At 43.4% G+C, this 57,671-nt stretch carries 58 protein-coding genes and 1 other RNA gene (1 of these 59 cut by a window edge); 27 read left to right on the top strand and 32 right to left on the bottom strand.

Annotated elements, in window-relative coordinates; genetic code table 11:
- Positions 1 to 17: 17 nt before the first annotated feature.
- The 3 genes from AB1Y31_02035 to rnpB all read right to left on the bottom strand — a co-directional run bounded on the left by AB1Y31_02035 (position 18) and on the right by rnpB (position 3,286).
- A complete protein-coding gene (locus AB1Y31_02035) occupies positions 18 to 2,378 on the bottom strand; it encodes an Ig-like domain-containing protein (GenBank protein ID MEW4981945.1) in 2,361 nt (786 codons plus the stop codon).
- Between the two features lie 240 nt (positions 2,379 to 2,618).
- Positions 2,619 to 2,792, bottom strand: coding sequence for a hypothetical protein (locus tag AB1Y31_02030; protein ID MEW4981944.1), 174 nt, complete (start codon positions 2,790 to 2,792; stop codon positions 2,619 to 2,621).
- 132 nt (positions 2,793 to 2,924) lie between these two features.
- An RNA gene (rnpB, locus tag AB1Y31_02025) (RNase P RNA component class A) lies at positions 2,925 to 3,286 on the bottom strand.
- Positions 3,287 to 3,535: 249 nt separating this feature from the next.
- Here rnpB and AB1Y31_02020 point away from each other — a divergent pair.
- Positions 3,536 to 4,774, top strand: coding sequence for a DUF1329 domain-containing protein (locus tag AB1Y31_02020; protein ID MEW4981943.1), 1,239 nt, complete (start codon positions 3,536 to 3,538; stop codon positions 4,772 to 4,774).
- A 224-nt stretch (positions 4,775 to 4,998) separates the two neighbouring features.
- Here AB1Y31_02020 and AB1Y31_02015 read toward each other — a convergent pair whose 3' ends face one another.
- A complete protein-coding gene (locus AB1Y31_02015; GenBank protein ID MEW4981942.1) occupies positions 4,999 to 5,310 on the bottom strand; it encodes a hypothetical protein in 312 nt (103 codons plus the stop codon).
- Positions 5,311 to 5,583: 273 nt separating this feature from the next.
- On the opposite strand from AB1Y31_02015, the gene AB1Y31_02010 reads away from it, so the two are divergent.
- A complete protein-coding gene (locus tag AB1Y31_02010) occupies positions 5,584 to 7,188 on the top strand; it encodes a winged helix-turn-helix domain-containing protein (GenBank protein ID MEW4981941.1) in 1,605 nt (534 codons plus the stop codon).
- A 55-nt stretch (positions 7,189 to 7,243) separates the two neighbouring features.
- Entirely contained in the window at positions 7,244 to 9,259 is a 2,016-nt protein-coding gene (locus AB1Y31_02005) for a TonB-dependent receptor (protein ID MEW4981940.1), read from the top strand.
- A 1-nt stretch (position 9,260) separates the two neighbouring features.
- On the opposite strand, the gene rsmI is transcribed toward AB1Y31_02005, so the two are convergent.
- On the bottom strand, positions 9,261 to 10,193 hold the full coding sequence (gene rsmI / locus AB1Y31_02000; GenBank protein MEW4981939.1) for a 16S rRNA (cytidine(1402)-2'-O)-methyltransferase: 933 nt from the start codon (positions 10,191 to 10,193) through the stop codon (positions 9,261 to 9,263).
- A gap of 71 nt (positions 10,194 to 10,264) precedes the next feature.
- Between rsmI and AB1Y31_01995 the strand changes: the two genes are divergently transcribed.
- From AB1Y31_01995 to AB1Y31_01965, 7 genes are all read left to right on the top strand, one after another.
- A complete protein-coding gene (locus AB1Y31_01995; GenBank protein MEW4981938.1) occupies positions 10,265 to 12,211 on the top strand; it encodes a penicillin-binding protein activator in 1,947 nt (648 codons plus the stop codon).
- Positions 12,211 to 12,570: a YraN family protein gene (locus tag AB1Y31_01990; GenBank protein MEW4981937.1), complete on the top strand. Its 360-nt coding sequence runs from the start codon at positions 12,211 to 12,213 to the stop codon at positions 12,568 to 12,570. The genes AB1Y31_01995 and AB1Y31_01990 overlap by 1 nt, the downstream gene beginning before the upstream one ends.
- Before the next feature lies 1 nt (position 12,571).
- Positions 12,572 to 13,162: a phosphoheptose isomerase gene (locus AB1Y31_01985; protein ID MEW4981936.1), complete on the top strand. Its 591-nt coding sequence runs from the start codon at positions 12,572 to 12,574 to the stop codon at positions 13,160 to 13,162.
- Between the two features lie 6 nt (positions 13,163 to 13,168).
- Entirely contained in the window at positions 13,169 to 13,756 is a 588-nt protein-coding gene (locus AB1Y31_01980) for a BON domain-containing protein (protein ID MEW4981935.1), read from the top strand.
- Between the two features lie 60 nt (positions 13,757 to 13,816).
- The gene (locus tag AB1Y31_01975) at positions 13,817 to 14,284 is read left to right on the top strand and encodes an FAD-binding oxidoreductase (protein MEW4981934.1); all 468 of its coding nucleotides are present in this window, start codon (positions 13,817 to 13,819) and stop codon (positions 14,282 to 14,284) included.
- 73 nt (positions 14,285 to 14,357) lie between these two features.
- On the top strand, positions 14,358 to 15,122 hold the full coding sequence (locus AB1Y31_01970; protein ID MEW4981933.1) for an FAD-linked oxidase C-terminal domain-containing protein: 765 nt from the start codon (positions 14,358 to 14,360) through the stop codon (positions 15,120 to 15,122).
- Positions 15,123 to 15,195: 73 nt separating this feature from the next.
- Positions 15,196 to 15,642, top strand: a complete 447-nt coding sequence (locus tag AB1Y31_01965; GenBank protein MEW4981932.1) for a universal stress protein — start codon at positions 15,196 to 15,198, stop codon at positions 15,640 to 15,642.
- Position 15,643: 1 nt separating this feature from the next.
- Here AB1Y31_01965 and nadC read toward each other — a convergent pair whose 3' ends face one another.
- Complete coding sequence (gene nadC, locus AB1Y31_01960; protein ID MEW4981931.1) at positions 15,644 to 16,480, bottom strand: carboxylating nicotinate-nucleotide diphosphorylase; 837 nt, start codon at positions 16,478 to 16,480, stop codon at positions 15,644 to 15,646.
- Positions 16,481 to 16,561: 81 nt separating this feature from the next.
- Positions 16,562 to 18,856, bottom strand: coding sequence for a DUF1631 family protein (locus AB1Y31_01955; GenBank protein MEW4981930.1), 2,295 nt, complete (start codon positions 18,854 to 18,856; stop codon positions 16,562 to 16,564).
- Positions 18,857 to 18,958: 102 nt separating this feature from the next.
- Between AB1Y31_01955 and ampD the strand changes: the two genes are divergently transcribed.
- Positions 18,959 to 19,525: a 1,6-anhydro-N-acetylmuramyl-L-alanine amidase AmpD gene (gene ampD / locus AB1Y31_01950; protein ID MEW4981929.1), complete on the top strand. Its 567-nt coding sequence runs from the start codon at positions 18,959 to 18,961 to the stop codon at positions 19,523 to 19,525.
- On the opposite strand, the gene lspA is transcribed toward ampD, so the two are convergent.
- Genes lspA through murJ form a run of 4 tightly spaced genes read right to left on the bottom strand, consistent with a single transcriptional unit; the run spans position 19,508 to position 25,302 of the window.
- Entirely contained in the window at positions 19,508 to 19,981 is a 474-nt protein-coding gene (lspA, locus tag AB1Y31_01945) for a signal peptidase II (protein ID MEW4981928.1), read from the bottom strand. The genes ampD and lspA overlap by 18 nt on opposite strands.
- A gap of 8 nt (positions 19,982 to 19,989) precedes the next feature.
- Entirely contained in the window at positions 19,990 to 22,803 is a 2,814-nt protein-coding gene (gene ileS, locus AB1Y31_01940) for an isoleucine--tRNA ligase (GenBank protein ID MEW4981927.1), read from the bottom strand.
- 16 nt (positions 22,804 to 22,819) lie between these two features.
- Complete coding sequence (locus tag AB1Y31_01935; protein ID MEW4981926.1) at positions 22,820 to 23,749, bottom strand: bifunctional riboflavin kinase/FAD synthetase; 930 nt, start codon at positions 23,747 to 23,749, stop codon at positions 22,820 to 22,822.
- Between the two features lie 8 nt (positions 23,750 to 23,757).
- Positions 23,758 to 25,302, bottom strand: coding sequence for a murein biosynthesis integral membrane protein MurJ (gene murJ, locus AB1Y31_01930; protein ID MEW4981925.1), 1,545 nt, complete (start codon positions 25,300 to 25,302; stop codon positions 23,758 to 23,760).
- 298 nt (positions 25,303 to 25,600) lie between these two features.
- On the opposite strand from murJ, the gene rpsT reads away from it, so the two are divergent.
- Positions 25,601 to 25,870: a 30S ribosomal protein S20 gene (gene rpsT / locus AB1Y31_01925; protein MEW4981924.1), complete on the top strand. Its 270-nt coding sequence runs from the start codon at positions 25,601 to 25,603 to the stop codon at positions 25,868 to 25,870.
- Between the two features lie 64 nt (positions 25,871 to 25,934).
- Here rpsT and proB read toward each other — a convergent pair whose 3' ends face one another.
- The 4 genes from proB to rplU form a co-directional block, all read right to left on the bottom strand.
- Positions 25,935 to 27,059, bottom strand: a complete 1,125-nt coding sequence (gene proB, locus AB1Y31_01920) for a glutamate 5-kinase (GenBank protein MEW4981923.1) — start codon at positions 27,057 to 27,059, stop codon at positions 25,935 to 25,937.
- Between the two features lie 9 nt (positions 27,060 to 27,068).
- Positions 27,069 to 28,124 carry an Obg family GTPase CgtA gene (cgtA, locus tag AB1Y31_01915; protein ID MEW4981922.1) on the bottom strand — a complete coding sequence of 352 codons (1,056 nt, stop codon included), beginning with the start codon at positions 28,122 to 28,124 and terminating at the stop codon, positions 27,069 to 27,071.
- Between the two features lie 139 nt (positions 28,125 to 28,263).
- Positions 28,264 to 28,521 (bottom strand): 50S ribosomal protein L27, encoded by a 258-nt coding sequence (rpmA, locus tag AB1Y31_01910; protein ID MEW4981921.1) that lies wholly within the window; start codon positions 28,519 to 28,521, stop codon positions 28,264 to 28,266.
- An 18-nt stretch (positions 28,522 to 28,539) separates the two neighbouring features.
- Positions 28,540 to 28,854, bottom strand: coding sequence for a 50S ribosomal protein L21 (gene rplU, locus AB1Y31_01905; GenBank protein ID MEW4981920.1), 315 nt, complete (start codon positions 28,852 to 28,854; stop codon positions 28,540 to 28,542).
- Between the two features lie 166 nt (positions 28,855 to 29,020).
- Between rplU and ispB the strand changes: the two genes are divergently transcribed.
- Positions 29,021 to 30,025, top strand: coding sequence for an octaprenyl diphosphate synthase (gene ispB, locus AB1Y31_01900; GenBank protein ID MEW4981919.1), 1,005 nt, complete (start codon positions 29,021 to 29,023; stop codon positions 30,023 to 30,025).
- A gap of 136 nt (positions 30,026 to 30,161) precedes the next feature.
- On the top strand, positions 30,162 to 31,610 hold the full coding sequence (locus AB1Y31_01895) for a glyceraldehyde-3-phosphate dehydrogenase (GenBank protein ID MEW4981918.1): 1,449 nt from the start codon (positions 30,162 to 30,164) through the stop codon (positions 31,608 to 31,610).
- A 69-nt stretch (positions 31,611 to 31,679) separates the two neighbouring features.
- Here AB1Y31_01895 and acs read toward each other — a convergent pair whose 3' ends face one another.
- Positions 31,680 to 33,617, bottom strand: a complete 1,938-nt coding sequence (acs, locus tag AB1Y31_01890) for an acetate--CoA ligase (GenBank protein MEW4981917.1) — start codon at positions 33,615 to 33,617, stop codon at positions 31,680 to 31,682.
- 66 nt (positions 33,618 to 33,683) lie between these two features.
- A complete protein-coding gene (phbB, locus tag AB1Y31_01885) occupies positions 33,684 to 34,421 on the bottom strand; it encodes an acetoacetyl-CoA reductase (protein MEW4981916.1) in 738 nt (245 codons plus the stop codon).
- Positions 34,422 to 34,709: 288 nt separating this feature from the next.
- On the opposite strand from phbB, the gene AB1Y31_01880 reads away from it, so the two are divergent.
- From AB1Y31_01880 to AB1Y31_01870, 3 genes are read left to right on the top strand one after another with little or no spacing between them, the layout of a single operon-like run.
- A complete protein-coding gene (locus tag AB1Y31_01880) occupies positions 34,710 to 35,009 on the top strand; it encodes a hypothetical protein (GenBank protein ID MEW4981915.1) in 300 nt (99 codons plus the stop codon).
- A gap of 22 nt (positions 35,010 to 35,031) precedes the next feature.
- The gene (queD, locus tag AB1Y31_01875) at positions 35,032 to 35,436 is read left to right on the top strand and encodes a 6-carboxytetrahydropterin synthase QueD (protein MEW4981914.1); all 405 of its coding nucleotides are present in this window, start codon (positions 35,032 to 35,034) and stop codon (positions 35,434 to 35,436) included.
- Positions 35,436 to 35,855, top strand: coding sequence for a DUF1249 domain-containing protein (locus tag AB1Y31_01870; GenBank protein ID MEW4981913.1), 420 nt, complete (start codon positions 35,436 to 35,438; stop codon positions 35,853 to 35,855). Before queD ends, AB1Y31_01870 begins: the two co-directional genes overlap by 1 nt.
- Here AB1Y31_01870 and AB1Y31_01865 read toward each other — a convergent pair.
- The gene (locus AB1Y31_01865; GenBank protein ID MEW4981912.1) at positions 35,845 to 37,194 is read right to left on the bottom strand and encodes a sodium:alanine symporter family protein; all 1,350 of its coding nucleotides are present in this window, start codon (positions 37,192 to 37,194) and stop codon (positions 35,845 to 35,847) included. The two genes, AB1Y31_01870 and AB1Y31_01865, sit on opposite strands and share 11 nt — an antisense overlap.
- A 116-nt stretch (positions 37,195 to 37,310) precedes the next feature.
- Here AB1Y31_01865 and AB1Y31_01860 point away from each other — a divergent pair, with 116 nt between their 5' ends.
- From AB1Y31_01860 to AB1Y31_01845, 4 genes are read left to right on the top strand one after another with little or no spacing between them, the layout of a single operon-like run.
- Positions 37,311 to 37,538, top strand: coding sequence for a CDGSH iron-sulfur domain-containing protein (locus tag AB1Y31_01860; GenBank protein ID MEW4981911.1), 228 nt, complete (start codon positions 37,311 to 37,313; stop codon positions 37,536 to 37,538).
- A 14-nt stretch (positions 37,539 to 37,552) separates the two neighbouring features.
- The gene (locus AB1Y31_01855; GenBank protein ID MEW4981910.1) at positions 37,553 to 38,068 is read left to right on the top strand and encodes a YecA family protein; all 516 of its coding nucleotides are present in this window, start codon (positions 37,553 to 37,555) and stop codon (positions 38,066 to 38,068) included.
- Positions 38,069 to 38,075: 7 nt separating this feature from the next.
- Complete coding sequence (locus AB1Y31_01850) at positions 38,076 to 39,017, top strand: DUF1853 family protein (GenBank protein MEW4981909.1); 942 nt, start codon at positions 38,076 to 38,078, stop codon at positions 39,015 to 39,017.
- A gap of 23 nt (positions 39,018 to 39,040) precedes the next feature.
- A complete protein-coding gene (locus AB1Y31_01845; GenBank protein ID MEW4981908.1) occupies positions 39,041 to 40,231 on the top strand; it encodes a TraB/GumN family protein in 1,191 nt (396 codons plus the stop codon).
- Here AB1Y31_01845 and plsB read toward each other — a convergent pair.
- Both plsB and ttcA read right to left on the bottom strand, forming a co-directional pair.
- Entirely contained in the window at positions 40,224 to 42,635 is a 2,412-nt protein-coding gene (gene plsB / locus AB1Y31_01840; protein MEW4981907.1) for a glycerol-3-phosphate 1-O-acyltransferase PlsB, read from the bottom strand. The two genes, AB1Y31_01845 and plsB, sit on opposite strands and share 8 nt — an antisense overlap.
- The gene (gene ttcA, locus AB1Y31_01835; protein ID MEW4981906.1) at positions 42,635 to 43,501 is read right to left on the bottom strand and encodes a tRNA 2-thiocytidine(32) synthetase TtcA; all 867 of its coding nucleotides are present in this window, start codon (positions 43,499 to 43,501) and stop codon (positions 42,635 to 42,637) included. The genes plsB and ttcA overlap by 1 nt, the downstream gene beginning before the upstream one ends.
- A gap of 98 nt (positions 43,502 to 43,599) precedes the next feature.
- Here ttcA and AB1Y31_01830 point away from each other — a divergent pair, with 98 nt between their 5' ends.
- On the top strand, positions 43,600 to 44,649 hold the full coding sequence (locus AB1Y31_01830) for an ADP-ribosylglycohydrolase family protein (GenBank protein ID MEW4981905.1): 1,050 nt from the start codon (positions 43,600 to 43,602) through the stop codon (positions 44,647 to 44,649).
- A gap of 4 nt (positions 44,650 to 44,653) precedes the next feature.
- Positions 44,654 to 45,346 carry a uracil-DNA glycosylase gene (gene ung, locus AB1Y31_01825; protein MEW4981904.1) on the top strand — a complete coding sequence of 231 codons (693 nt, stop codon included), beginning with the start codon at positions 44,654 to 44,656 and terminating at the stop codon, positions 45,344 to 45,346.
- On the opposite strand, the gene msrA is transcribed toward ung, so the two are convergent.
- Complete coding sequence (gene msrA / locus AB1Y31_01820; protein ID MEW4981903.1) at positions 45,333 to 45,968, bottom strand: peptide-methionine (S)-S-oxide reductase MsrA; 636 nt, start codon at positions 45,966 to 45,968, stop codon at positions 45,333 to 45,335. The two genes, ung and msrA, sit on opposite strands and share 14 nt — an antisense overlap.
- A gap of 221 nt (positions 45,969 to 46,189) precedes the next feature.
- Between msrA and hslO the strand changes: the two genes are divergently transcribed.
- Positions 46,190 to 47,059, top strand: a complete 870-nt coding sequence (gene hslO, locus AB1Y31_01815) for an Hsp33 family molecular chaperone HslO (protein MEW4981902.1) — start codon at positions 46,190 to 46,192, stop codon at positions 47,057 to 47,059.
- 107 nt (positions 47,060 to 47,166) lie between these two features.
- A complete protein-coding gene (locus AB1Y31_01810; protein ID MEW4981901.1) occupies positions 47,167 to 47,610 on the top strand; it encodes a group 1 truncated hemoglobin in 444 nt (147 codons plus the stop codon).
- Between the two features lie 19 nt (positions 47,611 to 47,629).
- Here AB1Y31_01810 and trxC read toward each other — a convergent pair whose 3' ends face one another.
- From trxC to AB1Y31_01770, 8 genes are all read right to left on the bottom strand, one after another.
- Positions 47,630 to 48,064, bottom strand: coding sequence for a thioredoxin TrxC (trxC, locus tag AB1Y31_01805; protein MEW4981900.1), 435 nt, complete (start codon positions 48,062 to 48,064; stop codon positions 47,630 to 47,632).
- A 56-nt stretch (positions 48,065 to 48,120) separates the two neighbouring features.
- The gene (locus AB1Y31_01800; protein ID MEW4981899.1) at positions 48,121 to 48,363 is read right to left on the bottom strand and encodes a GIY-YIG nuclease family protein; all 243 of its coding nucleotides are present in this window, start codon (positions 48,361 to 48,363) and stop codon (positions 48,121 to 48,123) included.
- The gene (locus AB1Y31_01795; protein MEW4981898.1) at positions 48,360 to 48,872 is read right to left on the bottom strand and encodes a SprT-like domain-containing protein; all 513 of its coding nucleotides are present in this window, start codon (positions 48,870 to 48,872) and stop codon (positions 48,360 to 48,362) included. The genes AB1Y31_01800 and AB1Y31_01795 overlap by 4 nt, the downstream gene beginning before the upstream one ends.
- Entirely contained in the window at positions 48,869 to 49,663 is a 795-nt protein-coding gene (locus tag AB1Y31_01790; GenBank protein ID MEW4981897.1) for a division plane positioning ATPase MipZ, read from the bottom strand. The genes AB1Y31_01795 and AB1Y31_01790 overlap by 4 nt, the downstream gene beginning before the upstream one ends.
- A 55-nt stretch (positions 49,664 to 49,718) precedes the next feature.
- Positions 49,719 to 50,918, bottom strand: a complete 1,200-nt coding sequence (fabV, locus tag AB1Y31_01785; protein MEW4981896.1) for an enoyl-ACP reductase FabV — start codon at positions 50,916 to 50,918, stop codon at positions 49,719 to 49,721.
- A 172-nt stretch (positions 50,919 to 51,090) separates the two neighbouring features.
- Positions 51,091 to 52,008, bottom strand: a complete 918-nt coding sequence (locus AB1Y31_01780; GenBank protein MEW4981895.1) for a DMT family transporter — start codon at positions 52,006 to 52,008, stop codon at positions 51,091 to 51,093.
- 68 nt (positions 52,009 to 52,076) lie between these two features.
- Positions 52,077 to 52,595: a DUF1043 family protein gene (locus AB1Y31_01775; GenBank protein MEW4981894.1), complete on the bottom strand. Its 519-nt coding sequence runs from the start codon at positions 52,593 to 52,595 to the stop codon at positions 52,077 to 52,079.
- Positions 52,596 to 53,132, bottom strand: a complete 537-nt coding sequence (locus AB1Y31_01770) for a hypothetical protein (protein ID MEW4981893.1) — start codon at positions 53,130 to 53,132, stop codon at positions 52,596 to 52,598.
- 170 nt (positions 53,133 to 53,302) lie between these two features.
- On the opposite strand from AB1Y31_01770, the gene AB1Y31_01765 reads away from it, so the two are divergent.
- Positions 53,303 to 55,114: an ABC transporter ATP-binding protein gene (locus AB1Y31_01765; GenBank protein MEW4981892.1), complete on the top strand. Its 1,812-nt coding sequence runs from the start codon at positions 53,303 to 53,305 to the stop codon at positions 55,112 to 55,114.
- Positions 55,115 to 55,394: 280 nt separating this feature from the next.
- Positions 55,395 to 55,955: a hypothetical protein gene (locus AB1Y31_01760; protein ID MEW4981891.1), complete on the top strand. Its 561-nt coding sequence runs from the start codon at positions 55,395 to 55,397 to the stop codon at positions 55,953 to 55,955.
- 36 nt (positions 55,956 to 55,991) lie between these two features.
- Here AB1Y31_01760 and AB1Y31_01755 read toward each other — a convergent pair whose 3' ends face one another.
- The 3 genes in view from AB1Y31_01755 to AB1Y31_01745 are tightly spaced (at most 11 nt apart) and all read right to left on the bottom strand, a layout consistent with a single transcriptional unit that may run on beyond the window.
- Complete coding sequence (locus tag AB1Y31_01755; protein MEW4981890.1) at positions 55,992 to 56,894, bottom strand: methyltransferase domain-containing protein; 903 nt, start codon at positions 56,892 to 56,894, stop codon at positions 55,992 to 55,994.
- 6 nt (positions 56,895 to 56,900) lie between these two features.
- Positions 56,901 to 57,335, bottom strand: coding sequence for a YqaA family protein (locus AB1Y31_01750; protein ID MEW4981889.1), 435 nt, complete (start codon positions 57,333 to 57,335; stop codon positions 56,901 to 56,903).
- A gap of 11 nt (positions 57,336 to 57,346) precedes the next feature.
- Positions 57,347 to 57,671 carry the 3' portion of a cupredoxin domain-containing protein gene (locus AB1Y31_01745; protein MEW4981888.1) on the bottom strand. It continues 302 nt past the right edge of the window, so the window shows 325 of its 627 coding nt (coding positions 303-627); its start codon lies beyond the right edge, outside the window; its stop codon occupies positions 57,347 to 57,349.

Genomic DNA, 57,671 nt, shown 5'->3' with positions numbered 1-57,671 from the left:
ACGTGGTTAAAATAAACTTAACACCCTCTTTTAGGGTGACAACGCCCACCACCGCCTCCATCTTCACTATCTCCACCCGAAAGCGACTTTACGATTGATACAGACACTGTGGATGTAGAATTAAGCTGACCATCGGACACTATATAACTGAAGGTATCACCACCGCGCTTTCTACTTGCCCCCGTGTAAGTCACCGTTCCATTAAAATTATTAACAACGGTTCCCTTTGCTCCATTTGTTACCGCGACAATGGACAAGGGAGCTCCTTCAGGGTCGCTATCATTAACGAGTACATTAATAACAACGCTACCTTGTATTAGCACTTCTGCACTATCTGGGTTGGCTACTGGCGCTGAGTTAACATCCATCACATCCACTGTGACTTCAGCATTAGTAGAATAACCACTAAAACCATCTGCAATACTGTACGAGAATTGATCGGTGCCTACAAAGCCAACATCTGGCGTATACAAGATATTGTTACCACTGATCACGGCATCACCGTTGGCAGCCGTCATAGGAATACTATTAACAGCCAATGTATCGCCGTCAGCATCACTATCATTTATAAGCACATCAATAATTACGCTTGCGTTTTTGTCGACTTCTGCTGAGTCAGCAACGCTAACGGGTGGCGTATTAACCCAGGTTGTGGCCGATAATACAGACGATAATGCAGTTTCATTACCGACACTGTCCCGCGCTTTCACCTGATAGCTATACTCGGTATCTGGCTCTAAACTCGGTGACACATATAGCGTTTCCGTTTGCCATGCACTGGTAACGCAGCCTAAGCCACCTGTCGTACAAACAAATTGATATTCAACAAAACCTGAGTCATCAGAAGCCACCGTTGCCTCCATCTCAATACTGGTGCGGCTAGTACTTACTGGAGCACTGGCTAATGACATTGGATCAGGGTTAGGAGCCGTTGCATCTGCACTCGTGGGAACGACGTTGCCGACAATAAAATATTCGCCTAAACCACCATAAGATGAGTACGGTACTGCACCGTTTCCAACACCGGTGATTTCAAGATAGTATCGACCTGCAGGAACGTTTGCTGTAATTAACGCTTCTGTATCATCTAAATAATCGTCGACAATAGTAATGCCAGCACCATCCGTAAGGGTTGCTTTAATATCAAGGTTTGCCCCGCGTTTACTTGAACGTGTATACGCCGCCCATGCAGGTGTTATGGTGACATTAATATCGCCCGCTGCCGTATCGAAAAAGAAAACATCTGTATCAGCACTACTTTCAATAATACCTTTATTGTCAGGGCGCGCATTAAGCGGATCAAACTCAGGATTACTGCTGGCAATATTACCAGCCGAGTCAACAATCAACGCCGTTGAAAATGCATGATCATTTGCATGGTCATCAGCGGCAAATGACAGCTGAGCACTAATAATCGCTAAATCATCTTGAGTATTATTTGCATCAGGGTATTCACCCTTACTCCACTGAGTAACATTATTATAGTAGCCCACACCCATAATTGGAGCCCACGAACTCAACCCTGTCCCATGCCCCGAGTAATAGCCCACTGTACTTGTACCATCATGTGATAGTGCTAAGTTATGGCCCAATTCATGTGAGGCAGCTTCTGAAATATAATACGGCGCTGATGCCAATTGATCGTAATAAACCAATGCCGGTTGGTAATATTCATAATACGATGCACCCCAAACACCAACATAGGCCACACCGCCAGCATTGGGATGCGGCATGTCGCCACCTGTTACCGTTGAGTTACTGGTAATAAGTAGATGGCCAACTTTTGGTCCGAAAGACGCAGGCGCTTCTGTGGTGACATCAATATCAAAGGCACTAAAATCTTCGGCAATTCGGTGCCATATTTCAGCCATATCCGCCCTTTCCGCTACTGAAAAGCTGTTGGGGTCAGCGTCTTTGTTGAATGGTTTTGCTTGATAACTCGACTGCCCGCTTGAGTTCCAGGCGGTATCTGTAATCGTATGGCCTTTAAAATTAACGTAAACCACATTTGCAGCACCGGGTCTGCTGTGCAGTTTAAAAACATCAGTTGGGTTAATGCCTTCCAGTGTTGGATCGGCCTCTAAATCCGCCTGGCTAATATCATCTGGCAGTAAAGTGTCTTGATAGAAAACCCCGCCGCGACCATCAACATGAATCTGCGCAATATCATTGGCAGGAAAGCTAAAACGATTTAACCACGCCATGCCTCTTTTTTTAGCCGGAGCAGGTAACGCTTCAAGCTGTGACTTAAGACGGCCATTCGGCATTTCATCAAACGTAAAAGGAGCTGCTCCGCCGAACATTTTTGATTCATCAGGAACTGCTTGCGCATTCATTGATGCAGTTAATGCAATTATGGCTAAGGTTATTATTCTCACGTTCACTCCTGTTTATCGACACTGTCCTAGCAGTGTAGAGAAACAACGAAAATAATCTGTGAACAGAGTCATACTTTTAAAGTACGTATTTATTGTAGGCAAAAAAACGGGCCTGTTAATGCAAGCCCGTTCTCAAATGTATCTCTATGCCGTCGACAGTGAAAACGCCGGTCAACGTTCTTTCGTACTAACTCCCTTCCTTAACACTATCTTTAAATTGAGGGGTTAAACGTACTGCCCCTAATCTGTCGAAGCCGTACCTTCTTCACTTTCAAGTTCTTGGTATATACCCGTTAACTTCCGCTTGAATTCTCGAGTGACAAGCCTCGCATCCAATTCGTTTTTAATCACCCTAGGTGTCAAGAGCACAACCAACTCTGTTCTATCTAGCACCTTATCTGTTTTACCAAACATACTATCAGTTAGTAGGGCCTAGTTTTGCATTAACGCACTACTCCACAGCACCCACAAAAGTTAAGAAATAAGATCTCTTTATTGTAGATAACATGTCGTGCATTCGACCTGCTAAATCAATTTTTTAGAAATAGGTGGAGTTGGCCGATAAGCCGGGTTCTGTCGTGGACAGTCATTCATCTGGGATGCACATCGCTATGCACCTCGAGCGACCTACCCAGAAGCCGTGTGGGCCACACGTCGTAACTTGCGTTACCACTTCTCTATTTGGTCTTGCTTCAAGTGGGGTTTACCATCGCCGTAATACGTTACCGTACACGCGGTGCGCTCTTACCGCACCGTTTCACCCTTACCGGTCTATAAATAGACTTAGGCGGTTTTCTTTCTGCTGCACTTTCCGTAGGCTCGCGCCCCCCAGGCGTTACCTGGCACTTTGCCCTATGAAGCCCGGACTTTCCTCCCTGCTTGCGCAGAGCGACTGTCTAGCCAACTCCGAGTGCAGTGTACAAACTAACACGCGCTGGAGCAATTTATATTCTTTAAAAATTGTCATACTGACAGATAATGGGGCACACCTTAAAAGCCTATCAAGTTGCCTGATCGGCAAAAGTAGTAAATTTTTCATTGATAACTTCATCAGTATTAGCTAATGTTATGCGCTAACAAATTACTTAAGTGTGAACATAAGAGCTATACCAAATGTTTACTCATACATTTAGCTACACCAAGGAAGGGTTAAAAATATGAAGAAAGTCATCGTGTTATCGCTCATTGCATTGAGCTTTTCTATCCTCGCACAAGCCACGCCGATACCCGGCAGCTTAATTAACCAAAGTAATGTTGCACAATTTGCAGATTATTTAGATCCACCTGTTGTGGACCTACTAACAAAAGGCCAGCTATCTGTGACCGTGGGAGAGCATTTTGATATCGCACCGAACCCACTTTTTTTACAGCAAACAGAAAAAAACAAAGGGACTGTCTCAATCGATTCTAAAACGGGTCAAATACTTAACTACCAAGATGGCCTTCCCTTCCCTGAAAAACCAACTGTTAGTGATCCACTAGCAGGGCTGAAATTAGCTTGGAATATGCGTTACGCCTATGGTGGAGACACCTCTTTAGTCGACCCTTTTATTTGGGATTACATTAATATGAAAAGCGGTAAAGTTGAGCGTACGCTTAAATTTGTGGGCAAGGTCATCCGCTACAAACACCGGTTGTTAATGCAACCCAAACCTGACCTTCCCAGAAACCCCGCCAGTATTTTTAATGGTATTTACTTGCAAGCAAAAGAACCGTTTGATTTAAAGAATACGCAATTATTGGTTCACCGCTTAGAGGATGACAGTGCCCGAGAAAGGACTTGGCTATACTTATCGGTTCAACGACGCGTTCGTCGTTTACCTGCTGGGCAAACAACAGATGCTTTCTTAGGTAGCGATATTATGATCGAGGATTTTCTTGGTTATAACGGCAGAATCAACGACATGAGTTGGACTTATTTGGGCACTGAAAATTTATTAGCTCCCTTTTATAAACATAATGCAAATACGCAAGAAATTGAATCTGCGCAGGCCGGTGAGTATAAGTTTGGGAATTTCCATGGGCAAGGCAATTGTTTCCCAAATGTGCCATGGCAACTAAGGGAGCTTTATGTCTTAGAGGCTAAACCAAAATTAGCAGATCACCCTTTATCTAAACGCCTTTTCTATGTAGATTCTCAAACACATATCCCAATCGCCGGGCGTTATTATGATAGAAATAATAAAATTTGGCGTATCGCAATAAGTAGCTTTTCACACCCTGATGATCACCTTGAGCACAATAAAGGCTCTGGCGTTGCTATTCCATCGCTTATTTCAATGATTGATGTTGAAGCCCAGCACTGTACGACTCTCAAAATGAAAACACGGGTTAACCACCTTTCAGTTAAACAGAAAGACTTCACTGTCCAGTCTTTGCGTAGCAGAGGAAAGTAACGACAATTTAGGTATACAGCGTCTTTTTTGATTTTTCATTATTAGGGGGAGATTACGATTAATTTCTTCCTAATAATGAAATGACTCAGAAGGCAGGCTCGGTGTTTTCACCCTTCCTTAACATCAAACCCCTCTCCGAATTATCCGTTAAGAAAGGGTATCAAGCCTATTAGAACCGTATACTTTTGACAATGCACTTCATAGTGCAAGCCCATAATCTACAACTAATAGTTTTTTCTCTTCCCCCGTCTTATCCTTTTAATTTCGTTAAAGTCATGTACGTCAATATTTATTTCAGAGGATTGATCGAGGCTAACGCGAACGCCTCTTTGGCGCGGACGAAAAACCTTATTGTCTAACACTAAGTTTGCTTGAGAGGAATTGATACTCTTTTCTTCTCTGGGCCCTCTACGAGTTTGCTCAAATTGCTGGGAAGCCATATTCGGCTCATCTGTGAAGCTGTCTTTTGCATTTACAAAAGAGTAGTTAAAAATTAATGCCAATAAAGTAACATTTAAAACTGTAGTTTTTCTCATATTAATTCCCATATCACATGAAGCGTTATAATTTTTAGGCCCGTGACTGCTAATTTTCAATCCAAAATAAGCTTTTAATAATCCCTAATTAAGCCAGTCATCCGGGTTAACTTACTTCAAAACTTATAATGTTTTCAGCAACACTAATTAGGTGTAAATGTATCCAAAGAATGTTGCAGAAATATGTGATTTAGTTATTTTAATAGGAATATTTAATGCTTTTAGTTATCATTAAAGTGAACCGTTAAGGAAAACCACTTTGGTCTTAAGCACATGGAAGAAATGTATTATGGCGATCTGATTTTTGATAATAATTTTATTTTTGCGACAACTAAAAATAATAAAAAAATCAAATTTACTAAGTACGAGCGTGCATTATTAACAAACTTCGCCTCTCGCCCTGGGAAATTACTAAGCCGTTCCATGTTATTGGACTTTGTTGTAGGAATTGATAAGACTAGCTTTGATCGAAATATTGATTATCTAATTAGCCGCTTACGACGAAAATTAGGAGACTCTGCTGGCAACCCTTTATTTATTGCAACTCAATATGGCGAAGGTTACATATGGATTGCTAAAAGAAATGAACAAAAACCAAAAATAGAGCAAGGAATTTACTTTTCTATTGGCCCTATTTATGGACTTGAGAAAATAGATGAAAAAAACAAAATAGGCCAAAAATTCGTCAATGACCTCAAGTTCTTGTTAAGAGAAAGCTTAGGCTCCGAGCACCGTGTTGAACTAATTGGCGCAGAAAAAACCGAAAATATCACTAGATATCAATTGCATTACACGTTGGAGCTTAGTTTTTTGATGCTCAAAGATATATGGACATGCTCTCTTGTAACACTCAACCAAAAAACGGGGCAAGTTTTTGATAGTATTCTTCACACCCTCCCTCTCCAGCAAAAAAGTGGTAGCAATAACTCAATTTGCATACTGGTAGAAAAAATTAAAGAAAAAATCTGGAACAAACAGATATTTCGTGAAAATGAGCAAATCAAGGCTTCTAGTGACTCTCTAGTTGTTGGTTTATATAAAGCGTCTATGTTGTTTGAACCTGGATTAGATGATTTTAGTGAGGTCGAAAAAAAGTTAAGAGAATGTTTACGGTTAAACCCTCAAGATCACTATGCCGCTATCTTATTAGCAACCAACCTACACATTCAAATGTATACCGGTAACTTAAATCATTTAGAGACTAGGGAAAAAGAGATTGAGGTATTGGTGCTAAAGCATCTGCCATACGTACAGAATGATGCGCTTTATTTATCCGCTGCAGCCGAACGGTTATATGGGCAAGGCCACCATGATTTAGGGGAACTCTTGGCATATCGAGCTTTGGATCTTGGGCCCAGCTATGCAGCATGCTACCTGGTTATTGGCCGTATAAAAGTGCTCCAAGGTGATATATATGAAGGGATTTCATACTATGAAAAAAGCATAGAAATGTCTAAAGAAGGTGACACTATGTACATTTTATTGCAGACAATGAAATGCATTGCCTACCTATCATTAGGTGAGCATGAGCAGGTACGAAACTTAGCGGCCTATATTATCAAGATGGAGCCTGAAGAGCATAAAAAAATTGCTTTGGGAATCATGTTTTTAGCCGGTGACCGAGAAGTATTTAGCCCAGCATACATTGAAACATCAAAGCAACTTCCTGTAGAGTTTGCAAGGTATTTGCTAGAGGTTATATACCACATTGGGGCTCGACTTTTTCATCATGAAAAACATAGAGAAAACCTATTGAAAGGCCCCGTTAATTTATTCTATAACCTTCATGGTTGCAGTATTGTTCCTGAAAAGGTAAGGAAATCTATACCGCGTTTCTACTCTGATATAGAAAACCAAAATATTAAAAGTACCAAATGACTCAAGTTTGCGTTGCTCAGAAAAGTGTATATTTTGTTTATTCAATAGCTATTAAATGTGCCTGAGAATAAAAAAATCCTTATTGATATTAACTGTTTTTTCTAGCGGTGTATTGGCTGAAAATTCACCCATTAGCAGCATACAATTAAAAGACCTCGTTGTTAATCACTCGGTTAATACTGAATACCCATTCAAGGATGCCCCGTACAGTAGTCGATCTTTTACGGCTCAAGACATTAAAGAGCAAGATATTAACTCAATGCAAAGCATTAGCTCAAAAACCCCGAACTTTAATTTTTTAGACCTTGGAATGGGCTCACTTAACAGCGTCGTAACTGTGAGAGGTTTAGGTAATACACCGTTATACAGCCCACCGTCGGTTATTTTTTATATAGATGATATCCCATATAGTGATGTGTTTAGTTTTGCTAGCAGAATACATAACGCAAAAAGCATCGATGTTTATCGAGGTCCGCAAGGCGCTCTATTTGGTAAAAATAGTTATGGTGGCGTTGTTTCAATCAAAACAAAAAAACCAAGCAATCAGACAAAATCAGCGATGTCTTCTGAATATTCAAGTTTTAACAGTTGGGGTGTAGATGGTTACAGTAGCGGCTCACTGATAGCCAATGAATTGTTTTTTAATATCGGCGGGGCATTCTCCCAAACTGATGGCTATTTATATAATCGTTTTTTAAACAAGCCAGCCGATGAGAAGCAACGTATGAGCGGGCATGCATCACTGATATGGATACCATCGAAGGCGTGGGATATTAGCCTTACGATTAATAGAGATGACTTTAATGATAATACGCCGCTAATTTCCTCTTTAGCAAGCAACGATCCATTGACCATTGAATCCAACCAAAATGGCGTATCAGAACATCACTCTAATACAACGGCTTTTAAAGTCATTTACCAAAACAGTGCCTTCCGCTTTTTATCAGCAACCTCTCGTAGGAAATGGCAACTCGATGACTATTTTGTTGATACTGACCTTAGCCCGTTAGCCATAACTAGCGTAGAAGGGAAACAAGAGCAAATTCAATGGAATCAAGAGTTTCGAATTAGCGGGAGTTACTCAAATCTTGATTGGGTTGTTGGGCTTTTTGGCTCCATTGATGACAACCACGGCAAAAGGGCTTTGAAACCCTTTGGCTTACCCGACATCCTCTTAGATAGCCAAGTTAAAAAAAGTGACACGGCAGCATTCACCAACCTAAGTTATAACGTGTCAGACAGGTTACGCATTCATACCGGCTTGCGGCTGGATTATGCCTATCAACAAGTAGACAGAGGCATCAGTATAACGACCCGTTATCAAAAAAAACGACACTCTTTTCATATCAGCCCAAAAATCAGTATCGATTATTTGCTTTCAGATGATTTTTTACTCTATTCGTCGACAGGTTTAGCCTTTAAACCTGGGGGATTCTCCGTCTTAGCAGTAAACCCCTTGATGTCTGAGTTTGACAGTGAAACCATGTGGGCTAGTGAAATAGGCTTTAAATTAAATTGGGCAGAAAATCGTATACAAACTAATGTCGCTTTCTTTTATTACAAAATTGACGACTACCAGCTTGAAAAAGAAGTAACACTAATGGATTACACGATCATTAATGTTGCAAAAACAACCTCACAAGGAATGGAAATAGAAGCAAGTGCAGAGTTGTTACCTGGATTGAAAGTAGAAGGCGGTTTTGGTTATACCCACATCCGTTTTAATAAATTTAAAAACTCTACGTCAAAAGGGCACAGCCCCCCCTTCATTCCAGAAAAGAACCTAACGGTAGCGGCACAATACAAACATCAAACAGGCTATTTCATTAGAACCGAATGGCAATGGAGTGACAAAATTTATTTTGACGATGCTAATTCAAATAGTTTTAAAGAAGACAGCTACTCCAACCTAAGTATGCAACTTGGCTATCACGGTCAACAGCTAAGCGTTTATCTATTTGCTAAAAACCTGACCAATAATGAATATTATCGTTCCATCCTGCCAACCATGAATGCGGGGGTTCCCAATAAGCCCAGGTCTCTAGGTATAAAAGTTCGTGTCGACTTTTAAATCAGCCTTTCATATCACTATCATTGTTTAATGTTAACGCTGTTTTATATAACTCTTTTTTTGATTGTCCTGTCAGCTGCACCGCGAGTTTCACCGCTGTTTTAACGGAGCATTCGCTCATCAGGGTTTTTAAGATAGTGATATCGTCGTCTGATAGACCGTCATTTGCGTGTTTCTTTTTATCGAAACCTTCAATCAAGACAACAAATTCACCGCGCTGCATATTCGCATCAGCTAGTACTCGCTGGTACACCTCTTCCACCGTACCGGTGACAATTGTTTCGTAGGTTTTCGTCAGCTCTCTTGCTATCGACATTTTATGCATGGGTTCGTACACAGCGACCACGTCGTCCATACATTTTGCGATACGGTGACTCGATTCATAAAAAACCAGTGTGCCTTGACGTTTTTGATACGCTTCGAATACCGCTTTTCGCGCGCCGGATGTTCTTGGCAAAAAGCCTTCAAAACTAAAGCGGTCTGTTGCAATACCTGACGCGCTTAGTGCAGTAATAATCGCGCAGGCACCGGGAATAGGTATCACGCTAAAGCCCGCTTGTTTCACTTTCTCAACTAGGGAATAACCGGGGTCGTTAATCAGTGGCGTACCTGCGTCGGATATTAACGCGATCGATTCACCGGCGCTCAATTTCTCCAGTAGAAACTTACTTTTACTGTCTTCGTTGTGTTCATGGTACGCCGTCATCGCTGTTTGAATTGAATGATGATTCAACAATACCTTGCTATTACGGGTATCTTCAGCGGCAATAAGATCAACCTGCTTTAGCACCTCTAGGGCGCGCAGGCTAATATCAGCTAAATTGCCAATCGGTGTCGCGACTATAAAAAGTACGCCTTTACGCTCATTGCTGTACAGTTTCGTTGAAGCCGAAGAGACACCCCCCCTACTTAATTCAGCTTTATCATTTGACATCGCCGACCTCGAAAAAGATACTAAACACCGAGTTGATCATTTTTTAATTTTCCGATTTAAATCGTTCATTTATGAGTTATTACAAAAAAAATTTCATCGCGCCTTTAAGGCTGTTCTTTATCCTATTAGTCGCAATGGCTTTATCAAATTGCGCCAACATTCAACCTTCAGAAACCACAAGGGTTGAACAGTCTAACCCATTGGCAGTACAAGCCCAAGAAGCTTTATCTCAGCAGCGGTTCGCGGTTGCTGCACAACTGTTTGTACAACTAGCCAACGGCAGCAACGCGCCCTTAAAAAACCAACATTTCATCTCTGCCATTGATGCTTATTTAAAGGCCAACGATTTAGCCAACGCCGATTTACTCATTAGCGTTTTATTAGACCGTTCATCACAACTGTCTGCTAACAGCAAATTACAACTCGCCAGCGCCCTGTTAAACCAAGGTAAGGCCGAGAATGCCATTCAACTCCTGATGAGCATCGATGAAAGCAACTTAGCCACTCAGCAACGTATTCATTTACATACGCTGAGTAGCTCTGCTTTTTTCCAATCGGGCAATTTAATTGAAAGTGCGCGAGAGCGTGTTTTATTAGACGCTCTACTGAATCAGTCCGATGAAAAACTTAACAACCAAGCAGAATTACTTGAAGTCTTATCCTTGCTGTCTGAACAAGCTCTAACTTTCTTACGTCCCACGGCTGACAACAATATGGCTGGCTGGATTGACCTTGCACTTATATTCAAACAGCAAGTGATTTTTAACGCCAACAGCTCAGTTGTCGATGTATGGAAAGAGCAACACCCATCGCATACAGCCAATGGCGCCTTTCTTTACAGCCTTGCTGAACAGGCTCAAATTGATTTCAAAACGCCCGATAAAGTTGGCGTGTTTTTACCTAGCCAAGGGCCTTTTGCAACGGCCGCTCAGAGCATTAGAAAAGGCATCACCGCTGCTGCGTATTCAATGGCTAATAGCTGGCCTTTAAATATAACGTTTTACGATACCTCCGCTGCCTCTATCGAAACGCTATACCAACAAGCTATTAACGATGGTATTAACGTCATTATCGGCCCATTAGACAAAGCCAATATTGCCAAAATAACCGCGTTAAATGAATTGGCTATCCCGGTTATAGGGCTCAATAAAAATGGTAACCACCACAGTCATAACTATTATGAATTTTCATTATCGCCCGAAGAAGATATCACCCAAGTATTAAGCCTCGCTTGGTTAAAAGGGCATGAAAAAGCTTTAATCCTAGCACCCCAATCACGCAGTGGAGAGCGTTTAGCGCGCCACTTCTCAACCCTCTGGCAGCAACTAGGTGGCGACATTCTTGGCGTACAGACATACCCCCTTAAGCAAGCTGATTACTCTGCTCCCATTAAAAACCTATTACAAATAGATAATAGTATTCATCGGTTTAAGCAACTTCGCCAACGCCTCAACTTAAATATTGAATTTGAAGAACGGCGTCGACACGATGCCGACTTTATTTTTCTATTAGCCGCGCCGCGAGAGGGTCGCCTAATCAAACCGCAATTGCGTTTTCATCGCGCTGCGAATGTTACCGTTTTTAGCACATCAAAGATTTATGAAGGCGAGCTTAATAAGGTTGCCAATCGTGATTTAGACGGTACTTTTTTCTGTGATATGCCTTGGCTTATCGAACCTAATAATGAGCTCGATGATCAGCTCAACAAGGCGCTAAAACTTTGGCCAAACGCGCGTGGCTTACACCGTCGATTACTCGCGTTTGGTTATGATGCCTATCAGCTTATCCCTCACTTAGAGCGCTTACAGTCTAATGATTTTGCTCGCCTCAAAGGAAAAACAGGCATTCTTGCGGTGAATAATAGCAACGTCATTAGCCGTCAGCTAAGTTGCGGTCGGTTCAAACGCGGCAGTATTAAATCGCTAGGGCTTGCACCCCACCTTGAAAGAGCACTCAATATGCTACCCGCAGATGCCAGCAGCCAGGAGCTTAAACAACCCAACACTTCACCGTTGTAATGAGTCAATCCAACACGCTGGGGCAGCAAGGTGAAGACCTCGCACTAAAATTCTTACAGCAAAAGGGCTTAACACTCATCCAAAGAAACTACCGTAGTCGCTTAGGTGAAATCGACTTGGTGATGAAAGATCAAGAGCACATCGTTTTTGTCGAAGTTCGGTTTCGTTCTTCAACACGCTTTGGTGGCGCATTGTTTTCGATTGACCGCCGCAAGCAATCTAAACTTATAAAATGCGCCCAACATTACATCGCAAATGAGTCTAGCCAACAAACCTTTCGTTTTGATGTGATTGCAATTTCGCCCTCCGCTAGCCAGCATGAGATACAATGGATCTCCAACGCATTTGATGAGTTTTAACATGAGTTTACAAGAAAGAATCTATCAGCATTTCACCGATAGCATTCAAACAAAACATGACGCTTTAGAGTGTTTGCCAGACTCGATTGAATTAGCTGCTCAAACCATTGTTCAAAGTCTCCTTAACAACGGCAAAGTATTAACTTGCGGTAATGGGGGCTCTGCTGGCGATGCTCAACACTTCTCATCCGAGATGCTTAATCGCTATGAGCGTGAACGGCCTAGCCTACCGGCTATCGCACTGAGCACGGACACATCAACCATCACCTCCATTGCTAACGACTATTCATATGAGGAAGTGTTTTCCAAACAAATACGCGCGCTCGGTCAAGCCGGCGATATTTTATTGGCATACACAACCAGTGGAAACTCTGGCAATGTCGTCACCGCCATCAAAGCGGCCCATGACCGAGAAATGATAGCCATTGTTGTCAGCGGTAAAGATGGTGGCAGCATTGCCGCTCAGTCGCTGTTAAATGAACATGATATTGAATTAAGAGTCCCCTCAAATTCAACCGCTCGTATCCAAGAAGTACACTTAGTGATCACTCACTGTCTGTGTGACCTCATCGATTTTCAATTATTCGGATAAATTTTCATGTTATTAAAGAAAGCCCCCCTGTTTGCCTTATTACTTTGCACTATTTTGCTATCTGGCTGCGCTGCAGTCGCTGTTGGAACGGCAACAACGGGTGTTGCGGTCATCCACGATAGAAGAACCGCTGGCACGGTCATTGATGACCAAACCATAGAGCTAAAGGCGCTCAATATCTTATATGGCGTAGATAAAATCCGCATTAACACCCATGTAAATGCCACTTGCTACAATGGCGTACTGCTACTCACCGGCGAAGCACCAACTGAAGGTTTACGCAGTGACATCAGCAACCGATTGCGCCAGATAACCAAAGTTCGCCAAGTACACAATGAAATCATATTAGCCGCACCAAGCTCGCTCGTTGCTAGAAGCAGTGACAGCCTAATCACCAGCAAAACCAAAATAGCTTTACTTAAGCTTAACGACATAAAAGATTTTGACCCGACACGAGTCAAAGTGGTTAGCGAAAACGGCGTGGTTTATTTACTCGGCATACTAAGACAACACGAAGTGAACCCAGTCATTGAAACCGTCCGACGCGTTGGCGGTGTACAGCGAGTTGTTAAGTTATTCGAAATTATTGGCTAATGCACGGCGACCCTAACGACTTTTTGCCTCAACTAAAAAAAATATCCCGAAGAATCGCTATTGTCAGACCCTACCGATTGCTGGAGTTATCGCTACGACAATAGCCGTCGACACAAAGAACCTCTTGCCGTTGGTTTTCCTACCACACACCAGCAAATAGACGATACATTTACATTATGTAAGGCTCACCATGTCGCCATTACTGCGCGCGGCACCGGCACAACGGGCGCGAGCGTGCCCTCCGACAAGGCGATTGTTTTGTCTACTGAACAAATGGCCAACATCATTAAAATTGACTCAGATAACCGTCTGATGGTGGTCGAGCCTGGCGTCACTAATCAGGCCATTCAACAAGCCGCTGCCAATACGGATTCTTTTGGCCGCCCGGACCCCACTAGTTCTGCTATTTGTACGGTTGGCGGCAACCTCGCATACAATTCTGCCATCCCCCGCGCCGTTAAATACGGCACACCCCGTGAAAACACATTAGGCCCCAACCTCTGTCACTGGAGACGGAAAAACCCTTAAAACAGGCGCTTACACAAGTAAAAGCATAGTTGGGTACGACATTACCCGGCTTATTATTGGTTCAGAAGGAACCTTGGCGATTATCACTCAAGCCACACTGAAGTTAACATCCTTGGCGGAAGGCAAACGAACACTTCAAGCCACTTACAATTCTTTAGAGGCTGCGGCGGCGACAATTGCCAGCATTATGGCGCAACCCATTACACCTTGCGCGTTAGAGTTTATGTACGGCACGGCCCTTTCCCTTGTTAAGGAGAATGCCCAGCTCGATTTGTCCGAGAATGCACAAGCCTTGTTAATGATTGAGGTGGATGGCGATCAATTTGAGCTAGATGCAGTAGCAGAGAAAGTCGCTGCCAGCGCATCCGTTGATGGCCTTATCCATATTGCGAACACGCCCAAGCAAATTAAACAACTTTGGTCGACCAGAAAAGCGCTGTCTCTTTCTTTACGAAAAATAGCCCCGAAAAAAATCAATGAAGACGTTGTAGTCCCTGTCAGTAACATTCCAGCGCTAATCAACGGGCTTCAAGCATTGTCCAAACAATATCAAACACCCATCGTTAATTTTGGTCATGCTGGAAATGGCAATATTCACGTCAACCTCTTGGTTCAACTTGGGCAACTTGAGACAGCAAAAGCGTGTTTAGCGGATGTATTTGAATTGGTGATAGCCCTTAACGGCAGCCTCTCAGGTGAGCACGGTATCGGCCTCGAAAAACGTGACTATATAAGTTTAGAATTAGACCCTACTGCTATTAGCATTATGAAAAAAATTAAAGCCCAGTTTGACCCAGGAAACCTCTTAAACCCCGACAAAGTATTCCCAATAAATTAATGAAAAAGGCTTGCCAAACAAGCGGATAAGCTCGTATCCTTAGTAACACAACATATGAATTTATGGACGCATTATGATGAATTATCGACATATTCTTGTTGCTCTTGACCTTGGTGAACAATCAGCTTTGATTTTAAATAAAGCGCACCAAATAGCCCAACAAAATCAGGCCAAATTATCAATCATTCATATTATTGAACCCCTTATAGAGTCCTCATACTTAGCCTTTGATGGCAGTATTGCAACGGACATATTGCCTCTTCAAGATGAAATTGAAGCCACGGCAAACACTAAACTAAGAAAGTTAGCCGCGTCTATCAGTCTTCCAGAGGAAAACCTGCTCATCGAGTTTGGTCGCCCCTCCGAGCAGATCCATCAATTAAGTGAAAAGATACCTTGTGACCTGATCGTGATGGGGAGCCATGGGCGACATGGACTCGCATTATTACTAGGCTCAACCGCCAATGCTATTATGCACGGTGTCAGCTGCGACGTATTAGCTGTTAGAGTAGGAGAATAGATTAGGCTTCGAGGTCTACACGCATGGATAGATCGACCGCTTGAATATTTTTCGTCAACGCGCCCACTGACACAAAGTCCACTCCAGTTTTCGCAATGTCGCGTATCGTCGATAAACTCACATTGCCTGACGCCTCGAGTTTTGCTACACCATTATTTAGTTCAACCGCCTCGCTTAATTGATCCAGCGTGAAGTTATCTAATAATAAGATATCAGCCTTCGCCTCAAGTGCTAGCTTTACTTCATCAATACTTTCGACTTCCACTTCAACCGCCACCGTATCACTCGCTAACCGAGCCGCAGCAACCGCGTTAGCTATAGAACCCGCTGCCATAATATGGTTTTCTTTGATTAAAATACCGTCATATAAGCCCACACGATGATTAGATGCTCCACCACATCGCACCGCATACTTTTGCGCTAATCGTAGACCTGGGATAGTTTTACGTGTGTCCAACACGACCGTTTGAGTGCCATCTACTGCCTTAGCAAACTGGTTTGCAAGTGAGGCTGTAGCAGATAATGTTTGAAGCATATTTAACGCTGCACGCTCACCCGTTAATAAGGCGCGGGCGGAACCCGACAGATAACACAAAACATCGCCAGCAAACGCTTGCTGGCCTTCTTCGTGTTGCCAATCAATGACAATACCGGCATCGAGTTTTTTAAAAACTGCATTGAGCCATGCTTGGCCGCAAACCAACATGGCCTCTCGAGTGACAATCGTCGCTTTAGCCAATTTCCCCTCTGGAATAACCAGAGCTGTTAAATCACCTGTTCCGACATCTTCTGCAAGAAAACGAGTTACGTCTTCGTCTATTATTTTTGGGTCAACCATGAAATACACTTACTCTTAAAAACAAAAAAACCTCCCAGTGGAGGCTCTTTATTATCACACATTTTAGTGGTGATAAAAACGTTATGCCAAACTTGGCTCAACACCGTCAGGCGTCATTAATTTTTTCATACCCATCAGCACCCTCTCCACTAATGGTACTTTTTCATGCCCAAGCAATGTCATCCGTTTTTGTCTTAACTCTTCTGAAAAATCAGCCAGACTGATATCCATTGCTTTCGCGCCAAGTTCATTGACGAACAAACATTGCATCGTAACGCTGCTTTTCCACGATAATTTAGCACGCAACGCAGTGCCCTCCGCACTGTTATACTCAACCCAATCACCCACTTCCATGTTATTCGCGCGTTTGCTGAATTTATCATCCGGCATTTGTGCTATTTCACTTTCGAGCTCTTGTAACAAGTCATCCTCAGGGCTAGCGCATATAACATCATCAAACTCGACTAACACCACTTCTTCATCAAGAGCAGGAGCGTCACTTTCACTCAAGCCCACTGCCAACAAATGCTTATGCCTAGACTCTAACTCCTTAAAAAATGGGGCGGACTCATGGAAGTCGTATGAAATATTCTCCAACCCAACCTTAATATCTTTGAGTAACCGTGCCAAACCATTGATGACCTCATTTCTAACTGCAGCATCATTCGGTTTAATAACGCTGGTCACTAAGCGCTCGATCACTTCAATACATTGCTGCGTTTCGGCCGGTTCCCGTTCGCGTCTCAACAAGGCTAACACCAGTACGTCTTTCCACGCTTCGTCCAAAAATAACTGCACAAACTCGGGTATTGCTTTGCCATTTAATCTTAGGGCAATTTCATAAGCAGCTTGACGTTTAGTTAATTCTAACTGCTCGCTACTTTTTGTTACCTTACGAGAGCGCTCTTCAATCAGATCAATTTGGCGCTGCTGTTGCTCCATGAAGATGTCAAACTCTTCAAACAGTTCTGCAAATATCTCCACGTCGTCAACAAAGTCCATTAACACACGTGCCACTAACTCTTCCATTTTTTCAAAGACAGCACTTTTGACTTGGCGGTTCTTTTCACTCACGCCTAAGCCAGCCTGTGACAGAGAGTTCAAAAACTTTCTAGCTGGGTGGCTCTTCCTTGCAAAAAACTCTTTATCAATCATCGCCACTTTTAAAATAGGTATCTGCAGTTGGCCAATCATTGCTCGCACCGCATCAGGCAGATGCCTGTCTTGTAAAATGACATCAAAAAACATCGCCACCACGTCAATCAATGTCTCGTCTTGTTCCGCATACGGCTGACGCTGCCCATCGACTTGAACTCTTGAACCAATTTGCAGGCGAACACTTTCTTTTATATCCACACCGCCAACAGCGCTTTCTTTTTGCAAGTTAGTTAAGGTATCGATAAGTTCAGCTGTAGGTAGTTGTTGACCGGCAACCACTAAGCCATCAGACACCACATTGTCACCAGCTTTAGAGCGATACGCTTGCGCCATTTCAACCAAGCCGTTATATAACTCAGGGGCAATTTCCACTGCCTCGCCCATCATAGGCATTGGTGCCGCATGTTCCTTCATAGGCGTTACTACTTGAGACTGCTCTGATAAAACACGAGCTACTTTCTCATTAACAAATGATTTTGTTTCCTTCTTTATCGCTGCATTAGCGTTCTTAACTTTGGGCTTTGGTAATGTCGAAAGGATATTCGCTTGAATAAAGAGTTCGTTGATCTCTTCAAGCACATCACCTAGGTCTGCAAAAAGCGACTGTGAAAAGGATTCGCACAAAACTTTGCGTGCCTCTTTTGAAAATGATTCACCCTTAATCAGTTCAACATACGTATTCATTAACACGGCGGGGCCAAACGGATTTTTACGGGACCTCAGTTCTTTGGCTGTCGAAATAAATTCAACCCTACGCTGTAAGGCATAAAGCACTTCTGAAAGTCGGTTTTCACATGACGCAATATAGCCATCGAGTAATAACTGGTTTTCAATTTCATCCGTTGCGAGTAGCTCAAGTCCTGACCAGTCCTCTACTTCTTTTGACGAATAAAAACTCGACCCTGCGTGACGGTTTGCATCCCCCGAGAAGCTTGAGATGTTTTTAATAATGCTATCGATATACAAGGATGACAAATATTTAGAGACTTTTTGAAACACCTGAATATCACTAGCGGCTGACGCCACCTTTTCACTATCAGCGGCAAACATCTGTTGCTCAATTTTCTCTACATGTGTTGCAATCGCTTTTTGTAAATAACTTTTCAACAAACTAGACGATGCATTCAGAATACTGCTTTTATCAACTGACTTGGCTCCGCTCTTAGCTTTCTCGCTAGTTTGACGAATAGGGACGACGGTTGATTTTGCATTTTCCATAACTTAAAGAATCGATTCATGTACTTTGATGTTTAGAGTATAGTCAGCTCACTGATAAAGTTGTGCACTAGAGCACAGATTGGAACAGCCACCCATTTTTATATGACCCACGCTTCTTCAACATCAATTCAACAAGGCTTACTGAGCGCTGCCAACTTCATCGCCTCACCCAATAAAAATAGCCGCCCGAATCCCTCTGACATTCGACTCATTATTGTTCACGGAATCAGCTTGCCTCCAGAGCAATTTGGTGAGGGCTGGATTGATGATTTTTTTCTAAATCGATTAGACCCTAATCAACATCCATACTTTCAGAAAATATGCGGACTCGAGGTCTCTTCACATTTATTAATTCGGCGTGATGGGAGCATTACGCAATACGTCCCTTTCCATGAACGTGCTTGGCACGCAGGGTTATCCAGTTATAAAGGCCAAGAAAACTGTAACGATTTTTCTATCGGCATTGAGTTAGAAGGTACCGATTATATTCCATACACAGATGAACAGTATGTTGAACTGGCATGCTGTTGTAAGGCTTTATTTGAGCACTACAAAACCCTTTCAGCCGAGTCCATTGTCGGCCACAGTGATGTTGCACCTGGACGAAAAACAGACCCCGGTGAGAGCTTTGATTGGGAAAGGTTTAGACGCCTACTCGGCGAGGCTTGAATCCTTAGCTCTAAAAATGTCAATCAACATCATCACAACCCCAACTGAAATAGCAGAGTCCGCGACATTGAACACCGGCCAGTGCCAAGTTTTATAATATACATCTATAAAATCAATGACATAGGCGTATGAAATACGGTCATACAAATTACCCACGGCGCCGCCTAAAATCAACGATAAGGTAACAGCCATCCAACGTTCAGATGATTTTAATCGCGCCAACCAAATGCTTAGAACCAGCGTGGCAACAAGCGCGATCACAACAAAAAACCAACGTTGCCAACCGCCTGCCGAGCTTAAAAAACTAAAGGCAGCACCCGTATTACGGACATACGTTAGGTTCAAAGAGGGCAATAACCTCAACGATTCATAGAGTTCAAAATGACTTACAACCCAAAACTTGCTCGCCTGATCAAACACAATAACGACTAACGAAAGCCACAGCCACTTCAGCATTGATTTGTTTAGGCGAACTGCCTAACCTCACCCACACCGTCAACATTGTCTTCGCAGCGAGCACACAATTCAGGGTGTGCTTCCGACTGACCAACGTCTTCGCGATGATGCCAACAACGCACACATTTTTCATGCCCGCTCGCCAGCACGTCAATAAACAGGTTTTTATTCTCTGTTGCGTTGGCTTGCTCGGTTTTCTCTGAAAGTGGTTTGACCTGCGCATACGACGTAATCAAGATAAAGCGAAGCTCATCCTCTAACTGCGAAAGCCGTTCAAAAAGTTCACCGTCACAATACAAAGTTACATCGGCATCAAGCGCAGAGCCAATAAGTCCTTCCGCCCTAACTCGCTCCAGTTCTTTACTCACTAATTCTCGAGTATCAATAATCGGTTGCCAAAATTCTAACTCAGCCATTTCCTTGCTAGTTGAGTCTGGGAAACTGTCATACGCCCTTGCTAAAAATACAGACTCCTCTCGCTCACCCGGCATCGCTAACCAAATTTCTTCTGCCGTGTAGCTCAGGATGGGGGCAATCCAACGTACAAATGCCTCGGCAATATGAAACATCGCCGTTTGAGAAGAACGCCTTGCCAAACTGTTCTGTTGCAATGTGTATTGACGATCCTTAATCACATCTAGATAAAAACTACCCATATCGACCGAACAAAAATGATGGATTTTTTGGTGCACTTGCAAGAATTGATACTGGTCATAATTATCCAGCACCTCTTTTTGTACTTGCTGCGTTTTTTCAATCGCCCAACGGTCTAGCGGTAACATCTGATCAAAAGATAAGGCATCGCTAGCCGGGTCAAAATCATTTAGATTGGACAATAAATAACGCGCGGTATTCCTTAAACGACGATACACATCCGCTGCACGTTTTAAGATCTCATCAGAGACCGTCATTTCACCGGTGTAATCATTCGCCGACACCCAAAGGCGTAAAACATCTGCACCCAATGACTTAATCACTTTTTGCGGCGCCACCACATTGCCTCGTGATTTAGACATTTTCATGCCTTTTGCATCAACCGTAAAACCGTGCGTTAACACCGATTCAAAGGGTGCACAGCCATTCATCGCTACCGATGTTAACAATGATGACTGGAACCAACCACGATGTTGATCAGAGCCTTCAAGGTACATTGCCGCTGGGAATGTCAGTTGTTCACGCCTTTCTAAGACACATGAATGGGTGACACCTGAATCAAACCAAACGTCTAAAATATCATTAATTTTAGTGTAATCAGCCGCTTCATCACCCAACAATTCAGCCGACTCTAATTCAAACCATGCATCAATACCCGATTTCTCAATCATGGTAGCGACCTGCTCTATCAAGCTGGCCGTATTGGGGTGCAACTCACCGCTCTCTTTATGCACAAATAACGCAATGGGTACGCCCCAGTTACGTTGACGAGAAATACACCAATCTGGGCGCCCCTCTACCATGCTATTGATACGCGCTTCGCCCCATTCTGGTATCCACGACACGCGTTTGATTTCTGCTAGTGCCTTATCGCGTAAGTTATTTTTATCCATTGAGATAAACCACTGCGGGGTAGCTCTAAAGATAATGGGAGTTTTATGCCGCCAACAATGCGGATAGCTGTGATTTAGTGCTTCTTCGTGCACTAACGCACCACGCTCTTTTAAAGCATCAATCACATCATTATTCGCGTTGAATACATGCTTGCCAGCAAACAATGGCGTGCTCGCTAAGAACACACCGTTATCACCAACAGGGTTGTCCACCGGCAGGTTATATTGCTGACCGATAACGTAATCATCTTGACCATGACCGGGCGCGGTATGAACAGCGCCTGTGCCAGCTTCGGCGGTCACGTGGTGGCCCACAATAATCGGCACCACGCGATCATAGAACGGGTGGTGAAGCGTCATATAATCTAAATCGCTGCCTTTGCAATAAGCGATAACACGATAATCATCAACGCCATAACGTAGCATGGTGTCTTTAAGCAACTTCTCGGCTAAAACCAAACGCTCTTCACCGCTTTGCACCATCACGTAGTCAAACTCAGGGTTTAAAGAAACCGCTTGGTTTGCTGGTAACGTCCATGGTGTTGTGGTCCAAATAACCACCGATATAGGGCCGTGCCCAGGTGAGCCATCGCTACTGTGAAAATGTTCAACAAAGGTCGTCTCATCTTTCACTGTAAAACGCACATCAATCGCCGGCGAACGTTTGTCTTCGTATTCAACCTCGGCTTCAGCTAACGCCGAGCCACAATCCGTACACCAGTGCACAGGCTTTGAACCTTTGTGTAAATGGCCGTTTTCAATAATACGGCCCAATGAACGAACAACGTCCGCTTCAAATTGGAAGTCCATGCTTAAGTAAGGCCGTTCCCAATCACCAAAAACGCCGAGTCGAACAAACTCTTCTTTTTGCATCGCCACTTGCTTTGTCGCATACGTTCGACACGCCTTACGGAATTCAGACGCCGACACCTTAACACCCGCCTTACCAATTTTCTTCTCGACCATTAATTCGATCGGCAGACCATGACAATCCCAGCCTGGCACATAAGGCGAATCAAAACCCTGCAAGGTTTTACTCTTAATTATCATATCTTTCAGCACTTTGTTAACCGCATGGCCAATATGAATGGGCCCATTCGCATACGGAGGACCATCGTGCAGAACAAATGGTGGGCAACCTGCAAATTTATCGCGAATTTTCTGATATAAACCCATTTCTTGCCAACGCTTCAACACGGCGGGTTCACGGTTAGCAAGGTTCGCCTTCATTGGAAAGCTCGTTTTCGGCAAGTTCAGTGTAGTTTTGTAATCCATCGTGCTCTTAGGGTGTTTATGTCTGATTAAAGTGTTTTTTGGCTTGTGCAGAATCTATTAAAATTTGCTGTGTTAGCTGTTCTAAGTTCTCAAATTTTTTCTCATCTCGAAGCTTTTTTGCAAAAGTAACGACGACGCGTTGACCATATAAATTGCCTGAGAATTCAAACAAATGCGCCTCTAATAGAACAGCAGTTACGTCTTCAATAGAAGGTCGCGTACCAACATTAGCGACCCCTTTATATAACAAGCCAGATTCAAGCCTTATTGTAACGGCAAAAACCCCCTGAAGCGGAGTTTTTCTATTCTTGACACGAATATTCGCCGTAGGAAAACCTAGCTCTCGCCCCCTTTTCTGACCATGTATAACACGACCTGACATGTTGTAACGTCGATCTAGATATATCGCGGCTTTTTCTAACTGGCCTTTTTCAAAGGCATGACGAATTAAGGTGCTGCTGACACGCTCATTTTCTATCTTAAATGAATTAGATCGTTGTACGGAGAAACCGAATTTTTCGCCGGCAACGGTTAAGTAGTCAAAGTTACCCTGCCGGTTCTTACCAAAACAAAAATCATCCCCAACAATCAGTTTTTTAATATTGAGCTGCTGAACGAGCATTTGCACAAATTGCTCGGCTGACATATTCGCCAGTGCAGCATTGAAACGTACGAGGTAAAGCGCATCGACACCCACCGCCGATAATTGTTCTATTTTATCTCGTGCTGTTGAAATTCTTGCTGGCGCAGCATCTGCCCTAAAATATTCAATCGGTTGTGGTTCAAAACACATCACAACGGCCTGTAAACCCGATGCCGCCGCTTGGTTCATTAACTCAGCCAACACCATACGGTGGCCGGCATGAACACCATCAAAGTTGCCAATGGTTAGTGCGCATCCATTAGGAAAAACGGCTTCATCAGGTAAATATCTAATTAACTTCATGTGTTTTCTTAACCTTTAAACAACAAATGTCGTGGCCGAATACCGAGCAACAAGATGCTCGCGACATACAAAGTAGCCACCGATAATATTTCAAGTGTTAAATGCAGTGCCCTATCAAATGCACCCCATTCGTACCACTGCATCAACGAATAGTCATAAAAATAAATAACGCCAACGATGAGGTTTGCAAACAGCACTTTTACAATAAAACTCGCCCAGCCTTGTTGCGGTTTAAATATACCCTCTTTAAGTAAGGCTCTATACAACAGACCGGCATTTAAAAAAGCCGCCAACGAAGTCGCCAAGGCTAAACCCGCGTGTTGAAAAAAGAACACTAACGTCACACTCATCAGCATATTTGAAACCACCGCTATCACACCTATTCTTACCGGCGTTTTCATGTCCTGCCTTGAGGTAAACCCCGGCACTAGCACTTTAACCAATATAAATGCCGGCAAGCCAACCGCATAGGCCATCAGGCTGAGCGAAGCACTATCCACATCGCTCGTGCTAAAAGCATCGTATTGAAACAGCGTCGCCAACATCGGTTGTGCCAAAAAGAATAACCCTGCGGCGGCCGGTAACCCTAACAGAACCACCCAACGCAAGCCAGAATCTAAACTCGCTGAAAAATCGTCGGTTTTACCAGCGGCATAGCTTTTAGATAAGTTTGGCAGAATAGCGGTTGCCAGAGCAATGCCAAAAATACCTAGAGGGAACTCCACCAACCTATCTGAAAAATAAAGCCAAGATACGCTACCGGTCACTAAAAATGATGCCAACAAGGTATCAACCAATAAGTTAATTTGCGTGACCGACACGCCAAATAACGCCGGCAACATCAAGTTCATGATTTTTTTTACACCCGCATGATCACGACTAAAACTCAACCGTGGCATTAAGCCCAGTTTTTTCAAGAATGGGAATTGAAACACCAACTGAGCTATTCCCGCAAATAAAACACCCCAAGCCAGCGCCATAATCGGTTCATCCAACAAAGGGGACAACCAAAAAACCGCCGCTAAGAATGATAGGTTTAACAACACTGGTGTTATCGCTGGGATAGCAAATTTACCGAAGGTGTTTAGCACCCCGCCCGCCATTGCTGTTAAGGAAATGAAAAACAAGTACGGGAAGGTGAGCCGCAGCATTTCCACCGCCAAATCATGACGCGAGCCTTCTGATGCAAAGCCTGGCGCGAATAGATAAATTAAAATCGGTGCACCAATGACGCCAAGTAATGTTATAAAGAACAACACGGTCGCCAGCGTACCCGCTGTTTTGCCAATCAGTTCTTTTAACGCCTCGGTTGACTGGCTTTCTTTATATTCTGACAACACCGGCACAAATGCTTGTGAAAAAGCACCTTCTGCAAACAAACGTCGCATAAAGTTAGGGATTTTAAACGCCACAAAAAAAGCATCGGTACCTTCACCCGCACCAAAATAACGCGCAATAACAATATCGCGAATAAATCCTAAGACACGCGAAACCATCGTCATGCTACCAACAATAGCTGTCGATTTTATTAGCGTTTTACTCAGCGTCTTCACCCCTGTGTATTAAGTTTCTTTTTACCCTCACAGAGGGTTGGTTTGATTGATTAACTCGGGTTCATTATAAGACGATACGCTAGGCAACACACCTTAGATTTAAGAAGCGTTGCTTAATCATCGCCGCACGATAAAAAAACTAGGGTCGAATGGTTGATTTAAGCGCGCTTAGATTTAAGTATTCATTAAAATCCTTGCGTTTATGTATTATTAGCAATGTAAACGTCTCTCAGGCTTGACAAATCTTAAATATTTCAGCAAAATGCCAAATCTTTTTTACATCAATAGAGGATTTACCTTGGCTAACAGTGCACAAGCGTTAAAACGCGCCAAACAAGCAGAAAAAAACCGTCAGACTAACATGGCAGCTCGTACTCGATTACGTACAAAAATTAAACGTGTTATTTATAGTGCTGATGATGGCAATGCTGAAGCAAGTGAAACCGCTTATAAAGAAGCCGTGCCTTATATTGATGGCGCTGTCACCAAAGGTTTAATCCACAGAAACAAAGCAGCTCGTTTAAAAAGCCGCCTTAATGCTCGAGTCGTAAAGTTAAAACAAGCATAATTTTCTGCAAGATCTAAAAAAGCCGACCTTATGGTCGGCTTTTTATTGCCCTAATTTTCTAAGCTCAAAGCAATACTAAGTTATCTCGGTGAATAATTTCAGATTCACCTACAAAACCAATTAACTGTTCAATCTCAGTACTTTTATTCTGTTTAATAATATCAATATCGGCTGAACTGTAATTCACCAAACCTCGCGCAAGCTCTTTACCGTTCTGGTTAACGCAAGCGACTAACTCACCCCTATCAAAATCGCCGCTAACGGCTACGACACCAATCGGCAACAAACTAACGCCAGACTTTTTAATCGCCTGAGCTGCGCCGTTATCTATTACCACCTGACCTTTTATATCCAAGTGCGCCGTTAGCCAACGCTTACGAGCTGAAACAGGCGCATCGTCTGGTATTAGCAACGTCCCAACCGATTCACCGTCGATAACGTCCAAAATAACACGCTGCTTTAAACCCGGCGCAATAATGGTAGCCGTCCCAGAACGCGATGCTATTCGCGCTGCGGTTAATTTCGTCTGCATCCCTCCACGTCCGAGACTACCTGAACCACCACTGGCAGCTGAGTCTAAGGTTTCATCGTTCACGCTTGCGTAGTCTATTAACGTCGCCGCAGGGTTCACCCTTGGATCACTGTCAAAAAAACCGTCTTGATCCGTTAAAATCATTAACAAGTCAGCACTCATTAAGTTAGCGATAATAGCGGCCAAGGTATCATTATCACCTACACGTAATTCCTCGTTCGCCACCACGTCGTTTTCATTAATAATAGGAACAACCGATAAAGCCAACAACGTTTTGATTGTTGCACGTGCGTTTAAATAGCGTTTTCTATTGGCCAAGTCATCGTGCGTTAGTAAAACTTGAGCGGTTTTAAACCCTTGTTCCTGAAAACTTCGCTCATACGCTTGAATTAACCCCATTTGCCCAACCGAAGCCGCCGCTTGAAGCTCTTGCAGCGCGTGAGGGCGTTCAGACCAACCCAGCCTCACCATCCCTTCAGCAACAGACCCTGATGAGACGACAATCACAGCAATACCACGTGACTTTAACTCACTAATTTGCGCCACCCAATTATCAATAGCCACACGATTTAACCCTTGGCCGTTGTCTGTCAGGACCGCACTACCAATCTTGATGACACAACATTTCGCCCGTTTTAAATCCGCTCTTGACTTCATACCAGTGAACTAACTATGTCCTTCAGGTTTTTTTTCTGCTTCTAATTCAAGCTTTTTTTGCTCTTCTAGATAATCCATAATCGCATGGACTAACTTGTTCGTGCCTACCTTTCTTATCGCAGAGATTTTAAACAACGGCCCTTGCCATTTCAGTTCATCGACAATCATCTGACAATAATTATCCACCTCATCCTCTGGCAGCAGGTCTATTTTATTCAAAACCAACCAACGGGGTTTTTCAGCCAAACCGCCGCCCCATTTTTCTATTTCTTCAATCGCCGATTTGGCCGCTTTAACCGGATCAATGTCAGATTCATATGGCTCTACATCAACCACATGAAGCAATAAATTATTGCGTGATAAGTGACGTAAAAATAAATTACCTAAACCCGCGCCATCAGCAGCCCCTTGAATAATGCCCGGGATATCTGCAATAACAAAGCTGCGTAACTCATCCGCGCGCACAACGCCCAAACTTGGATGCAGTGTTGTAAAAGGGTAATTCGCAACTTTAGGCTGAGCCGATGAGACTGCTCGAATCAGGCTAGACTTGCCGGCGTTAGGTAGACCTAATGTGCCAACATCTGCCAACACTTTTAGTTCGAGCCTTAAAACACGTTGCTCACCCTCTGAGCCCGGCGAGAATTGCCTAGGCGCTCTATTAGTACTGCTTTTATAACGCGCATTTCCTAGCCCGTGAAATCCGCCTGATGCCACGAGTAACCTTTGCCCCTCCGCGGTAACATCACCAATCAGCTCATCGGTTCCATCATCATAAACAATCGTACCGAGAGGTACTTGTACGATCAAATCTTTACCTCCTCTGCCAGTACAATCTCTGCTTTGACCTCGTTGACCGTGCTCGGCTCTTAAAAGTCGATTAAAGCGCATATCAATTAACGTATTTAAAGCTTCCGCACCTTCGAGGTAAACACTCCCACCGTCGCCACCGTCGCCACCATCTGGACCACCAAAGGGAATATATTTTTCGCGTCTGAAACTGACATGACCCTTTCCGCCATTACCAGCTTCAACTCTAACACTCGCTTCATCTACGAATTTCATGTGCTCTTTCTCACTATCTTTATGTTAATTTAGTCGTTCAAAGCCTACCGGTCTTTTGAAGCAATAAAAAACCCTGTCAAAGACAGGGTTTTTTAAAATACGTACCTGCCGTTATCACCGCAGCGCACTGTTTTTTACATTAAACAGTTTCGATACGAATATACTTTCTACGCTTCGGGCCTTTAACTTCAAAAACCACCTTGCCTTCTTCAGTCGCAAATAAGGTGTGATCTTTACCCATACCTACATTTTCGCCTGCATGGAAACGTGTGCCTCTTTGGCGAACTAAAATATTACCCGCTAGAACACTTTGACCGCCATAACGCTTAACGCCAAGCCGCTTCGACTCGGAATCGCGACCGTTCTTAGTACTACCGCCTGCTTTCTTATGTGCCATGAATCTGTCCTTTGTTGATTAAGCCGCAGAAATACCAGTAATGAGTACTTCAGTGTAATACTGACGATGACCCATTTTCTTCATATGGTGTTTTCTACGTTTGAATTTAATGATATGTATTTTTTTGTGACGCCCTTGAGATTTCACAGTTGCTGTAACCGTTGCCCCATCAATATTAGGTGTGCCAACCTTAAGGCCCGCTTCACCATTCACCAATAGAACTGATTCAAAAGTAACTTCGCTACCTTCTTCAACGTCTAATTTTTCGATCTTAAGGAAATCACCCTCGGCGACCTTATATTGTTTACCGCCTGTTTGAATTACCGCGTACATTGTCTAGAGACTCCCTAGTTTGTGGGTGGTTTTAAAAAAGAGGCGAATTTTATCCTTTAGCGCGCATTTGGTCAATCCCAAATAAACATAGAAAAGCTTTTTCTTAAAAAGCATGAATCCTTGTTATCATACTCCATTAATTCATTTTACTTCACATTACCGCCACATGAGCAGCACAAATTCATCAGCAGCATCACAACCAATAGACTTTAAAACAATTCAGCAGCTGATGTCGCCCATCATGGCTCAAGTTGATAAAGAGATTTTACAAGAGTTAAATTCAGACGTCGTGCTAATCAATCAAATTGGTTTTCACATTGTTAATAGTGGTGGCAAGCGCCTAAGACCCATGCTAGTTGCATTATCGGCGTGCGCATTAGGCTATGAAGGAAAAGACCACACAACACTGGCCGCTGTTATTGAATTTATTCACACCGCCACCTTATTACACGACGATGTTGTTGACGAATCAGACATGCGGCGTGGCGATGAGACTGCGAATGCCATATGGGGCAATGCCGCTAGCGTTCTAGTGGGTGATTTCTTGTATTCACGTTCATTTGAAATGATGGTTGGCGTCAACAATATGCGCGTAATGGATATTTTGTCCCACGCCACGAACGCCATTGCTGAAGGCGAGGTATTACAGCTCCTCAACATCAACAACCCAGACACCAGTGAAGCACAATACCTTGAAGTTATTCGACGAAAAACGGCAAAACTTTTTGAAGCCGGCACCCGACTAGGTGCTGTATTGGCAAACAAAGATGAGGAAACTGAAAAAGCGCTCTCCACCTATGGCCTTCACTTAGGCAATGCCTTCCAAATTATGGATGACATGCTCGATTACACCGCAGACGTAGCAGAGCTCGGTAAAAATCTCGGAGATGATTTGGCGGAAGGCAAACCGACTCTCCCCTTAATTCACGCCATGGCGCACGGAACGGCAGAACAGTCCAAGTTCATTAAGGAGACCATTAAAAATGGCAACCGTGATGCATACCTTGATATTCTGGCCATCATTAAGTCAACAGGTTCTTTAGACTACACGGCACAGCTCGCTGACCAAGAAGCCCAAAAAGCCATTGATGCCTTAAGTAATATTCCCGATAGCAATTACAAGCAAGCGATGGAACAACTCGCTTTATTTTCCATTCAACGCAGTTACTAAGCCTTAACAGTTCAGCTTAATTTTAATACCCAACGTTAAGCTCGTTTAAAATGCCGCGGCCAAAGTTGCGCCGCACAATTTGCTGTTAATGTTTGATATAATTTTTCTTTAATTTTTAAAAATACAGGTACCTTTTATGAGTGTAGAACAACACGATCAATATTTAGCTGAGTGGGAAAGTCGCCAAGAAATTGCTGAAAGCATGATTCCTATCATTGGCAAAATGTACCGTGGAAGCGGGGTCGTCCTCAAAATTTATGGCCGAACATTGATTAACGCCTCACCCGTCACTCTACTTAAACTCCATCGCTATGTTCGCCAGTTTGAAAAAACTGAGCTTTCTATTCACGACAGCTTCAAAGTTTTAATTGCCTTACAAAAAATGAAACTAGGGCCCGTACGTATTGATCTGGGTATTTTGGCCGTTCAATTCAACAACGACACACGCGGCCTAGAACTGGATGCTTTTCTTGCTGAAAAACTTGGCGAAGGTGTCCGCCAAGTCCAAGAGCAATTGGATTCAGCACCAAGAGACGTTGTACTTTACGGCTTCGGTCGTATTGGTCGTTTGTTGGCACGCTTGCTCATTGAACGCACAGGTTCTGGCAATAAAATGCGCCTGCGCGCCATTGTTGTACGTAAAGGTAGCGACAACGATTTACAAAAACGCGCCAGCTTACTTCGCCGTGATTCTGTTCACGGCTCGTTCAAAGGCACTATCAAAGTTGACGAAGATAACAATACCATTATGGCCAACGGTAACTTAATTCAAGTTATATACGCCAGCCATCCGAAAGAAATTGATTACACCCAATACGGTATCCACGATGCATTGATTGTCGATAACACGGGTATTCGTCGTGACGAAGCCCAGTTGAGCGAGCATTTCTTAGCGAAAGGCGCCGCTAAAGCCTTACTAACAGCCCCAGGAAAAGACGTTAAAAACATCGTATTTGGGGTCAATACTGATGACATCAAAGCTGATGATAAAATCATTTCTGCCGCTAGCTGTACGACCAACGCAATCACACCCACATTGAAAGCAATCAATGATGAGTTTGGCATTATCAAAGGTCACGTTGAAACGGTTCACTCGTACACCAACGATCAAAACCTAATTGACAACTACCATAAAGGCGAACGCCGTGGACGTGCAGCAGCACTCAATATGGTGCTGACTGAAACAGGTGCCGCTAAAGCTGTCTCTAAAGCACTGCCTGAACTTGAAGGTAAATTAACCGGTAATGCTATTCGTGTTCCAACGCCTAATGTTTCTATGGCAATCTTGAACTTGAGCTTAGAAAAAGAAACAGACAAGCAGTCATTGAACAGCTTTCTACGTGAAACAGCTCTTCATTCTTCTATGCGTGAACAAATTGACTTCACCACATCAACTGAAATTGTTTCAACGGATTTAGTTGGCGCTCGTAAAGCCTGCACAATTGACTCAACAGCAACCATTGCGACAGGTGATTCATGTGTGCTGTATCTTTGGTATGACAACGAATTCGGTTATAGCTGCCAGGTCATTCGTATAATGCAAAAAATGGCGGGACTGGACTTCCCATCCTTACCAACAAATTAGCCCATTATTTTTCTTATCATAAAAAAAACCCGCTTTAAAGCGGGCTTTTTTATGTCTAACGTTGACGCCTTATTCAGGGCGATTTGCGATAAGCTCATCGACAACTGATGGGTCCGCTAATGTTGACGTATCCCCTAATTCATCGATTAAGTTTTCAGAAATTTTACGTAAAATCCTGCGCATGATTTTACCTGACCGCGTTTTAGGCAAGCCTGGCGCCCACTGAATGACATCCGGCGATGCAATCGGTCCAATCTCTTTACGCACGTGTGCCACTAGCGCTTTACGTAGTTCATCTGTAGCTTCTACACCATCCATCAGCGTAACAAATGAATAAATCCCTTGACCCTTTATATCGTGCGGATAACCAATAACAGCCGCTTCAGCAACCGCCGGATGAAGCACTAACGCACTTTCAACTTCTGCTGTACCCATACGATGACCAGAAACGTTAATCACATCATCAACACGGCCTGTTATCCAATAGTCCCCATCTTCATCACGACGCGCACCGTCTCCCGGGAAATACATACCGGGGTAATTTGCAAAATACGCATCAATATACCGTTGATGATCACCATGCAAGGTTCTAAATATTCCAGGCCATGGCTTTTTAATGACCAAAATGCCTTCTGCAGGATTTCCTATTACTTCCTTACCGTCGTTATCAACTAGCCCAAACTCCACGCCAAAGAACGGTTGCATTGCAGAACCTGGTTTTAAATCAGTTGCACCAGGCAGCGGTGTCATTAGAATCCCGCCTGTTTCAGTTTGCCACCACGTATCGACAATCGGGCAACGACTGCCCCCAACTGTGTGGTAATACCACTCCCATGCTTCAGGGTTAATAGGCTCACCGACACTCCCTAAGATGCGTAATGAGCTCAAATCACAGGCTTTGACATAATCATCACCTTTTGCCATTAAGGCGCGAATCGCCGTTGGCGCGGTATAAAAGATATTCACTTTATGTTTCTCAACAACCTTCCAAAAGCGCGACGCATCAGGATAAGTTGGCACCCCTTCAAACATTAAGGTCTGAGCACCATTCGTTAACGGGCCATAAACGATATACGAATGACCTGTCACCCAACCGACGTCAGCGGTACACCAATAAATATCACCGTCATGATAATCAAAGATATATTTATGCGACATCGCAGCGTGTAATAAATAACCACCCGTTGTGTGGACAACGCCTTTAGGTTTACCCGTTGAACCAGACGTGTACAAAATAAATAACGGATCTTCTGAGTCCATTTCTTCTGCAGGGCAATCACCCGATGCGTTCTCAAGCAAGTCGTGATACCAAACATCACGGCCTTCCGTCCAGCCGATATTGCCACCTGTCCGTTTCACAACAACCACCGACTTAACCAACGGGCAATTCTCTAACGCCTTATCGGCATTAGCTTTGAGAGGGACGGCCTTACCACCGCGTACACTTTCATCCGTGACGATAATGACGGCTGCTTCAGAATCGATAATTCGATCCTTTAGTGCGTCAGGAGAAAAGCCACCAAAAACAATTAAATGCACTGCGCCAATTCTAGCGCAAGCGAGCATCGCTATAGCCGCTTCAGCAACCATCGGCATATAAATACAAACACGGTCACCTTTTTTCACACCTTCGGCTTTCAAACCATTAGCAAACCGACATACTTCGGCGTGAAGTTCTTTATAGGTATACGTTTTATCCACTTCGGGGTCATCGCTTTCCCAAATAATCGCCGGCTGATCACCACGTGTTTCCAGATGACGGTCTAAGCAATTAACACTGACATTTAACTTGCCACCTTCAAACCACTTAACTTCACCCTTTGGAAAATCATATTCGACCGTTGTCTCCCACTCTTTAGACCACGTTAAAAACTCTCTAGCTTTTTCATTCCAGAAGCCTTCAGTATCTTCAATCGAACGCTTATATTCAGCTTCATACCGTTCTTTATTGATATGTGCATGTGCAGCGACCTCGCTGGGCACCTTGTATATGTGACTTTCTGACATTTTTATCCTTTTCCCCTATATGTTTTTTTTATAAAAAGGGCAGCGAATTCACTGCCCTTGCAATTTTTAATGCATGAACAAACCGCCATTCATACTCAAGTCAGAGCCCGTTGTATAAGCCGCTAGATCACTCGCTAAAAATGAGATGCCATGAGCAATTTCTTCAGGTTTACATAAACGGCCCGTTGGAATGCCGTTTTCAATCTTTTTGCGAACATCTTCAGCAATGGCCATCACCATCGGTGTTGCAACATAACCTGGAGATATTGTATTAACGGTAACGCCTTTACGTGCCGTTTCACGCGCTAAGGCTTTGGTGAAACCGTGCATGCCGGCTTTAGCAGCAGAATAATTAACTTGTCCCATTTGACCCAACTGGCCATTGACAGAAGAGACATTGATGATACGACCAAAGCCACGATCAATCATCCCTTCAAAGATTTGACGCGCCATATTGAACACACTATTCAAATTCGTATCAATAACTGCATCCCAACGCTCAATTGGCATTTTTTTAAACATACCATCCTTAGTAATACCTGCATTATTAACCAAAATATCAATAGGGCCCACATTCTCTTCAACCCATTCGATTGCAGCACCACATGCTTCAAAGTCAGTGACTGGGCAATGAACGATTTCAATATCAAACCCCGCTTCCTTTTGAGTAATTTGCCACGCCTTTGCTTTTTCTTTATTGTTATATCCGGCAACCACCTTATAACCGTCTTGCACAAAACGCTGACATACTGCTTCACCAATACCGCCTGTACCACCTGTTACTAACGCAACTCGTTGACTCATCTGCTTCCCCTCAGAATTAAATTTTGATACCTAGATAAGCTCCCTTACACCCAAATCACTTAACAGCTATCTAGGTCGTTATAGCCCATCAACTTGAATGAACCACCCCGATACTGCCAAAATCCCCATTGATTTACAAGTAAAATTATCTGTGACAAAGATTTTGCTTTCATACGTTTCTCAGTATAGGGAAGAAGACTTTTGTTATTTATTAATCCGCTGTTACTTTTTTCAAGTTTTAGGCTAAACTGAATTTACTTTTAACCAATTAAGGCTGGGGTTTTAAATATGCTTGAATCATCAAATCATCGTAAGTTCGCGCGGATGAATGCTGAATGTGATATGGAGTTCACCCACCCTGGCACTGGTTCAAAAGGTACCGCTAACAGCATCAACTTAAGCGCTGCTGGTATTCTTTTTAGAACCAAGGAAAAACTGACTCAAGGCTGTTCCTTAGAAATTATGGTAAAACCTGTCAACCCAATCACACCACCTCTCAATGCACTTATAGAGGTTATTCGCGTCATCCCAGTTGACAGCGGCGAATATGAAGTAGCCGCTACCATCGAAGGCATTAAAGGCGCTTAACGCTTAACACATAGGATAAAATTTGTACCGCATCACCAAAAAACTAAGCTTTTGTTATGGCCATCGCCTCATGAACCACCCTGGCAAATGCCGTCATCTGCATGGTCATTCTGCCCGTGTTGCCATTACCTTGGAGTCAGCAGAACTTAATGAACAAGGAATGGTTTGCGATTTCTCCGACCTTAAGCAATTTGTCGGCAAATGGATTAGTGAAACGCTGGATCACAATATGCTTTTACACAAAAATGATCCCGTGCTACCCCTCCTACAAGAAGCCGGAGAACGTTTAATGGTTGTAGACGAACACCCTACAGCAGAATTTCTGGCCAAACTCATTTATGACTATGTGGCAAAAGGGGGCTTCCCTGTCACAAACGTTTCTGTCTGGGAGACCGATAGCGCGAACGCTAGTTACTCAACAAATTAATGTTACATACCGTAAGGCCGATTAATAAATCTTTCTGCCTACAAATGCTTTGTGAAGAAAACTACCTGAAACTGTTTAGGCTTATCCCTAATATTCAACGAAATGACTTCAGTAGCACGGCCATTCATTCTGACGTTCTAGCAATAGGCCCTTTTACTTATACCGTTTATTTGCACCAAGTAACTCTTAACGCGGAACCACCACAACCCCGTTTCAAGTGCCGTATTTACTTAGACACAAAGTCGGTTGAGGTGATCAGTATCGACGGGCATATGATGCAGGATCAACAGCAAACCGCATCGCCAAAAGACACCTTAAATAAGAAATGGGCGTTAAATTATTTTTTTGAAAAGTGGCTCATGTTTCAACAAGGTTTATCCAGTACCGAAGAGCTTCACCCACAAGCCATTAACGCTTAAATTCAGCGCTTGGCTTTTTGCTGAGTTTAAAAACAACTGGGCTAAGCAACAACAGAGCAATCAAATTTGGGATCGCCATCAAGCCATTTAATACGTCAGCCAGCAGCCATAAGAAATCTAAGTTCATTACTGCGCCCACAGGGATCGCCAGCACCCATACAATTCGGTACCAACGAATCACACCCACACCTAGAATATATTCGGCACATCGCTCGCCGTAATAACTCCAGCCCAATAAAGTTGTCAGCGCAAAAATAGCCAAGCCGAAGCTCACAACATACTCACCATAACCCGGCAAGCCCATACTAAACGCATGAGCAGACAAGGATGCACCGGTTTCTCCACTGGTCCAGCTGCCCGTTAAAATAATAACCAGCGCGGTCATCGTACACACAATAATGGTATCAATGAATGTACCCAGCATTGCAATCTTACCTTGCTGCACCGGGTTGTTCGTTTTTGCCGCCGCATGAGCGATCGGCGCTGTTCCAAGTCCCGCTTCATTAGAAAAGACACCGCGTGCCACACCAAAACGAATCGCCGCCATCAGTCCTGCTCCAGCGAAACCACCCGCGGCGGCTGTTCCTGTAAAGGCGTCATTAACAATCAATAAAAGAGCCGTTGGTACAGAGTCTAAGCGTTGAATAATAACAATGCCGGCACCCATAACGTAGGCGACCCCCATAAACGGCACCAGTTTAGATGCCACATGGCCAATGCGCTTAATACCACCAACCAATACCGCATAAACGACAACAGCCATGACAAGCCCCGTTTGCCATTTTGGCACGCCTAAGGTGCTACTCAATACATCAGCAACAGAATTCGCTTGAATGGTATTTCCGATACCAAATGCTGCAATGGCGCCAAATAAAGAAAACAAAAAACCCAGCCATTGCCAATGCTTACCCAATCCATTTTTAATGTAATACATCGGACCGCCAACATAAGCACCCTTCTCATCAACTTCTCTATAGTTGACGGCCAACACGGCTTCCGCATATTTAGTCGCCATACCCACAAATGCCGTCAGCCACATCCAAAAGATAGCGCCTGGACCACCTAAAAAGATCGCCGTTGCCACACCGGCAATATTACCCGTGCCAATCGTGGCGGCTAACGACGTCATCAAGGCGTTAAAGGGGCTAATTTCCCCATCCGCCAAATCGTTACTCGTACGGCCCCGCCACATCAATTTGAACGCCGCGGGTAATTGTCGAATCGGCAGGAAGAACAAGCCCAGCATTAAGTAAACGCCCGTTCCAAGCAGCAACGCTAAAATAACGGGGCCCCAAACAAAACTACTGATTGAGTTAAGCAGTTGTGTTAATGTTTCCATACGTTTTTTGTCATCTATAGTGAAGTTTGGTAGAACACCCAAAGGGCTTTACCCTCTCTTGTATTATTACAGCTTAAACGTATTCAATCCATTCATTCACTTAAGAGATAGACATTATGTACAGCCAGCAATACCCGTACTGCATTACCGTAAAAAAGGGTGAAGAGGTCTACATCTGTCAATGTGGCAAAACACAAGACGCCCCTCACTGTGATGGTAGCCATAAACAAACTGACGGCATTCGGCCGTTAATTTACAGGCCCCAAAAAGACGAATCCCTCACAATCTGCGGCTGCGGCAATTCCGCCAATATGCCATGGTGTGACGGCACCCATAACAAATAAAATTCAATCACAATATGTCAACCTCTACAGACCTTTTAAGTCACTTCTTTGATTCTGACGAACTAACAGAAGATGCCATGTACTTCCTTGAAATGCATGGATTTTTAACCAGTTTAGTTGTTCAAGCAGGCTCTTCAACACAGGAACAAATCCTGGCTGAAATATTAGCTGACAATGTCGCTAGCCCCTCTGTTTCATCAGCCATTTTCGACTTGCAAAAAGACATTGAACAGGCCTTATTAAACGGCGATTTTCCAAACCCTAGTGATGCTGAGGATGACGAAGACTCCCTCACCCTTTGGGCGTCTGGTTTTATGCAAGGTGTCTTCAGTCAAGAAAAAGCATGGTTCGAAACTCATCCAGAAGAAGTTGCAGAGCTCACGCTACCGATTCTCAGTTGTTCCGAGTTATTGGAAGATGATCTGGGTGATATCAGCCTAAATGATGAGCTACTCGACGACATGGCCGATAAAATTCCAGATTGCGTCATTGATTTATACCTATTGTTTAATAGCCCAGAAAACGTGTAATTCAGCCTTGCCTACAACGTGCTTCTTACAACATCCGTACGTCAGAGATCTCGCCTGGGTTATTGCTAACCCACCCATTATCCAAGGAACCCAGCAAGCTCAAAATTGGACTAGCGCAGCTGATTGGGCGCGATCTTATCAGCATTTTCAGCAACAACTAGACGCGCTAAACGAAGACCCCACCGAGTTGGTTGGCTTATTAGAACAACAGCATGACCATCGTTTAGGACATCGCTTTGAAACCTTACTCACTTATTGGTTTCGCCATAGTGGCCGATACAATATTTTAGCTCAGAGCCTGCAGATACAAGATTCCAGCAGAACCATTGGTGAGTTTGATTTTATTGTGCAAGACAACTTAAATAATAAGGTTCAGCACTGGGAAGTATCTTGTAAATTTTACTTAGGTATAGGAGACACCGCTCAAACTCATCATTGGGTCGGCCCGATGTTAAAAGACCGCTTAGACATCAAATACAAAACGATGCAAACACGCCAAAGCCAATTGTCCTCGCACCCTGCGGCACAACATAAGCTTAAGCAACTAAACATTACCATTGACGAGCATATTTGCTTGATGAAGGGTCGGCTATTTCACCCCCTCGGACTATCAAATCATTGTTACCCTGGGCTTGTTTCAAACTTACATCAGCGTGGAGAATGGGCGCGGCCAGATGACTTTTGGCAACACTTTAAGTCATCAAACCTTCAGTGGCAGCCTTTAGAAAAGGACCAATGGCTAGCTCCCCAGCACTATTCATCGAATAACAGCTATTACTCCACTGAGGAGATCCTTCAATATTTTGCCAATAGGCTACACTCTTTACCCTTATGCTTAGCTGGTTTCTCAGCGGAGAAACAAACAGACCAAGAAAGTAAACGTGTCTTTTTGGTCGCAAAAGGCTGGGCGAAAGATTTAAACATCACCGATAATACCGTTAATCATTAACACACTACAAATAGAGAATTGCCTTGAACAACGATGTCGACCAACCCATAGAAACCCTTATCATTAACGACTGTCAGGTTACGTTACTGGGCACGGCGCACGTCTCGAAAGCGAGTGTCGATGCTGTCGAAACGCTGATTTCAACAAACGATTACGATGCCGTCGCGATTGAGCTTTGCCCCAGCCGATACAATGCATTAATCGACCCCGATAGCCTCGCTCAAATGGATCTATTTAATGTCATTAAGAGCGGCAAAGCCAGTATGGTCACCGCCAGCTTAGCCCTAGGTGCCTTCCAACAAAAAATGGCTGATGAACTAGGCATTGAACCTGGCGCTGAAATGAAAGTAGCCGCCGAATTGGCAATCCAGTCTCATAAACCCGTGTTATTGATTGATCGCGAAGTTGGCATCACCCTCAAGCGTGTGTACCGTAATGTACCTTGGTGGAAACGCATAGAGCTTTTTTCCGGCTTGCTTGCCAGCGTCATGTTTTCAGAAAAAGTCAGCGAAGAAGATATTGAAAAGCTAAAAGAAGGCGATGTGTTAGACGCCACTTTTTCCCAATTTGCTGAATCCTCCAGTGAAATTTATACGCCTTTGGTCAATGAGCGAGACCAATATATGGCTCACCGTATATCTGATGATGCAAATTCCGGCAAATATAAAAGCATATTGGTTGTTATTGGTGCCGGTCACTTAAAAGGCATTAAAACGTATATTAACTCGCAACTTCAGGGTACAAAAAGCATTGAAGAACTGGAAAGCATTCCCGCCGCCAGCCGATGGCCAAAAATTATTCCATGGATTATTGTCGGGCTAATTTTGACAGGCTTTAGTATCGGCTTTAACCGAGCACCTGAACTAGGTTGGCAACTCGTCGCCGAATGGGTTGTCATTAACGGCGGTCTGTCCGCGATAGGCGCTTTATTAGCGAACGCCCACCCACTCACCATTATCATTGCGTTTTTAGCCGCGCCTCTCACCTCGCTTAACCCAACCGTTGGCGCTGGCATGGTCACCGCTGCAACCGAAGCATGGCTAAGAAAACCACGCGTAGGTGACTTTTCAACACTAAAATATGACACCGTGAACATTGGCGGTTGGTGGAAAAACCGAGTCTCTCGTACCTTATTGGTGTTCTTGTTTAGTACCGTTGGCTCCGCCGCCGGTACTTACATCGCTGGGTTTAGGATTTTCGAACAGCTCAGTTAACAGAAGACTCAATCAGTTGATGAAGGTTTTTGCGTACCTGCTGGCTCATCACTAGGCCAGCATCATCTATGATTGAGTCAAGCACAGCACCATAGGTCAATTTCCCTTTGTCGTTGGCCCAAATAATTCCTTCGTTATAAAGCATTTCAATAAAGCCCTTAAATAACACCTTATCGAAAAATTCTGGTGAGTTTAAACCATTCAGCGTTGATAGCTTTTCAGCGGCGCCGCCACAAGCTTTTTCCAATTCAAACCGCGTGAACGCACCCTCTCCTTTTTGCTTTAAAAGCAGTACCGTTAAATAAAAACGCTCTAAACTGAGCAGCACGCCACGAGACAAATGCGCTATCGTTTGTTGTTGGCCGTTGTTCACAGACAAGGTATCAGATGATTGATTAAGCAAGCCTTGATCAACCAGACAGCTAATCACTTTGTTGGCGCTATAACTGACCTGTCTATTACTCCAATACATTGAAAGCTCATCTTTCAAAAATGGGTACAGCAACCTAAACCAATGCACCACTTGCTTCTTCCTCAACGATGGATGACTTAAGAAACAACACGCAATAAATGAGGGCAACACGAACAAATGCACAACATTGTTTCTAAAGTAGGTCAGCAGTACGGCATCACTGCCTTCTACAAATAGCCGCTCAGCGCCGTCATTCGACTCTCTTTTTAAAATGCCGAATTGTTCACCATAGGCGATCGTTTGCACCGAATTTAACTCGACCTGTGTCACCTCTTTAGAATAGGGAGCTGCTTCTAATAGCGCTAAATACACGTCCAATTGCTTTATTAAAGCCGCCTCACTCATCGATTGCTCCGGCGCATTTAACAACGCCATCGCCAATAAGCCCATTGCGTTGACGTGTGTCGCTTCATTGATGCCAGACATAATCTGCGAGCCCAACTTAGTGACGACCTTATTAACTAGCTCTTTATTATCGGCGCACTCTTCACGCCGCCATTGTGGGTACTCAGCATCAATCAACTTATCCAAATAAATGGGCGAACCAAAGTTCACGTGCACTTGTCCAAAGTGATCCTTCAGTGCCTTAAATGACCTTAATACCCCCATCACCGACTCAGTTTTCTTTGGCTTACCACTCAACTCGTTAACGTAAGTTTCACCTTCAACCAGTTTTTCATAAGCGAAATTAACGGGCAGAAAAACAACTGAACGTTTGTGGTTTCTAAGATAACTTCGTACGCTCATTGCTAATAAACCGGGCTTTGCTTTCAGCTTACGTCCAGTACGACTACGCCCACCCTCCACAAAGTACTCTACTGCGGTACCAGTACTGGCTAAATGCCCCATATAGGCTTCAAACACGGCACCATAGACAACGTTACCCTTGAATGTCCGACGTAAAAAAAACGCACCACAGCGCCTAATCCAAGGGCCTGCGATCGGTATGTTCAAATTGACACCGGCAGCCACATGGGGCGGCGCAAGACCTCGTGTAAACAAGGCGTAAGACAAGACTAAATAGTCCATGTGACTTTGATGACTCGGCACATAAATTATTTGATGTTTGCGTGACAAACGCTCCACTCGTGCAAAGTGATGGAGCACAATACCGTCGTATAACTTGTTCCATAGCCAGCCTAAGATCTTCTCCAAAACAATAGCCGCACGAATGTTGATCACCGCAGCAATTTCAATGGCATAGGCTTTTGCCTGTTTTTCCGCCTCCAGTTTAGACACCTTATTTCGCTTCATTTCGCGCTGGATGGCTAATTGAACAAGGTCCGTTTTTATTAAGTCTTCAGCCAGTTTTTTTGACGATAACTGGTCTGGCCCGATCGTCATTAAACGTGTTCTAGCAAAATGAACGCGTAATACTCGAGTTAACTTTCTCGTTAAAAACTGTGTGCCTTGCTCATCTGAGCTTAATTGTTTTAGAGAAACAGGCTCACCAAACCTTAGGAGTGTAGAACGTCCATTGAATAGTATGGATAACGCGCGGGAAAATACGTTTGATTTACCCCCTTCATCCGTAAACAAACTACCCCAAAAACTGTCTGTCTTTCGAGGCCCACGGCCCCAAAAAATAGAGACTGGAACAATCAGAATATCTTCATCTGATGATTCAGCCGCGTCAATTAATCGAGCCAAACGCTTTGGCGCTGCGAACCCTTTACGATCCTTTAGACTTTCCAATGCAAACAAGGCATAGGGCTCAACGGCCGCTCCGGCCTCAATACCATCGGAAGGCAAGGGCAGGTTCAGGTCTCTACACGCTTGCTCTAAAACGATCTGTTTTGCACAGGCATCGCTAAAAGTCACGTAACACACTTTCTTATTTTTAAGCGTGTCGAACCACTCATCATCTTTTGGTAAAACCTTAGCCTTTACCCAAAAAGACAACAACCAGCGCAATAAAAATGAGCCGACCATTACTGTTTATTCGTCTGCATGGCTGGAAAAATAATGGGTTGATATTGAGTCACTTTCTCATCCTGAGCTTCTACCGCTTGCGTTAAATTTTCGAAATCAAACATCTGCCTGTCTAATAATTGCGACGGTTTTATATTTTTCAAGCTATTGAAAATACTTTCCACGCGCCCCGGAAATTCCTTATCCCATTGTTTCAGCATATTTTTCATCTGTACACGTTGTAAGTTTTCTTGGCTGCCGCACAGGTTGCAGGGAATAATTGGATAAGCTTTGAGACCGGCAAACTCAGCGATGTCTTTTTCTCTCGAATACGACAACGGGCGAATCACAATGTGCTTACCGTTATCACTTTTTAACTTTGCCGGCATTGCCTTTAATTGCCCACCATGAAACATATTCAGAAAAAACGTTTCTATGATGTCATCACGGTGGTGCCCTAAGGCAATTTTGTTAAAGCCATGCTCCTCTGCATAGGCATACAATGCGCCGCGGCGCATTCTTGAGCATAAGCCACAGGTTGTTTTCCCCTCGGGCACAACACGGGTGACGACGCTATAGGTATCCTGCTCAATCACGTGATACGGCACATCAATTGATTGCAAGTATTCAGGCAGAATATGCTCTGGAAATCCCGGCTGCTTTTGATCTAAATTCACCGCTAACAATTCAAAATCGACCGGTGCACTATTGCGTAAATTTATCAAAATATCCAACATGGTGTAGGAGTCTTTGCCCCCTGATAAACACACCATAATTCGATCACCGTCTTCGACCATATTATAGTCAGCAATCGCCTGCCCCATTTCACGCCGTAAACGTTTTTGAAGCTTGTTAAATCTAGTTCTAGTTTTATCTACGCTATTCATCCATTCATTTTAACAGAGAACGTTAGCCCGCTTTAAGTAGATGCATGGCTGCTTGCAAAATGCTATAACAACAAGAAAATAGAACATAGGCAGTACACATGGCTAACACCACTATTCAAGAACGCGCCGCTGGTGCCATTATGGGCGCCTATATCGGAGACGCCTTAGGCTTAGGCCCACATTGGTATTACGACCTTGATGAACAGCGGCAACAATACGGCGACTGGATAGACGACTACACCGACCCTCAACCAGACCGTTATCACGGCGGTATGAAAGCGGGGCAACAGTCTCAATCTGGCTTGATCTTAAACATGCTGATCGACTCTACGCTGGCACATCAAGACTATGATGAGACCGACTTTTGTCATCGTTTAGATACTGAATTATTCCCACTATTAGACGGTACGCCTAACGTCGGCCCGGGCGGTTTTACCAGTCAATCTATTCGTGAGGCGTGGGCACTGCGTACCCAACAAAATAAACCATGGGGAGAGTTAGCCGGTTTCACCGACAACACAGAAGCTGCCGAAAGAACCCTTGCCCTTGCCGTTCGTTACGCAACAGAACCAACCAAACTAGCGAAGGCGGTGTCTAGCAACACACTGTTAACGCAATGTGATGAAACCATTAACGCCATGACTGTTGCCTACGGCGCGGTGCTAGGCATGTTAGTACAAGGTCAGCCGTTAGACGAAGAATTGTCAGGCAAGTTAATGCAATTAGTCGGCAACCAAGAACTACCGTTTCACGCCATGAGCATACCCGGAAGCAAACCGTCTAGCGCTGGCACGTTTGCCTCACCTGATGCACTATTATCGCCTTCAAGCATTGCGCGTGCAGCGCATGAGGATTTAATCCAGCCCGCTTGGAAAGTATCCATTGTTTATGGCATGCCCTGCGCTGTTTATCACCAATTCCCAGCCTGTTATTACCTCGCTGCGCGTTATTCAGATGACTTTGAATCCGCCGTGTTACACGCCATTAATGGTGGCGGGCAAAACATGGCCCGCGCCATGCTCACCGGCGCACTGGTCGGCGCACAAGTGGGTATCCACGGCATACCACAGCGTTTTATTGATGGCTTAGAACAGTCAGAAGAATTATTAGTACGCGCACAAAATCTAGCCTCACACATCAGCGCTTAACGCTATGCCCTTATCAAACGCGAACAGTTGGAAACCGTTTTTAGACGACGAACTCGATAAACCCTATATGCTGACGCTAAAAGAGTTTTTACGGCTTGAAAAAAATGACCACAAAGTTATTTATCCCCACTCGTCAAACTGGTTTCACGCGCTTGAATTAACGCCATTAGAAAACGTTAACGTGGTCATTTTAGGTCAGGATCCTTATCATCAACACCACCAAGCGCACGGCCTATGTTTCTCTGTGCAGCCCGATGTGAAAATACCACCATCACTGCGTAATATTTACAAAGAATTACAAGCCGATTTAGATATTCCAATGGCCCTACACGGCTGTTTAGAAAGCTGGGCAAAACAAGGCGTCTTATTGCTCAATAGCGTATTAACGGTTGAATACAACACACCCAACGCTCATAAAAACAAAGGCTGGGAGACTTTTACCGATAAGGTTATCCAAACCGTTGCCGAACAAAACGAACACGTGGTGTTTTTACTGTGGGGAAGTTATGCACAAAAAAAAGGCGGCTTCATAGACAGCCAGCGGCACCTCGTTTTAAAGGCACCACACCCATCACCGTTGTCGGCACACCGTGGATTTTTAGGCTGTGAGCATTTCAGCCAAACCAATCAATATTTAGAGCGGCACGGCAAACAGCCTATTCACTGGGAGTTACCTAAACTCGCTAGCCCAGTATAACGCCCGTTCCACCTAAGCCGCAGTATCCACCGGGGTTCTTAGCTAAATATTGTTGATGGTAATGCTCTGCATAATAAAAGGTAGGCAGCGGCAAAATTTCAGTCGTAATAGCGCCGTAACCCGCGTCATTTAAACGTTGCTGAAAAGTATCGCGTGTTTGCCGTGCCGATTCAGCTTCGCCTTCTGACGCATAGTAAATACCCGAACGATACTGCGTACCCGCATCATTCCCTTGGCGCATACCTTGCGTTGGGTTATGCGACTCCCAGAACACCGTGAGTAACGAGGCATATGAAGTAATGGCCGGGTTATACACCACCAGTACAACCTCGTTATGCGCCGTTTGCCCAGAACATACCTCTTCATACGTTGGATTAGGTGTATAGCCTGCAGCGTAGCCTACCGCTGTTGAATACACGCCATCCAGTAACCAAAATTTACGCTCAGCACCCCAAAAACACCCTAGGCCAAACACCGCTGTTTTATAGCCCTCAGGGAATGGTGCAACTAAGCTATGATCGCGATAAACAAAATGCGCACTGGGTACTCGCATAGCCTCAGCACGCCCCACTAACGCTTGATCTTTTGTTGGCAAAGCAGATTTATCATTAAACATAAGCATTAATTTTACCTTATAAATTAGGGTCCTGCCTAAAGCTCTTGAAGGCGCACCTGTTTTTAAGGCCCGTGCACCCACTCAGCTAGCCTAGCTAAGTGATAAATATTCCTTTATTTTGCAATACAAAAGAAACAAACTCCCGCACGGCAGTGGTAACTTAATCTGTCATAATATAGCCCCTCCTTACACCCCTGCGTGTCAATAACTTTAGAAGCCTTGGAATAATGACCACTAACAAAGACCACCTCTCTCGTTTTCTCTTTGAAGAACTGGGCGTGCGCGGTGAAATTGTGTCGTTAGATGCAAGCTTTCAAGCCGCCTTAGCACTACACCAATACCCAGCCGTTGTTGCCGAACAATTAGGGCAAGTGCTTGCGGCCTCTGTCTTGTTATCCGCCACCTTAAAGTTTGATGGCTCGTTGATCCTGCAAATCCAAGGTGACGGCCCTATCAGCATGCTAGTTGCTCAGTCTAGTAATCAACAAACTGTGCGTGGTTTAGCGCTTTGGGACGGCGAAGTTGAAACTGGAAATTTGGCCTCTTTATTTGGTGATGGCCGACTGGTACTCACCATTAAGCCAACAAAAGGTAAAGCCTACCAAGGAATCGTTAGTTTAGAAGGTGATTCATTATCTGATGCGCTCGAGTCTTACTTCGCACAATCGGAACAACTTAAAACACGGCTTTGGTTTGCGGTTAATGCTGATAAAGCGGTAGGTTTGTTAGTTCAAGAATTACCTGCGCGTGCTGGCCAACAAGCCGATTGGCAACGCATAGAAATGTTAGCTGATACCATTACCGATAATGAATTATTAAACTTACCAAGCAATGATGTGATTCACCGCCTTTTTCACGAAGAATCTATTAGGTTGTATCAACCACAAACCGTTATTTTTAAGTGCGATTGCTCTAGGGAAAAAGTGGAAGCTGGATTACTCACAGTAGGACAGGCGGAATTATTATCCCTCATTAAAGAAAAGGGTTCGGTTGAAACGCATTGTGATTTCTGCAATAAGCACTATCATTTTGATGCCGTGGATATTGAGCAGTTGTTTAGTGATGGAAAAACAGGTGGCTCTCAAGTACGCCATTAATACGCATTTTTTCGATAAAAATGAGTACCGATACCTAGGGGCTTTAATTTATCTTAACGACACCTTCATTCAGAAATGAAAAACCTTAAGCTACTTAATTTTTCTATATGTCCGTGATAGACAAAACACTCTTTAAACGTATTGGCGGTTTAGAGACACTACAAAAAGTGCATAGAATTTTTTATGACAAGGCATACTCTCATGAGTGGTTAAAGCTGTATTTCACAGATAAGCCTCAAACGCTGCTTGAAGACCAGCAAACAGACTTTATGGCCCAGCTGATTGGCGGCCCTAAAAGGTATGCTGGAAAAACACCAAGAATGGCCCACCAACATATTCATATTACTGAAGACTTATTTACATTACGCCAACGCTTGCTAAAAGAATCTTTAGAAGAATTTGGACTGGCTGAACATTTGCTCAAGGAATGGTTAATGGCCGATACTGCCCTAAAGCGTGCTATTACTAAAGACAGTGTTGAGCAATGCACCCAAGCTTACCCTAACCAAGAGATATTGAGCTTTCCAAAACCCAAGGACATAAATCTATAAGCCTAATTGCTTGCTAGCATTAAAGATAAGGCTTTAACCATTGCTCAAACTGAGATAAATTCATAACACCGGCTTGCCTAGCCACTTCTTTACCGTTTTTCATCACCAACAACGTCGGAATACTTCTAATTTGAAAGCGAGCCGCTAAGCGCTGTTCTTTTTCAGTGTCTAACTTGGCAAACCGTGCTTTTGGCTCTAGCTTTTTTATTGCCTGATCAAATGTAGGTGCGAATGATTTACACGGGCCACACCAACTAGCCCAGCAGTCAACCACTACCGGAATATCACTTTGCTCAAAATACCTCTGTGCATTTGCCGCTTTTAAGGTCACATATTTTCCAGCAAATAACTTTTTCTTACATTTGCCACAGGTTCCACCGGCATTTAGTTTATCGCTGGGTAATTTATTAACTGCATCACAGTTCACACAGACAACCTTTATTGAATCTGACATGGTTTTAATTCTAATTCCTTATTGATGCTTTAAATATGGAGGTTAAATCACGAAATTCAACGCATAATTAATTGCTGCTTTTGCGCCCTCGTTAATTTCTTTATCTGCGCCTCCCGTACACTGGCGCGACTTCTATTATCAGCGACTTCCGTATACACAAATTTAACGGGGCTTCGGCCGTTAAAGTATTTCGCCCCCGTACCGCAAGAATGCTGCTGAAAACGCCGCTCTAAATCGGTCGTGATGCCGGTGTATAAACTATTATCACTCGCCTCGATAATGTAAACGAACCAGCTCATACCGCCTTGAGAAGATCCCCGCAATCTCGACAGTAATAGTCTGTTTTTCGTTGGGTCACCTTATTATGTCTTCGAATACCCAATTGATGTGCCTGACAGCTACACCGGTACGGTATTGTTGAGTACTGTCGTTTTGGAATACCCGTTAAGTCATACCGCGCCGTTCGACTCGCATCCGCCCCGAACTGCGCCATAATTGAGCGCCATTCAAGCCCGTGTGGACGGACCACTTTTTTACTATATTGCATACCTGCAATATAGTGCGCCACCTCATGTGGCACAGTATCTCTAACATTCTCTTCAAAATATTTTGAAAATATTAATTCGTTATAACGAATAACTTTTTTATTCTTCCATTGTTTATACATTCCAATGGTGTGCCCGGTTAAGTCAAACTGAACAGGAATGAGTGGATAATTTGCTTGAAAAAGCTGATTAGCTAGCCTAATAAACTTACTTGTCTCATCAACAACTATTTTTTTCTGTGTTTGACTTAATGCCTCGCTCATTCAAACAAATTCAGGTTGTCTACTAACGAGCGAACTTCCTGCCGAGCAGCTACGTGAGACAAACTATTCGCCTTTTCAAGATCCAAAATTGTTAGACCACTCGGAAACAATTCTTTGTAGATAGATCGCTCGTATAAACCCGGCACATAACGAAACATAATCCGTTTTTGCAGTGCTTCGAGTGCATCATGCACACGTTTATTATTTCGTGAGCCAAGTGAAGCTAATCGCGTACGCACCACAACCCAATCCATCGGCGGCCGACCACTTGCTGATCGAAACTTCCGGCTTTCCCAAACCATTTCTGTATAAAAACTAAGTTTTTTTACTTGGAAATCTGATGCTGATATTTCACCCAACAAATCTAAATCAATGAAACTATCATTCAATGGGGTCACTAGCGTATCGGCAAGCGCATGTGCCAAGCGCGACAGGTAGGTGTCATTGCCAGGGCAATCAATAACAATAAAATCCATCTCTTTGTTGAACGCATCTAAGCCTGCTTGCAGGTTTTTTTGATCCTCAATTTCCCTATCTTTTACCAAACTTGCATGGGATTGCTTAACAACTTTGAAATCGGGCATAGCAACGTTAGCGCCGCCATTAGCCATAAAAGTTTGCCTATTTTGTAAATATCGAGCAACGCTTTTTTGCCGTGAATCTAAGTCGATCACCGCTACTTTTTTACCAACCTCAAGCAGACCGACAACGATATGCATAGCCAACGTTGACTTCCCTGTCCCTCCTTTCTCATTGCCTAACACAATGATGTGCGCGTCTCTTTTATCCATAAAAAATATTTGCCTGCTCAACCAAGCATTTTACGTTAATGTTTAAATACCGTTACTAAAGAGTTTCTAAATCAAACTCTACCAATGGATTGACATCGTCATCATAATTAACGGACGCTAATTCAAAACCAAATAAGTTAAGGAACTCTTCCTTATAACTCGCGTAATCGGTTAGTTCGAACAAGTTTTCTGTTGTAACAGCTGGCCAAATATCGACACACTGTTGTTGAACATCATCGCGTAATTCCCAATCATCTAAACGTAAACGATTGGCATCGTCTAAGTTCTGTTCGGCCCCGCCATTAAATAACTGCGTTCTAAACAGGCGATTTATTTGCTCGATACAGCCTTCGTGAATACCCGCTTCCTTCATCACCTTAAATACCATTGAAATATAAAGTGGCATAACAGGAATGGCAGAACTAGCTTGTGTCACAACAGATTTTAAGACCGCTACATTAGCCCCTCCATTTGATCCTTTCAGTTTGCTATCAATGGCTTTTGCGGCTCGGTCTAAATCCATTTTTGCTTTACCCAAAGCACCATCCCAATAGATAGGCCAGGTAATTGAGGTTCCAATATAGCTATAGGCAACAGACTGACAGCCTTCTGAAAGCACATCGGCATCAATAAGTGCATTCATCCAAAGCTCCCAGTCTTCTCCGCCCATAACGGTGACGGTGTCTTTAACCTCTTGCTCTGTAGCCGGTTCCACTTCTGCTTCAATAATAATGTCTTTATTAGTATCAATCGCAGTCGAACGATATGTTTCCCCTATGGGCTTTAAACATGAACGAACCAAGTCATCCGTACCTGGGACTTTACGAACTGGCGAGGCCAGTGAGTAAACAACTAGATCCACTTGGCCAAGATCTTCTTTTATTAAATCTATTGTTTTTTGTTTTGCTTCATTTGAAAAAGCATCGCCATTAACATGCTTAGCATATAAACCTGCTTTTTTCGCCTCAGCATCGAATGCAGCAGTGTTGTACCAACCAGCAGAGCCCGTCTTTTTTTCTGTACTTGGTTTTTCAAAAAACACACCAATTGTTGCAGCCCCCGAACCAAACGCCGCGGTAACTCGAGAAGCCATGCCATAACCACTCGATGAACCAATAATGAGCACTTTCTTAGGGCCACCATCCACAGCGCCTTGCTGTTGCGTAATTCTAATTTGCTCTTTTACATTCTCGGCACAGCCGACAGGGTGCGCTGTTGTACAGATAAAGCCACGAGTCTTTGGTTTAATGATCATATGGTTACCAGTTGGTTAATCAAGTTTAAAGCTATATTTTAAAGGGATAATGTAATATTTTATAGCGCTCAATGAATCATTTTGTCAGCTGACAAGCAAAGATTTTTACAACAAGTTGCTGACTGGCTGAGCTGGCGCGATATTAAGAAATATTCTGGGTCTTGGTTACGGCTCAACCCGTAGAGCGTTTAAATAAACCTTGTATTAAGGTCCAGCGAATAATGATAACGGCGGCAAAAATAAGCACGCAACCTATTAAGTCATTTCCTGACAAGCTTTCAGCAAACCATGCCGCTGCTAACAGTGCCGTCCAAATCGGCTCGACAACCATAATGACTACTCCATGGCTGGCCATTGATAGACTCTGTGCATAGGTTTGCATAAAAAAACGTAACGCCGTTGCTATAAAGGCACTCGCTAACACCCAAGCAAGCAAGTTAGTTGAAAAGTTTTCTGCCGCAGATAACCAACTTTCCATTGCAAAAGATACAAAAGCTACTGACACGCCCACCGTCAACAGTGAAATGGTCGTTAATGGCAACGCAGGAACTTTCTCATTAGCACCAGCGCCTTCATGGTGATTTGCTGCTCGAGAATTCAACACAAAAAACAGGGCTAAAAAAAGTGCCGACAAAATAAATAAAAGCTGCCCTTTTTGCACCTCAAAACCTTCTGTTAGTGTCAGATAGCCCAGCCCCAACAAGGCTACGGGCATAGAGCTCCATGTACTAATGGGCACCTTTTCATTAAAAAAAATATTCGCAATAATCGGTGAAAAGATAACCGCTGAACTCATTATAAAGCTTCCAACGCTTATACTGACACCTGTATACAAGCCCATGATCCAAAAGCACATTCCAATGGCGAATATACTCCCGACCAACATAGCTTGTTTATATTGATTCCAACTCAAAGCCCGAAATTGGCCAAAGCCGACTGCCAATAGTAATAAACCAGCCAGCAAAAAACGCGAGCTGATAAACAAAAAAGGCGGCATTTGCAAGACAGCCTCTTTTGAAAGCACCCAGCCAACAGCCCCTAATATAGTGACGAGTATCAACCAAATATCGGCTTTTGCAGCGTTAGACAAACTCAACCACCCCTTTTCCTTACAGCCTAAAAATCACTAGCAATAAGCCTGTCATTACTGAATAAAGTTCAACTACCCTTTTTACTTGCCTGACTTTTTATTTCTTTTGCAAGGTCAGCGGGCATCTCCACTTCACTTGCAAGTGGTACTTCATCGTCATCCTTTATTGAGGCTTCATTTGATCGTTCAACAGCTTCAGCTATATCGCTATCAAGCGGCTCACTGCCTTCCACTGATTCATTTGAAACCTCGGACTGCAATTGCTCAGCAACTTCAATTTCAGCAGATGATGTGGCAAGCAAAGCCGTTTCTTCTAAATCAATTTGGATTGCTTTTGCCTCCTCAGAACATAATTCACCAGCACCAGAAGCTATATGACGATAAACATCACGATATTGGTTGGTTAAGCCTTTAAACAACACGGCCGTATTAACAAAGTGATCATCCACTTGTTTACGGTATTTCTCGTGTTTAGTTTCTAACTCCTTTAACTTTGATGCGCTCTCATTTCCTTTATTAAAGAATAGCGACAAACCAAAACCCAATACCAGCCCGATAACCAAACCCAACATTAAATCGATACCCATTTAACTAAACCCCTCCACAGGCCCACCAATTTTACTTAAAACAGAGCCCGCCACTTCAGAAATCAATATCAGTGTAATCATCATAGTAATAACTTCTGTTTTCGAACGCTCTGATGATTCTTTCATCGCATAAAACCAGACCCAATACTGCCAAACGATCACCCCCCACAGTGGTAGCGAGTAGAGAATAGCCATCACCACATCAGCATCTTGCTCCGTCTGCCGTATCATCGTAGAGAGTGGCAACTTGACGATTTCCGTCAGTAATGAGGCGAAAATAATAACAACTAACGTCGATTTAAAATAAGAGCCCGCGTCAACAGATCGAATCCACACATACAATATCCCAGCAACAACCACTAACTTTATGCTGCTGGCCACGAACATTCTTATAAGTTCATTACCTGGTGATAAACTTAATGCGTAACCTTGCACGCCAACAAACATAGTAGCCAAAAGTAAAATAACCCATACAGGACTCTCAAAATTCTGTGGTTTTGATTTAAATGATGCAATTTGCAGTAGGTGGGTAAACATTAAAATTTCTCCTTAATATTGGTTCTTATTCTATCTCACTCGCTGTGCAAGCATAGCAAAAATCAAACGCTTTTCAGCTTCCAGGCAATTGACCATTAATGGCACAACATAGTTCACTCATGATCATTTAAAATATTTCATATGATTTTTAAAACATCTGTTTAGGCCTTATGTTATCAAGTCGAGCAAAACACAATACCTCTCACTCTGCCTACCGCTGGCAGACTTTGTTAGAGATGGCGAAAAAACATAGACGCTCCTTAATTAAAGCCAATATCATTGCTATGTTAGCGGTTCTAGCGAGTGTACCTGTCCCTCTTTTAATGCCCTTATTAGTTGACGAGGTACTACTAAATCAACCAGCTATTGCCATTCAAGCTATCCAAGCAATATCTCCCCTAGCTTGGCATGGTCCTGTCCTCTATATTTGCGCCTTACTGCTATTAACGCTGTTATTACGCGGCATATCTCTTAGTTTTAACGTTATTCAAACGCGCTTATTCACCCTCACCGCTAAGGATATTACTTTTCAAATTCGTAAAAACATATTGCACCGCTTGCAATATATTTCTATGGCCGATTTTGAGACGGTTGGAAGTGGCACCGTTGCCAGTCATTTTATTACCGACATTGAAACCATCGATCAATTCATCGGTAGTACGACCAGCAAACTACTGGTCGCCATTTTGACCGTTATTGGAACCTCCGCCGTGTTACTTTGGATGCACTGGCAGTTGGCACTTTTTATTCTTTTCCTTAACCCGGCTGTGATCTATTTCACCACCATATTTGCTAAACGCGTTAAACACTTAAAAGCTAATGAAAATTTAGCCTTTGAGGACTTCCAGCAATCATTAACCGAAACGCTAGACGCAATTGGAGAAATTCGCGCTAATAATAGAAGCAAACATTACACGGCTTTGTTAACGGAAAAAGCGAGCACCATCAAAACGCGTGCTAGTAGTTACTCATGGAAAAGTGATACCGCAAACCGATTGAGTTTTATGGTTTTCTTATTCGGTTTTGATGTTTTCCGCGCTATTGCGATGTTTATGGTGGTTTATTCAGATTTAAGCATTGGTCAGATGTTTGCCGTTTTTGGTTATCTGTGGTTTATGATGGGCCCCGTACAAGAAATACTCAGTGTTCAACTAAGCTTTTTCTCCGCTAAAGCAGCGCTTGGACGAATCAATTCACTCATTGCTTTAAACGATGAGCCCCGTTATCCGCATCAAGTGAACCCGTTCAGTAAAAAGAACACCGTCTCTATTCAAATGGAAAACATACATTTTTCATACGGCGGCCAATCGGACGTTCTTAATGGTGTTACGCTTAACATCAAAGCTGGCGAACAAATTGCCTTAGTCGGCGCTAGTGGTGGCGGCAAATCCACGCTAGTCCAAGCCTTGCTCGGCTTATACCCCATCAGTCAAGGTATGATCTACTTTGATAATATACCCATCAATAAAATTGGTTTTGATACCGTGCGAGACAACGTCTCAACGGTTCTTCAACACCCCGTATTATTTAATAGTTCGGTACGCGACAACTTATGCATGGGACGAATATTGGGTGATGACGAGTTGTGGAACGCACTCGCTATCGCTCAACTAAAAACAACTATCGAGGAAATGCCAAAACAGCTTGATACGCTTGTAGGACGTCAGGGTGTGAGGTTATCTGGTGGGCAGCGTCAACGACTGGCTGTTGCACGGATGGTTCTCAGCAAGCCTAAGGTGGTCATTTTAGATGAAGCCACTTCAGCACTCGATAGCGAAACCGAATTTCAGTTACACAAGGCCATGAAAAAGTTTTTACACGGTCGAACCACCATTATAATCGCGCATCGATTAAGTGCCGTAAAGCAGGCTAATCATGTCTATGTTTTTGAAGATGGCATGATTAGCGAACAAGGCAGTCACGACAGTCTAATTGAACAGCAAGGCCTGTACGCAAAGCTATATGGAGAAAGGCAGCATTAGAAAACCACCTTCTCTATTGAGCCGCTTTTAGTTTTTTGAACCTAGATAGGTGATAAAAAGAGCTTGCCCGTCATTTTGTGTCACTGTCGGTTAAACGACGTATCTGATGACTTATATTAAAATGTACTATCGCGGTATCTCTCGAACATATAAACCGGCTTAGTCGTTTTCATATAGTTTGACGTGGGATAAACGTGAAAACATCTATGCTATGCATCGGCTATAGCGGTAAAATTCATCACATTAGACCGTCCAAAACAACGAATAGAGTCACTTCACTATGAATATTTTAAAAAACTTACTGGCCATCGCCTCACTCACCTTACTACTATCAGCCTGCGGCGAGCAAACTGCCACATCGGACCCAAACAAGGTATTTAAAATACAGGGAGCATTTGGTGTAAATATTGGTGAGCAAGGCCGAGGTCTTCCTGAGGGTTATATTATTGACAATAAAGCTTTCGACTTTACACCGCAACCAACACACCCTCACTTTGTTATTTACACTTATTCAATTACACCAAACACTCACACTATTTACGGCATTAAAACAAAGGGCGCCCGAGAAGTAGCAAAAGAAAGCTGTATGCTACAACGTCAAGAATTAATTAAAGAAACACTGGCCTCTCTTGGCGATACGTCTGCGCTTAAAGTAACTGAAGAGGGCAATAAATGGAAAATTCGTGAAGACAACCAACGTGAAGTCACCATCGAGTGTGAACGATCACTGACTCCAGAAAAGCTTCAGCTTGTGATGACCTATCAGGACACATCGTTAAGCTTGTTAGCTTATAAAGAATGGAACAAACGTCAAAAAGATATCACCCTTTTTAGACCTTAATCGTCACTCAATAATAAAGCGTAAGTGTAGCTATGCTTACGCTTTCTTTGCAGAAAACAAACCATAGCAGCCAATCCCGTCATGCAAAACATGATATTGGCCGAAACAAGCATCAAAATTTCCGCTTTGTACCGAAGACCTTAAACGCAAAACACTCATAACCTTTTCCATTGGGTACGTTAACAACGCCGTGTAATACAGTCGTTTAGATGACGGCAACGTATTTTTTGTAATATCTCGATAATATATATCTGTAAAGCCACTGCCCTTCATAAAAGCCTCGAACTCACTTGGCGTAGACATATTCGGCATAGCCCAGCCATTCAAGACTTTTAGCACATGTTTCCATTCTTTGAGCGTTACATCGCGCTTGTTAGCAAAGCCGTCAGCGACTGCAAAACAGCCGCCTTTTTTTAACACACGATGCGCCTCTTTAACAAAGTCTGACTTTTTAAGCGCATAACAAACACTCTCCAAACCCCAAACGTGATCAAATTTTTCATCATCAAAGGACGTCTGCGTATAGTCCTCCAGCTTAAAGTCAACTAGATGGTCTACCCCGCGCTTCTTTGCATTCTTAACAGCTTGGTCAATTTGTGTCGGTGAAATAGTAATGCCTGTCACTTTCACACCAAAGTTTTCAGCTAACCAGATAGAGCTACCACCAATCCCGCAACCCGCGTCAAGAACGTGATCGCCAGGCTTTAGGTCTAATTGGCCAGCTAACACCTCATTCATCTTTAATAAAGAATCACTATGTGACTGTGTATCATCAGCCCAATAACCATAATGAATAGCTAAATTCTTACTGTTTAACCAAGAGGTTCTGTAATCCCAATAGCTTTGGTCATAATAGTCCGCTATATCGCTTCTCAAATCATCACGTACATTAGTACGATGATCAATATCTTTTTCTATGCGCATGATACTTTTAGACATTCTGAATTAGTTAAGCATTATCGAAATTAAGAAATACCGAGCAAATTTACCCAGCGTAATAAAAAACAAGGCTTTTAAAAAATTAAGTCGTAACCAGCCTGCGACCAAGCAAAGAACATCACCCAACACAGGCAACCAACTCATTAACAACGAGATACTACCGTATCGTTGAATCAGCACATTGGCTTTGTAAAAGTGTTGAGGGTTAATTTTTTTGGGTGGATATTTTGCTGACGCAATATGACCTAAGTAAAAAGTGGTTAACGCGCCTAATGTATTACCAATGGTAGCCACGATAACCAAATAAATCGACACATGCTCCCCGTTCAACAGAAGGTAGGCTAGTACGGCTTCAGAACCACCTGGTGCAAGTGTAGATGACACAAAAGCACTAACGAACAAGCCCAATACACCATATGACTCAACCAGCTCATCAAACATAAAAGGATCGCTTACTTTTTATTCCAAATAAAGAAAAACATACAACTTGAAAAACCTAACAGTAATAAAACAAATATTAATACTAGATTTTGTACGCCCGTATCGAGTTCATAATAGTCTCTATTTAATTGCCCAGAAATACCTGGAATAGACGGCAAGTTTCCACTTCCTCCTCCAACAAGAACCTGTGCTTTCATGCCTTTTTCCATATGCTGAGCAACATCGCAATGGGCTAAGTATGTTTGCTCTGTCTTAGGTGTAATGAAGGTACCTGTTGTTTCTCCTCTACCGTATAGCTCCATATGGAACATACCCTGAGGGTGTAAATATGTTGGC

The organism is Cycloclasticus sp. (assembly GCA_040743155.1).
Taxonomy (GTDB): domain Bacteria; phylum Pseudomonadota; class Gammaproteobacteria; order Methylococcales; family Cycloclasticaceae; genus Cycloclasticus.
Note: the sequence above shows the minus strand (reverse complement) of the source record. Positions and strands in the feature narration are given on the sequence as shown.

Bases quoted from the DNA above. Each gene is read 5' to 3' on its own strand.
- AB1Y31_02030 (MEW4981944.1), bottom strand. From the start codon at position 2,792: ATGTTTGGTAAAACAGATAAGGTGCTAGATAGAACAGAGTTGGTTGTG.
- AB1Y31_02020 (MEW4981943.1), top strand. From the start codon at position 3,536: ATGAAGAAAGTCATCGTGTTATCGCTCATTGCATTGAGCTTTTCTATC.
- AB1Y31_02015 (MEW4981942.1), bottom strand. From the start codon at position 5,310: ATGAGAAAAACTACAGTTTTAAATGTTACTTTATTGGCATTAATTTTT.
- AB1Y31_02010 (MEW4981941.1), top strand. From the start codon at position 5,584: ATGGAAGAAATGTATTATGGCGATCTGATTTTTGATAATAATTTTATT.
- AB1Y31_02005 (MEW4981940.1), top strand. From the start codon at position 7,244: ATGTGCCTGAGAATAAAAAAATCCTTATTGATATTAACTGTTTTTTCT.
- rsmI (MEW4981939.1), bottom strand. From the start codon at position 10,193: ATGTCAAATGATAAAGCTGAATTAAGTAGGGGGGGTGTCTCTTCGGCT.
- AB1Y31_01995 (MEW4981938.1), top strand. From the start codon at position 10,265: ATGAGTTATTACAAAAAAAATTTCATCGCGCCTTTAAGGCTGTTCTTT.
- AB1Y31_01990 (MEW4981937.1), top strand. From the start codon at position 12,211: ATGAGTCAATCCAACACGCTGGGGCAGCAAGGTGAAGACCTCGCACTA.
- AB1Y31_01985 (MEW4981936.1), top strand. From the start codon at position 12,572: ATGAGTTTACAAGAAAGAATCTATCAGCATTTCACCGATAGCATTCAA.
- AB1Y31_01980 (MEW4981935.1), top strand. From the start codon at position 13,169: ATGTTATTAAAGAAAGCCCCCCTGTTTGCCTTATTACTTTGCACTATT.
- AB1Y31_01965 (MEW4981932.1), top strand. From the start codon at position 15,196: ATGATGAATTATCGACATATTCTTGTTGCTCTTGACCTTGGTGAACAA.
- nadC (MEW4981931.1), bottom strand. From the start codon at position 16,480: ATGGTTGACCCAAAAATAATAGACGAAGACGTAACTCGTTTTCTTGCA.
- AB1Y31_01955 (MEW4981930.1), bottom strand. From the start codon at position 18,856: ATGGAAAATGCAAAATCAACCGTCGTCCCTATTCGTCAAACTAGCGAG.
- ampD (MEW4981929.1), top strand. From the start codon at position 18,959: ATGACCCACGCTTCTTCAACATCAATTCAACAAGGCTTACTGAGCGCT.
- lspA (MEW4981928.1), bottom strand. From the start codon at position 19,981: ATGCTGAAGTGGCTGTGGCTTTCGTTAGTCGTTATTGTGTTTGATCAG.
- ileS (MEW4981927.1), bottom strand. From the start codon at position 22,803: ATGGATTACAAAACTACACTGAACTTGCCGAAAACGAGCTTTCCAATG.
- AB1Y31_01935 (MEW4981926.1), bottom strand. From the start codon at position 23,749: ATGAAGTTAATTAGATATTTACCTGATGAAGCCGTTTTTCCTAATGGA.
- proB (MEW4981923.1), bottom strand. From the start codon at position 27,059: ATGAAGTCAAGAGCGGATTTAAAACGGGCGAAATGTTGTGTCATCAAG.
- cgtA (MEW4981922.1), bottom strand. From the start codon at position 28,124: ATGAAATTCGTAGATGAAGCGAGTGTTAGAGTTGAAGCTGGTAATGGC.
- rpmA (MEW4981921.1), bottom strand. From the start codon at position 28,521: ATGGCACATAAGAAAGCAGGCGGTAGTACTAAGAACGGTCGCGATTCC.
- rplU (MEW4981920.1), bottom strand. From the start codon at position 28,854: ATGTACGCGGTAATTCAAACAGGCGGTAAACAATATAAGGTCGCCGAG.
- ispB (MEW4981919.1), top strand. From the start codon at position 29,021: ATGAGCAGCACAAATTCATCAGCAGCATCACAACCAATAGACTTTAAA.
- AB1Y31_01895 (MEW4981918.1), top strand. From the start codon at position 30,162: ATGAGTGTAGAACAACACGATCAATATTTAGCTGAGTGGGAAAGTCGC.
- acs (MEW4981917.1), bottom strand. From the start codon at position 33,617: ATGTCAGAAAGTCACATATACAAGGTGCCCAGCGAGGTCGCTGCACAT.
- phbB (MEW4981916.1), bottom strand. From the start codon at position 34,421: ATGAGTCAACGAGTTGCGTTAGTAACAGGTGGTACAGGCGGTATTGGT.
- AB1Y31_01880 (MEW4981915.1), top strand. From the start codon at position 34,710: ATGCTTGAATCATCAAATCATCGTAAGTTCGCGCGGATGAATGCTGAA.
- AB1Y31_01870 (MEW4981913.1), top strand. From the start codon at position 35,436: ATGTTACATACCGTAAGGCCGATTAATAAATCTTTCTGCCTACAAATG.
- AB1Y31_01865 (MEW4981912.1), bottom strand. From the start codon at position 37,194: ATGGAAACATTAACACAACTGCTTAACTCAATCAGTAGTTTTGTTTGG.
- AB1Y31_01860 (MEW4981911.1), top strand. From the start codon at position 37,311: ATGTACAGCCAGCAATACCCGTACTGCATTACCGTAAAAAAGGGTGAA.
- AB1Y31_01855 (MEW4981910.1), top strand. From the start codon at position 37,553: ATGTCAACCTCTACAGACCTTTTAAGTCACTTCTTTGATTCTGACGAA.
- plsB (MEW4981907.1), bottom strand. From the start codon at position 42,635: ATGGTCGGCTCATTTTTATTGCGCTGGTTGTTGTCTTTTTGGGTAAAG.
- ttcA (MEW4981906.1), bottom strand. From the start codon at position 43,501: ATGAATAGCGTAGATAAAACTAGAACTAGATTTAACAAGCTTCAAAAA.
- AB1Y31_01830 (MEW4981905.1), top strand. From the start codon at position 43,600: ATGGCTAACACCACTATTCAAGAACGCGCCGCTGGTGCCATTATGGGC.
- ung (MEW4981904.1), top strand. From the start codon at position 44,654: ATGCCCTTATCAAACGCGAACAGTTGGAAACCGTTTTTAGACGACGAA.
- msrA (MEW4981903.1), bottom strand. From the start codon at position 45,968: ATGCTTATGTTTAATGATAAATCTGCTTTGCCAACAAAAGATCAAGCG.
- hslO (MEW4981902.1), top strand. From the start codon at position 46,190: ATGACCACTAACAAAGACCACCTCTCTCGTTTTCTCTTTGAAGAACTG.
- AB1Y31_01810 (MEW4981901.1), top strand. From the start codon at position 47,167: ATGTCCGTGATAGACAAAACACTCTTTAAACGTATTGGCGGTTTAGAG.
- trxC (MEW4981900.1), bottom strand. From the start codon at position 48,064: ATGTCAGATTCAATAAAGGTTGTCTGTGTGAACTGTGATGCAGTTAAT.
- AB1Y31_01800 (MEW4981899.1), bottom strand. From the start codon at position 48,363: ATGAGCTGGTTCGTTTACATTATCGAGGCGAGTGATAATAGTTTATAC.
- AB1Y31_01795 (MEW4981898.1), bottom strand. From the start codon at position 48,872: ATGAGCGAGGCATTAAGTCAAACACAGAAAAAAATAGTTGTTGATGAG.
- AB1Y31_01790 (MEW4981897.1), bottom strand. From the start codon at position 49,663: ATGGATAAAAGAGACGCGCACATCATTGTGTTAGGCAATGAGAAAGGA.
- fabV (MEW4981896.1), bottom strand. From the start codon at position 50,918: ATGATCATTAAACCAAAGACTCGTGGCTTTATCTGTACAACAGCGCAC.
- AB1Y31_01775 (MEW4981894.1), bottom strand. From the start codon at position 52,595: ATGGGTATCGATTTAATGTTGGGTTTGGTTATCGGGCTGGTATTGGGT.
- AB1Y31_01770 (MEW4981893.1), bottom strand. From the start codon at position 53,132: ATGTTTACCCACCTACTGCAAATTGCATCATTTAAATCAAAACCACAG.
- AB1Y31_01765 (MEW4981892.1), top strand. From the start codon at position 53,303: ATGTTATCAAGTCGAGCAAAACACAATACCTCTCACTCTGCCTACCGC.
- AB1Y31_01760 (MEW4981891.1), top strand. From the start codon at position 55,395: ATGAATATTTTAAAAAACTTACTGGCCATCGCCTCACTCACCTTACTA.
- AB1Y31_01755 (MEW4981890.1), bottom strand. From the start codon at position 56,894: ATGTCTAAAAGTATCATGCGCATAGAAAAAGATATTGATCATCGTACT.
- AB1Y31_01750 (MEW4981889.1), bottom strand. From the start codon at position 57,335: ATGTTTGATGAGCTGGTTGAGTCATATGGTGTATTGGGCTTGTTCGTT.